Genomic DNA, 56,997 nt, shown 5'->3' on the forward strand with positions numbered 1-56,997 from the left:
AAGTTTTAATGACTAGATTAATACTATAACAAATATCGAATATAGTGTCAACACTTTTATAAGAAACATTAATTGGTATGGAGCGGGTGATGAGAATCGAACTCACGACATCAGCTTGGAAGGCTGAGGTTTTACCATTAAACTACACCCGCATAATACAAGAAATTCTGATGGTCGGGAAGACAGGATTTGAACCTGCGACCCCCTGGTCCCAAACCAGGTGCTCTACCAAGCTGAGCCACTTCCCGTTAGTAATCATGAAAATGGCGCGCCCGAGAGGAGTCGAACCCCTAACCTTTTGATCCGTAGTCAAACGCTCTATCCAATTGAGCTACGGGCGCAACAGCTTATTTATTTAAAGCGGTTTTTTAGAATAAACTATATTATCAAGAAAAGCAAGTTCTTTTTTGATGCGGCCGAGAGGATTTGAACCTCCACGGGGAAACCCCCACTAGGCCCTCAACCTAGCGCGTCTGCCGTTCCGCCACGACCGCGTTATTTAATGCGGATGGAGGGACTTGAACCCCCACGCCTTACAGCGCCAGATCCTAAGTCTGGTGCGTCTGCCAATTCCGCCACATCCGCTTAATGGCTGGGCTAGCTGGATTCGAACCAACGCATGACGGAGTCAAAGTCCGTTGCCTTACCGCTTGGCCATAGCCCATTGATATTATAAACAATAATGGCGGTCCCGACGGGAATCGAACCCGCGATCTCCTGCGTGACAGGCAGGCATGTTAACCGCTACACCACGGGACCTAATTTATATAGAAGTGAAAAGTGAAATTCATCTACCCACCCTAATTATAAGGTAGTTTCTATCCCAACCAAATTAAATCAGCGGTCTAGTTCTTTAAAGTACCACTTTTTTCGTTAGTGGAATAATGGAGAAAGAACGAATGTTTTTTCTCCATTATTATAGTGACCCATACGGGATTCGAACCCGTGATACCGCCGTGAAAGGGCGGTGTCTTAACCGCTTGACCAATGGGCCAAAATAGAATATATATGGCGGAGAAGGAGGGATTTGAACCCTCGCGCCGCGTTAACGACCTACACCCTTAGCAGGGGCGCCTCTTCAGCCACTTGAGTACTTCCCCATATTTGGCTCCACCAGTAGGATTCGAACCTACGACCCTTCGGTTAACAGCCGAATGCTCTACCGCTGAGCTATGGTGGAATAACATTTACTATTTTACGCATTTAGCGAGTGCTACTCACTAATGAATGATAATACATCGCAAATATGCGCTAAGCATTTTACTCACAAAGAATATATTTCTTTAAAGTAGCGACTTATATATTTTATAACAGGTTTTACTCAAAGTCAACTTGTTATCGTTTGGTATGTTTATCATTTATCGCTTTGTCTCAAGCGACGGTTTATATAACTTATCATAACTATTTTGGTCAGTCAAGACTATTTCCGGGTTACTTCTTGTAGCTTTCCTCTACATTTTCCGCAAACAAATTTTTCAGTATTGACTCTCTTCTTTCTTTTGTATATTTGCTTACAATCCTTACATTCATATATGTGGTATGAGGCTTTGCGCTTTTGCTCAGCTGATTTTAAAACAGAGCAATATCTAGGTGCATCTACCCTTTTAAGAAGTTGCTTAAAATCGGGGTCACCATGGTTGTAGCCTTTTCCTTGTAAATGAAGATGATAGTGACATAGCTCATGCTTAATTATTCCTACAAGCTCGTCAACTCCTAATTCTTCAAGATACTTGGGATTTATGTCAATGTTATGTGATAGAAGTAAATACCTCCCACCAGTAGATCTTAATTTCTTATTAAAGGTAGCTAGATGCTGAAACGGTAAATGAAATAGGGCGTTAGATATATCCTCGACTAGTTTTTGTAATTGTTCATTTGTCATCTTACTTTCCTCCAAAAAACACAAGGTTGATGCACACTTTACAGGACACTTTCATAAACATGTAACACACATCCTTCATTATAACTCTTAAGGAGGTATGGACAATGCCTGTTTGGTTAAAAAGCCAAATGACTCGTGCTTTTTATGAAAAAAACCATTATCAAATCAAACTTTTAAACCAATGTTGGTTCTTTTATAGAAAGAAGCACTGCTAATAAAAGCAGTGCTTCTTTCTATCGTTTTTTATAACGTTTGAAGATCAGGGGTCAACATGGTTAAGGCAACTCTGCCTTTCTTCATATCAACATCATCTACCCAAACAGTAACAACATCCCCAACCGATACAATATCTAGTGGGTGCTTGACGAAATTCTTACTCAGCTTTGATATATGTACAAGACCATCTTGCTTAACACCAATATCTACGAACGCACCAAAATCCACTACATTCCTAACTGTACCTTGAAGCTCTAATCCTTTTTTTAAATCCTCTAACTTTAAGATATCCTTCTTCAATAAAGGTTTTGCAAGCTCGTCACGGGGATCTCTTCCTGGCCGTGCTAATGCATCTACAATATCTCGAAGAGTTATAGAACCAATGTCTAATTGCTGAGAAATAGAATCTATGTCGATAGCTTGGAGTTTTTCATTTAATACACTAGATCCTATTTCATTTGAAGATGCTCCAAGCTGTTTTAGCAAAGATTCCACAACTCGGTAGTTTTCTGGATGTATGGATGTGCTATCTAACGGGTTATTACCTTCTGGGATTCTTAAAAAACCTATACATTGCTCATAAGTCTTGGCGCCTAAACGCGGAATGTCCTTTAGTTCTTTCCTAGTTGCGAACTTACCGGACTCATCTCTTTTTTTCACGATGTTATTAGCGACCGTCTTGCTTAGTCCAGCAACATACTGCAACAGAGATGACGAGGCCGTGTTTACATTGACACCTACTTGGTTTACAACTATTTCAACTACAAAAGTAAGTGAATCATTTAACTTCTTCTGAGTAACATCATGTTGGTATTGCCCAACACCAACTGACTTTGGATCAATTTTCACTAATTCAGCAAGTGGATCCTGGAGTCTTCTAGCAATTGAGACTGCACTTCTTTCCTCGACTTTTAGGTCAGGGAATTCTTCTCTCGCAATGTCAGATGCTGAATAAACACTTGCACCCGCCTCGTTAACAATCAGGTAATATATGTCTTTTTTACTTTCCTTTATAGCCTGTGTCACAAATTCTTCTGTCTCTCTCGATGCGGTTCCGTTACCCACAGCAATCATCTCTATTGGATATGAGTTCAATATATGAAGGAATTTCTTTCTTGCATCCTCTAGTTTAGTGGTTGGAGGATGGGGATAAATCACATCAATATGCAGTACTTTACCCGTTTCATCCACTACTGCAAGCTTACAACCTGTTCGGTAGGCTGGATCCACCCCTAGCACGATTCTCCCTTTAAGAGGTGGCTGCAAGAGAAGATTTCTTAAATTTTCTGAAAAAATATGTATGGCTTGGTCTTCTGCCTTTTCTGTAAGTTCTTTTCTAATTTCACGTTCTATAGAAGGCTGAATAAGTCGTTTATACCCGTCCTCTATTGCTGCAATCACGTATTCTTTGGCTGGTGAATGCTTTCTTCCAATTACACTGTCAACCAAATAGCGAGTAATGATTTCAGTTTGTGCATCAATTGATACTCTTAGTATCTCTTCTTTTTCTCCTCGATTTATAGCTAAAATTCGATGCGGGGCCGCCTTATGAATTGGCTCCTCATATTTATAGTACATTTCAAAAATATGTTTATCATCTTTTTCCTCATTCTTAACTGTTGTTACTATTTTTCCCTTTTGAAATGTATTTGTTCTTATCCATTGTCGATAAGGTGGTTCATCTGAGATCATTTCCGCAATAATATCTTGAGCACCCTGCAAAACTTCTTCAATTGAAGTTAACTCATGTTCCTCTGAAATGTATTTCTCCGCTTCTTTCAATACATCCTCTGTTTTTAGTTCTAGAAGCCACAACGCTAAAGGCTCTAAACCCTTTTCTTTTGCGATTGTAGCCTTCGTGCGTCGCTTTTGTTTATAAGGTCGATAAAGGTCTTCCAATGTCTGGAGTTTCTTTGCATTCTCAATGGATATACGTAGCTCACCCGTTAACTTACCTTGCTCATCAATTAAACGTATGACTTCGCTTTTTCGTTTTTCTAAACTTTGGAGATATTGCCACGTCTCCATAATATCTCTGATTTCTACTTCATCTAATGCTCCTGTAACTTCTTTTCGATAACGAGCAATAAACGGGACTGTGTTATCTTGTTCTAATAGTTCTATAACATTTTCTACTTGTTTTGTTTTTAGATTTAATTGAGCTGATATACTTTTTATAATCAAGTTTCTATTATCAATGACAGCTTCCAATAGATTCACTCCTAGTACCGATTTTGGCAGATGTATCTATTTTAACAGTTCCTACCCTTAAACTCACGTTTCTTATAGTCTAATTTCCCTAACCAAAAGCATTAGATCATCAGTAGTAGTGTTTTGTTGACCTACATATTTGAGTAGATTATGCAATGAATCCTGTTAAAACAATTGATTGACAACATCATATTCATGGAAAAAAGAGAATTCGGAACATAATAAGAGATTGACGGGTTGCGAAGGTTACTGGTTCACCTGAAAGGAATCCAGATTCAAGAAGATGATATTTAGTCTCTCTAACGTGGAGAGATGGTGATAAATCTAATCTGACACCGGTAAAAAATACTTGTTTTAAAGTGAAGTGTATTCTCGCAACAGCAACAGCTGCTCCGCAAATAAACTCCAGAGAGTTGTTACATTTTTTTAAAAGGGAGTGAATGTATTGACTATGATATTAATGGATTACATCGATGACAACAGGTGAAGATTCCTTCACTTTTTCTCCACTTCCATTTCAAGCCTATCTGTTACTATATTTTCTATCATGAATTACACTCTGAACCTTCTAGATTTGCCCTTGCGGCATTTCTTAATTTTTGTATAGCACGTCTTTGCAATCTCGAAACATGCATTTGAGAAATCCCAAGCTTTTCTCCAGTTTCTTTTTGACTTAAACTTTCTAAGAAGAGATGTGATAGTATAAGTCTTTCTTGGTTTGTTAGCACCTTTAATGATGATTCTAGATCTATCTTTTGGTCAACATGTTCATATCCTGTATCCTGATTACCTACTAAATCAAGGAGAGTAACTTTACTCCCATCTGAATCAGCTTCAATAGTATGATCTACCGACAAGGCTTGATAACTCTTTCCCATTTCCATCGTTTCTAGTATTTCCTCTTCTGTCACTTCTAAGTAAGCAGCAATCTCTGCCACCTTAGGAGATCGTTGCAGCTCTGTCGTTAACCATTCAACTGTTGCCTTGATCTTTGGACCTAGCTCCTTAATCCTACGAGGAACATGTATACTCCACGTTTTATCACGTAAAAAGCGCTTGATTTCTCCAATAATCGTCGGGATAGCAAATGCTTTAAAGTCTTTGCCAAATTGAGGGTCATAACGCTTTATCGCTCCAAGCAAGCCCAACATTCCTACTTGAACAAGATCCTCATGTATATTCCGACCCCTTGAATATTTATAGGCTAAAGACTCTACTAAAGAAGTATATTTTTCCACTAAAAAAAGCTGTATGTCTTCATCATTTGTGCTTTGAAATTGCTCGATTAATTCTGTAACCTCATTACTCTGTATGGTTAGTTGCGATTGACTCTTCATCACTTCCCACCCGCTCTCTATAAAGGTACTTCTTCATAAGTACACTTACTCCAGCATGATTGTTGATTTTGACATCATCCATTAGCGTGTCCATTAAATATAGCCCTAGGCCACCTTCATTCATAACCTCAAGTGAGGTTGAACTATTATATGGACCTAATTCTTCTTTTGCTTTATCTACGTTAAAGCTTTTTCCACTGTCTGATACATTGATTTGTAGATGATCTTCGTACATACCGAATCCTATTGTAATTTCTCCGTCCTCCCCCTCATTGTAAGCATGATTGACTGCATTTGTAACAGCCTCAGATGTTGCGATTTTTAAATCTTCAATATCTTCATACGAATATCCCATTCGACTCGCTATTCCCGAAAGAGTTAGACGAACCACTCCTACAAAATCAGGCTTTGAAGGGATTCTCATTTCTATATAGTCAACTTTCATTCGTTACTCACCTCCAGAAATATCTATGATTTCATGTAACCCAGTAATTGTAAATAATCGTTTTATTCTATCGTTTAAGCCGACTAATTGCAGGCTACCTTTATGTTTTCTTGTTGTTTTCAATATCCCTATAAAAACCCCGAGTCCTGTGCTATCTATATAGGACACCTCTGCTAGATCTATAACTAAGTGGCTGCCCGTTTCCTCCGCTAATGGAACAAGTTGATCTTTTAACTGAGGAGCAGTGAAAGCATCTACTTCCCCTTTTACAAAGATAAAACGAGTTAGGTCTTCCTGTTTAATTTCAAGCTGAAGATTCAATTCCATCTCTCCCTTACACTTATCTAGTTTTTTTATGGTAGTATGTAATCATCATCTTACATGTTTTATGTACCCGCAAAACAACAGTTATAAACCTAATTTCCTTAAAATAATCAATGTAAAATCATCACGAAGTACATAGTTCTGAAGTCTTTCAAGTTCTTTATATACATTTTCAACAATCTCTTGAGCAGTTAAGTGAATACTTTGTTGTACGAGCTTGACGATTTCTTCTCGTTCAATAAATCCTTTTTCGGTTCTTGATTCTGTTACGCCATCAGATAATAGAATAATCATGTCGTTATCTTCAAATTTTTGACGATATTCCTTATACTTATTTAACTTGTCAACACCGAGTACCATGCCACTTGGATCGATGTCAGAAAACCGATTGTCTTTTGAGGAATAGAAGAAGCCTGGCTCATGGCCAGCTGAAGAGTATGTAAATTCATTGGTGTATGTGTCATATATTCCATAGAACATGGTAATAAACATCGTAATATCAATATTTTGTTCAACGACTCTGTTCAGATTCTCCAAAACATAGCTCGGTTGATTTCTTGATTCAGGTAAGCTATCCATCGCGTATTTGATCATAGACATACAAAGTGCGGCAGGGATTCCTTTTCCGATTACATCTGCAACCGCAACACTGATACATCCGCTTTCATCCTCGACAAAATGATAATAGTCACCATTCATCTGTTTTGCCGGTACACTGATTGCCCCTATATCCAAGCCGTTCACAATAGGAATGGTAGTTCCAAGCAGCGTTTGCTGAACATTTGCCGCTATTTCCATTTCAACATTCATTTCTTGTTGCTGAGTTTTAAGTATTTGATGTTCACGATACACAAGTCCATAACCCGTCATTACCTCAAGCAAAAGATCAAATGAATCAAGTACTTTTCTAGGTATATCAGGATAAAGATTTTGTAAGACGGTTTTATGGATATCCACAATCTCCTCAGGAGTAATCTCGTTTTCTATCGATTGTCTACTTAATTTCTGGCCCTTATATAAAAGCTGTTCATTTGAATCACGGAGATATTTTGTTAGTAGTTCCTCGTACTTATTCAACACTTTTTTCTGAGTCTCCAAAATTACTCCCCCTTTTTTCGGAAATAAACTTACGAGCAAATATCTGAATACTCCAAGGATATCACTACTTGTCTGCTTCCTACCGGGACTACTACCATGGTCTTGGTTGATTAATTTAGGTTAACGTACCCATTTGACAGAGATAATTTCTGTCCCTTTACCAGGCTCTGAATTCATTGAAAACTCATCCATCAATCTCTTCACTCCCGGTAACCCTGCACCTAGCCCTCCAGAGGTTGAAAAACAATCCTCTATTGCTCTTCTTATATCTGTAATACCAGGTCTTTCATCAGTGGCTCGAACTTTTAGACCTTTACCATCAATCAATGTTATTTCTTCAATGCAGATCATACCTTTCTCCGCATATAAATATATATTACGAGCTAACTCTGAAATTGCTGTCGTAATTCTTGCTTGATCTACCGTACCAAAGCCTAATTGTTTAGAGATATCTCGTCCAAGTTGCCTAGCAGCTAAGATGTCCCGTTCCAAAATAATTTTTACACAGGATTGGACTTCCATCTTCATTCCCACAATTCTGACTGAAGTTTCTCAAGTCCTTTTTAAGAAAAAGAGCTGTAGGAACATCACTAAATGTACCCTTATGTCCAGAGGAACATCCATAGCAACTAACTAGCTGTTAGAACAGCCTTCTTCCCATTAATATAGACTCGCTTACAGCATCACCGATCACTTTTTCAATGTATCTTAATAAAAAATCCTCTTTAATCTGAATAGCTGCCCGATCTTCTAGTTCACATTAAATAAATAGTAGTAGATACTGTATGAGCATATGGATTGGAATTCCCCATTCCCGACAACATTCTCCAGCTCCTTACCTACTATCGTTCAATTCGTCATAAGTAGAGTCAACTAAAAGCCAAACATGACTCCCACTAAGAGCTTACTTAAAACCTATTATTCCATGTCCCTAATTTACTTTCAATCATTTCCCCCTATCTTTATCCAAATTGAAATGTAAATTCTACTAAACAGAAAAGGACGAATGAAAAGCTCGCATTTCATTCGTCCTTTTCTGTTTGGGAACAAAGAGAGTGCGATTTGAATAACCTAAGAAAATCTACTCTAACCAAACCCCAATCAAAAAAAGCCACCTAGAATGCTCTAAGTAGCTCTTTGGCTTACCTATTAAAAGTCAATGAGTCCGAGGCTGATCTGCAAGGCTTCGTCTACTTTTTCCATCATTTCATCATCTAAATGAGTAATTTTGTCTGTCAATCGCTGTTTATCGATTGTACGAATTTGCTCTAGTAGTATGACAGAATCGCGCTCAAATCCATATCGCTTTGCATCAATTTCAACGTGAGTTGGAAGCTTAGCTTTTTGAATTTGGGCAGTTATTGCAGCAACAATAACTGTGGGACTAAACCGATTCCCAATATCGTTTTGTAAAACAAGGACTGGGCGGACGCCCCCTTGCTCGGATCCAACAACAGGGGAAAGGTCAGCAAAATACACGTCACCACGTTTAACAATCAAAGGATTACCCCCCGCTAACTAGACGTTCAACGGTGTGATCCGCTTCTTCTTCAGCAAGAAATGCTTCACATGCAATATTCAAATTGATTTTAGCCATCTCCATATATCCCCGTCTCATAGACTCACGGATATGACGCTTCTTTCTTTCTCTTAAATACATTTTCGTTGCTTGATAAATGATGTCACTATGACTGCCATTTTCTTGTTTAATGATACCGTCTAATTCACTGATTAGTGCTCTCGGTAATCGAACAATAATTTCAGTTGTTGTTGCGCTAGAATCGGTCACATTCATACACCTCCACCATCAACTACACACATATAAATCAATCCATTTTCAATCATAACACCAAATGCTTGTTTTTGCAAAGCAGTTCTACAAATCCTACCATATTATCTACTGTATATAGTAGTATTTATTCACTCAATCTTAAATCTTCTCTATTTATTTAGTGGTAGGTCATGTAGCAATGGATTCACCACATCAATGACCTCGTTATTTTTAATAAAAACCCTTGGAACACGATAGCTAATCATACAAGGGATTTCATAATTAATCGTATTAATTTCTTGTGCTATTTCATCAATTGAAATAAATTCCTGACCTTGCTCACCAATAAGGGTTACTTTCGTCCCTACCTCCACATGATTCGGGAGTCGAATCATAATTTGATCCATACACACTCGACCAATAATCGGCATACGTAACCCGTTCACTAAGACTTCACGGTTCTTTAAGCTCCTTACCCATCCATCAGCATAGCCAATCGGGACCGTTCCAACCCATTCCTCCTGATCAACTGTATAGGTTGCTCCGTAGCTTACTTTTTCACCTGCTGATACTTTTTTCACATGACTAATACAGCTGTGTAAGGAAAAAGATTCCTGCAAAGGAAAAGGTAACAATCCCTTCATTTCTTCAGAAGGGGATAGTCCATACATCGCAATACCCAGTCTAACTGCATGGAACATTTTTGTTGGAAATTGTAAGCTCGCCGCACTATTTCCACAATGAATCATAGGTGCGTTAACAGAAACCGTTCGAACGAAGTCTACCGCTACCTCAAATTTTGCATATTGAAAATCAAAATAGTCTGTGTCAATTTCATCTGCAGTTGCAAAATGTGTATACAATCCTTCTAACACCATCGTCGGGTTACTTTTAACAAAAGTCATCATCTCATTTAACTCTTCTGTTGTTTTAAGACCTAAACGCCCCATCCCAGAATCAAATTTTATATGAAGATTTAGAGAATTTCGAGGTGCAAGATGGTTGACTGCAAGTTGTAGCCAATCTAGCTGAAAAACAGTTACTGAGATATTGTGCTCAGCAGCTAGCGTTGCGTCCTCAGGACGAATAACTCCTAACACAAGGATCGGCTCTTTAATCCCACTTTTTCGCAAAGCTAAAGCTTCATCTAGAAAAGCTACCGCTAAATAGGACGCCCCTGCCTCAATGGCTGTTTTGGCTACTTGGACATCACCATGACCGTAAGCATTAGCCTTCACCACTGCAATTATACGAATGCTAGGGTCAAGATATTCCTTTATAGACTTAACATTATGATAGATACCATCTAATTGAACCTCTACCCATGTGTCACGGTAAAACGGTGACATTTTCACAACTAAACACGTCCTTTAACAATTCGCTCCAAACTAAATGTATATTTTTGATTATTGAACATGAGGGCTCTAATGTCAATCGTACCATCAATAGATAATTATTCTACATTAGATAATGACTACCATGCCTTAGAGCCAAAAAAAGGCCCAACTAGAACGTTTGGGCCTTAAGCTAAGAAAATATTATTTAATTGACTGACCTTGTACTGAACTTGCTACCATAATAAGTTCCTCTTGAGTCATGTCATTAGAAGCCAGCATATACTCAACACCATTATGAGACCAAGTAAGAGAGTTTTCAGATAGAGCTCCTACTGTGAAGCCAAGGTCAACCGGTTCACCACTCACCATTGAAGTAGTCGTGACTTCTGCTATACGAGCACTTTCTTGGATAAGCGTAAAGGATTTATCGTTTCCACCAAATGTCATGACAAAACGCTTGCCGTTCTCTGTTTCTAGTTCCTTATCGCCAACAAGCTTAACACCATCCGGCATTTCGAAAGGGTATAACTTCTCAAATGGAGCCTTTTCTTCCTGTCCTGCCATCGCCGGAACACCAGCTCTTGACATGTTATTGCTCATATCAAAGGCATTTTTGTCAAAGCTTGCATTGAATTCAATACTAGTGAACTCCACTTGTAGTAATGCATTACGGTCAGCATCCATCACCTTGACCATTACAGGTGTTAAATCACTCTTATTTAGAGTAATTTCTTGTAGTGGGATTGCCTTACTGTTTTTATAATTCGTCTTTGTTTCGAATACATAATGAGTATCAGTTGCTTTAAAGGTTGCTTCTTTATCTTCTAGAATATCTTTAACTAATGATTCGTAAAGATAGGCTTGGCTGCTATTTTGAGGCCATTCACTTTGAAAACGGAAGCTCTTATTTAATGCTGGTGTTAAAACAAATACACCTTCATCATTACGTAAAATCATCTGGCTTTGCTCTTTTGCCGTATTCTTTAAATTTACTCGGTAGTAAAGTGGAGTCTGATGCCAAATTTCAACCTCATAAACTTGCTCTTCACTTCCGGTTTGCAACGTCATCTTCGCATTTGCCTTATAACTAGTAATCTCATCCATCTTTGCATCTAAAGCCTTTACCACATCACCTTGACTCTTTGCACCACACCCCGCTAAAGCAAGGATCACTAGCATTGCTAGTAAAAATAAACCTAACTTCTTCTGCATGTCTCCAACCCCTTTGTCTCATACTAAAAAATTAATTCCCAATAGAATGATATGAGACAAAGTGTCCGAATATGCAGACTAGCTTGACGAGCTTTCAATTATTACTTGAGCCACTGCATATTCCTTACTGTGAGATATGGATAAATAAGTACCTTCAGTAAATGGCTTGGAGAAAAACGGCTTGCCTAGAGGGTCCTGAACAATTTCAATATCGGTGAATTGAAGGCCTTTCCCAATGCCAGTTCCCATTGCTTTTGAAAAGGCTTCTTTTGCAGCAAATCTACCAGCCAAATACTCTGCCTTTCTCTTACCTTGTAGCCATTCATATTTTTTTATTTCTCTCTCTGTTAAAATCCGCTGAACAAACTTTGGCATCCTAGCTGCTAAATCCTCCACCCTGTGAATCTCAATAATATCTATTCCAATTCCCTTAATCATTTGTTACCTCTTTCTTTTTTAAAGTTATAAAAGCTATCATGTAGGAGCATATAGTGTACATATGTTAAGATGAAAAGCAGAAGCACCCGGTTTAGTCTCTGGCATAGCGAATCCAGTAAACTCTAATCGGTGTTGTAGGCAAGACACACATCCAATTCATAAAGATCTTTATTTTTAAAAGAAAAGGAGTCGGTTTATGTTTTTACGAACTGAAAGCTTCCGTACGTTTATCCGCTACTATCCTATTGTATCATTTCTAGTGGCTCTCCATTTCTTATTATGGATTAGCTTCTACCTACCAGGCGGAAGGCTTCTTTATGAGAATATGGTAGGCTGGAATATGTTCATTGCTCACGGTGAATGGTGGAGACTCTTTACTCCAATGCTCCTTCATGCTGGCTTTGCTCATGTTTTATTTAATTCCTTCTCTTTGGTTCTTTTCGGTCCAGCACTTGAAAAGTTACTAGGTAAGACTAAATTTATAGTCGTTTATGTAGGCGCAGCTTTTATTGCAAACGTCGCCACATTTTTTCTTGAGTCTCCTGATTTTTCACATGTCGGAGCATCTGGTGCCATTTATGGTCTTTTCGGAGTATATCTATACATGGTGCTATTTCGTAAAGAATTAATTGATCAGGCAAACTCACAGATCATCATCACAATACTGGTAATTGGTTTGGTTATGACATTTGTGGGTGGTAACATCAATGTTCTTGGACACATCTTCGGATTTGTTGGGGGCGCAATACTGGCACCTCTTGTTTTACCAAAGATGACCAGTCATCACTCATACGCCTACTCTTCAAAACCTACTTTTGAAATGAAAAATTTCAAAGTGAGGCTTCCAAAGAAGTTTGATCGAAGTGCAATCGTTTGGATTATACTTGGAATTCTAGTGATTTTGGGGATCTTTGCTCGTTAAAAAAGCAACCGATTTTTACATCGGTTGCTTTTTCTCATATGTTTAGCTCCAGCACCCAGCACCCCAAGGTCAAATAACCTGAATCAAATAAAAGGGAAAGAGCACCCTTTTCTTCAATTTTAGAACATTTGCTTTTCAGGGCTAATCAGAGTGCTTGCGCTTTTCTCATACGAATACCATTCATATAACTCTAACGCGTGGGACTCATCCACATCCACCACTTTAAAATGCTTGCCTGCTGATTTAGATTGAGTGGAAACAATGATCGAAGATACGCTGACTTTTCTTTGGAAGTAAGAATGAGTAAGATGAAAAGCTTGAATTCTGTTTTTTCTTGCAAAGACGGTATGACGATTAAGAAAGCGATAACGTAGCTTTAGACGATTTCCCTCTGTAATCCATCCAGCTTCGCTGTGCATCATTGCACCTAGAATGACGGCTAACGGGAGTAAAATCAGACTAATATACCCCCATGGATTTAGGAAGAAGCTTACTAAGATCACGATTATACTAGTAGGAATCACTAGACGAGTAATGTAACGTACCTTTGCCCTTTTTGGAAGCGGATGTAACTCCTCATCCATCATAAACTCAGGCGTAAACATAACTAAAAGCTGTGAGACCTTTTTTATTGGAATAATGGGTAGAAGGACGGTTGAATAATCCTCCCCTTTCCCAGTAGCACCACCAGCAACCTCGATATAAACAGTTGCATAACCTAGAAATTGACGAACAAAATTTTCTTGAATTCGGACAGCTTGAATTCTATTAATCGGAATGGTCAGCTCTCTTTTTTCAACCAATCCTCTTGTAATGAATAAATTAACTCCCTTTTTAGTAAGCTTATAGTTGCCGAACTTAATGGAAGTACTCACTATGGAGATCACCCAAGAAAATAAAACAACAAAAAATATCCCCATAGAAATCAGAACAAATCCTGATTGAATGACTTCTTTAGCTAGACTGTAAACATATTCAGTTGGTAATAGTTCATCAAATTGTGTTAAGAAGGCAATTATAGCAGAGATGACAACTCCTATTCCTCCTGTTGTCGAAGCCATTATAAACAGATCCCTTGAGCCCAATGTGAACTTTTCAAGTTCCTGAACTTCTTCATTTAGGTCATCCGAAGTACTTTTATTTGTAAGCGTCATTCGAAGCACTTCCGCTTCCTCTGACGTAATGGCAGAAAGGACAGCTTCTGCTTCATCACCGCCACCTGCAGTTTCAATTTGTATCTTCACAAGCCCAAATAAACGTTGAATAAGACCCGCGGAAACATCAATTGTTTGAATTTTTTCAATGGGAATATATCGTTTCTTTCTTACGAGGATCCCGTGCTCAATTCGAAGTTCTCCCTCCTCCACTCTATATGTAAAGCGATACCACGAAAGGATTCCAAAAATGAGCATTCCGACAACAATACCAGTTACACCTAAATAATATAGTGCTCCCATAAGACTGTTTTCGCCTCGTCCATTAATAAAAAAGAAAATCAGTAAAGGTAGAGCAATCTTTCGGAGTGATCGAAGAAACCTTATTACAGCAGCAACAGGGTGTAGCCTTTTCGGTCTATTCATCATAATCAGTCACTCTTGCTAACTGAGAAATACGATCACGCAATTGATCAGCCTCTACCACATCCAATGCTGGAATCTCATGAACAGTAGCTGCTGTTGATATGGTAACAGTAGCAAGATTAAACCTTCTTAATAAGGGACCTTGCCTCGTATCAACGTGTTGTACTCGAACCATAGGAATCAGCGATCTTTGTACCGTAAAAACTCCATGCTGTATATCAACTTCAGAATCATGTACCTCATACTTCCACTTTCTCCATTCAAGTTTGGAATAAAATACAATGTTAAAGAGAGACAAAGCTACTATCAGTCCAAGAAGAGAATAGCCGATCCATAATGGTATGGGAAAAATATAGGAAATTACAATTAAACCAACACACAAAAAAATAAATAGTGCCATGGTTATACTTGAAGATATTCGCCAAACGGTTAAGGCTCGACCATTTAACTGATTTGCCGGTTCCTTTCTCATAAAAACGCTCCTTACATATAATCACTTTATCTTTACTATATCAGAAACTGAATGGATATTATCTGCATTTTGAAAATCAAAATATTAAAGAAAAACAAAAGTGGAATCATTCACTTTTTCAATCCCCTTTTCTCCCAGAAGTTCCTCCATCAAACGAAACAGGGCATCATCCTTCATTTTTGCCTCGATCATACAATCAATTTCTTTAACAGATCCTTTTATTTCATGTAAAAACCTCAAAAACATTTTAGAATCAATATAATCTGCATGTGCTCGGAAATCTTTTTCATTTCTTGGGCTGCTGATGTGCATTTTTAAGGGAAGGGGTGAAAAAGACCATGTTTGAATGATACGATCCCAAGATGATCTCCAGTCCTCGTCCTTAAAATTAGCTAGATGGTGATGATAATCAAAAACGAGCGGAATACCGAGCTTTTCACAAAGATAAAGGGTGTCCTCTACATGAAAAGTTACATCATCATTTTCAAGCATAACCATCCTCTGAATCGATTGGGGAACAAACTGCCAATTATGTATAAACTGCTCTAGTGATTTTTCTTTATCGTTGTATCCTCCACCGACATGCATCACACAGCGGTGCTCTAGATCTATATTCATCCCTGTTAAAAGAGCTTCGTGCATCTGTAAGGTTTTGATAGACTGATTTAGTAAGTCCGAATTAGGTGAATTCATAATGACAAAATGATCAGGGTGGAAATCTACTCTCATGGAGTGCTTCGTGATCCACTCACCTAAGGCTAACAAGCTGTCCTTTAATGCATCTATAAAGTCCCATTCCGGAAGATCTTCATGATTGGCAAGGGGAATCAGCTTAGAGCTTAATCTGAAAAATGAGATATCATGCCCACTATTATGTTTTAACAATCTCAAGCAATTCTGCAAATTCGATATCGCAATTCGATTTAATTTATGTATGGCAGCTTCGCGATTCTTCAATCGACTAAACTGTGCATAAGTCATCGTTTGCGAAGGTGAGCAATTCTGCAGATGAACACTCATTGCTACATATCCAAGTCTAACTATTGTCATATGGGCCTACCTCTTTTTTCAAATAGTATACCCTTGGATGAGTTGAAACTTGCTAAAGTTTCACTCTTTAAACAGAAAAATGACGTAGTGAAATCCACTACGCCATTGACTTTTACTACTGTTGTTCTTGCTTAGTGCCTACACGGCGTGTTGCTGGTCTTCTACTACCGTTAGAAGAAGATGATGATGATGAAGATGACGGGCGACTTCCTTTAGAACGGTCACGGTCTCCACCACGATCGCGGTCTCTACTACCACTTCCGCTGTTACCTGTTCTTCCTTTATAACCACCTTGACCACCACCACTACCATAGCCGCCTTTGCCTTTTGAAGATTTTCTCTCTTTGGCAACAGTCGGTGGCTCTGAGGTTAATTTAATAGGTGTATCGTCTGGTTCTTTCGTCATTAATCGAAGAGCTGCTGCAATGATAGAAACAGAATCATTCTCTTCTAGCAATTCTTCAGCCGTACGCTTATAGAAAGAAAGATCACTCTTCTCTAGAGTTGAAAGCAGCTTTTCAATAACAATCTTTTGCTGACCTTCTAATGCTTCGTCTAAAGTCGGAGCTTTCATCTTCTCAATTTTGCGATTCGTTGTTTTTTCAATATTTCTTAATTGAGACATCTCTCTTGATGACACAAATAGCAAAGCAATACCATGTTTCCCCGCTCTACCTGTACGACCGATACGGTGAACATAAGACTCAGGATCTTGTGGAACGTCAAAGTTGTATACGTGAGTGACACCTGAAATATCTAGACCACGAGCTGCTACATCTGTTGCAACAAGGATTTCAATTGTGCCTTCTTTAAATTGACGAAGAACAGACATACGCTTAGCTTGTGTCATATCTCCGTGAATTCCTTCTGCTGCATATCCACGTGTTGTCAAAGCTTCTGCAAGCTCGTCAACTCTACGCTTTGTACGACCGAAGATGATAGCTAGTTCTGGCGATTGGATATCCAAAAGACGAGTTAACGTATCAAACTTCGTTTTTTCATGTACTTCTAAGTAGAACTGCTGAATATTTGGTGTAGATAATTCTTTTGCTTGAACCTTTACAATTTGAGGATTATTCATAAAGCGCTCTGCAATTCGTTGAATTGGAAGAGGCATTGTCGCTGAGAAAAGTAGAGTTTGACGCTCAGCTGGAACCTCTGAAAGAATGGCTTCAATATCCTCAATGAACCCCATGTTTAACATTTCATCTGCTTCATCCAAGACAACTGTTTGGATATTTTGTAGACGTAGTGTTTTTCTGTTGATGTGGTCAATCAGACGACCAGGAGTTCCAACAATAATGTGTGGTGGCTTTACATTTTTCAAAGCACGAATTTGACGGGAAATATCTTGACCACCATATATAGGTAGAACACGAACTCGCTTTGCAGATCCAATTTTATACAGCTCTTCAGATACTTGGATTGCTAATTCTCTTGTAGGTGCAATAACAATTCCTTGAATACGATCTTCTGCAATGTCGATCTTTTCGAGCATTGGAATACCAAACGCTGCCGTTTTACCTGTTCCTGTTTGTGCTTGCCCAATAACATCATGCTTTTGTAAAGCAATTGGAATGGTCTGTACCTGAATTGGCGTTGCCTCTTCAAACCCCATTTTACTAATTGCTTTCATTAAATCTTCACTAATTCCTAAATCTTGAAATTTACTCAATCTGACATTTCTCCTTTATTATTCAGTACTTTTTTTATTGCACGTGTGGAAATTGACCTTTTACAAATTCCGTACACTCATGAATTTCATTTATTAAGTAATACTACTACATATATATTTTTACCTATATAAAGAAAAAGCATTCCCATTTTGGAATGCTGGAAGTTGTAAAAAGTGGCATATTCCAATCACTATTCTTCATCTTACCATTTTTTATTCTTTATTACAACATTCTCTATTTTTTTACGTTTCAACTGAACTGTGATAAAATCAAAAAAGCATGGGTAATAGTAGGTTTTCCATCGTCCTAATAGGACTAAAAAATATTTAAGTAGGTGCGATATGGGTGTTAAATTAATTACGGATAGCAGCGCTGATTTACCAAAAGATCTAAAAGAGCAATATAATATAGATGTTGTACCTCTGAATATTCAATTTGGAGACCAACATTTTAAAGCTGGAGTGACCATTGATAATCATACATTTTATCAAATGATGCGTGAATCTAAAGATTTACCTAAGTCAGCATGTCCTGCTCCCTATGATTTCCTAGAGTCATTTAAAAAGACTTCTGAAGAAGACGAATTAATTGTTTTGACGATTTCAAAAGCATTAAGTGGTACATATGACAGTGCTGTCCTAGCTAAAAAGATGCTTCTAGAAGAGCAACCAAACCGAAAAATTGAAGTGCTTGATTCAAGCACTGGCTCGCCTGGTATGGTTCTCCTTAATGTACAAGCAGCACGAGACATTGAAGCTGGGAAATCATTTGAAGAAGTGGTAGAAGCTTTAAAGGAAGCCATCTCTAGAACCAATACATTTATCTTATTAGAAACACTTGAGAATGTGATAAAAGGCGGCCGACTTGATCGCTTTAAAGCTACCATTGCAAACGTTCTAAACATAAAAATATCCCTCCGCGTTGATTTAGAAGGGAAAATTGAAGTATTTGAAAAAGTCCGAGGAGATAAAAAAGCACTACGTCGCTTCATCGACACAATCGGTGAATACACAAAGGAATTCGAAGAGAAGATTGTCACTCTCTCACACAGTAATTGTGAAGAGAAGGGCCGAGCAGTTTTAGCAGAAATTATGTCTAAATATCCTTTTAAAGAAGGAATCTTAACTGAGATGGGCCCACTGATCGGAACCTATGCCGGTGAGGGTGGAGTCGTCATATCCTTTCAAGGTCCGAGAAGAAATCAGAAGGTGTAAATCTTAAAAACTTGGTTCTACTTGGAACCAAGTTTTTTATGTTCTAGGCCAGAAAGGATAGAAAACTTTTTCGATCATATATCCTCTCATGGAAAATCCTTCTTTCTCTTCCATCAGATTTTCTGCAAATTACACCCTCAACTAAAAAAGATGACAGCAACGATTAGCCGTCACCCTTCAGAGCTTCTACAACTTCTTCGAGCTTCATCCCTCGAGATGCTTTTACCAGAATTGCATCCTTTTCACCAATAACTGAAACTAGCTCCCTAACCAGCTCATTCTTATCCAAAAACGACTTTACTCGGCCAACTCCAAGCTTTTCCTTTGCACCACGAGCAATCCACTGTCCTAGGTTTCCATACGTATAAACGTAATCTACTTTAGTAGGATCCACTGTTTTTCCTGTTTCCAGGTGGAACTCTTCTTCGAGGTCCCCTAGCTCAAGCATGTCGCCTAAAACTAGATATTTTTCCCTATATCCCTCAAGGTCCTGCAGCAATTTGATTGCAGCCTTCATTGAAGTCGGGCTAGCATTATATGCATCATTAATGATTGTACTCCCATTTCTACCTGGAATAACTTCGGCTCTCATTTGTGTCAGCTCTAGCTTAGATAATCCACTAACGATGTCCTTTAACGGAACGTCAAAAGCCTGCCCCACTGCGACAGCAGCCAATGCATTATATACATTATGCTTTCCGAGTACAGGGATATAAAATGATTGCAGGGCTTTGTTGCTACTGAAAGTTGTTCCACTCCGGTCTTGCATCACGACATTAGGATAATAATCGTTTGTGTTCTCCTGCCCAAAGGAAATCAATTTGGCATGTTCATATCGACCAACACGCTCTTGTAATAGCGGTTCGTCACCGAAGTAAATAAGGGCGCCATGATCCTTTAAGCCTGCTGTTATCTCTAGTTTAGCCTCAGCAATTTCTTCTCTAGATCCTAAATCCTGTAAGTGTGATTCTCCAATATTCGTGATAATAGCCGCATCTGGTTCAGCAATCTTGGATAGTAATTCAATTTCCCCTCTACTACTCATTCCCATTTCGAGAACTAAAACCTCTGTATCCTCAGCAGCTTTTAAAATAGATAAAGGTAAACCAAGATGATTGTTTAAATTTCCCTCTGTTTTTTGTACATTAAATACACTAGACAAGACCGCGTATACCATATCTTTTGTTGATGTTTTCCCATTGCTTCCCGTTACCCCGACAACTTTCACATTCAATTCGTTTCGATAGGCTTGCGAGAGTTGTTGAATGGCGGCTACCGTGTCTTCAACCATAATCAGCGGAACATCCTTCGGGTAATCAAGTTCATTCTTCTCCCACAAAGAGGCCACTGCCCCCTTTTGAAAAGCATCCTTCACAAACTTATGGCCATTAAAACGCTCACCTTTAATAGGAATAAATAGCTTTCCAGCTAGGTCGTCTCGGGAGTTGATGGATACACCATGAATAGACAAATTAGACTCCCCAACTAGTTCTGCACCATGTATCATTTGTTGCAAATCATGTAATGTACGCTTTATCAAAAAGATCACTACCCCTTTTCTGAAAAAGAAACACCATTTACTAGAAATGGTGTGTTCTTTTTAAAATGTATGTTTGATCTGTTGTTTTTCTTCGTGTCTCTCGAGCGCAAGGCCGACTAGTCTCTCAATTAGTTCTGGGTAGGAAACACCTGTGTTCTGCCACAATAGTGGAAACATACTAAACGGCGTGAAACCTGGCATTGTGTTTACTTCGTTGATAAGAAATTCACCATCTTCTGTTAAAAAGAAGTCTGCTCTCACAAGTCCTGCACCATCAATGGCTTTAAACGCACGGATTGCATCTACTTTAAGCGTCTCGTATTGCTCTTCTGTAATATCTGCTGGAATGATTAACTCTGTATTTCCATCTTCATACTTGGCCGTATAATCATAAAAGTCTTTTTTCGGTGCAATTTCACCAGCTACCGAGCACTCTGGATCATCATTGCCGAGAATTCCAATTTCAATTTCACGCCCAACAATGCCTTCTTCGACGATGACTTTTCGATCAAATTGGAAGGCCTCCGCGCATGCTACCACTAATTCCTCGCGGTTTCTGCATTTACTGATACCTACGCTTGATCCAAGGTTTGCCGGCTTCACAAAGCAAGGATAGCCTAACTTCTCTTCAATTTCTCCAGAAAGCTCTTCTTTCTTTCTTTCCCATTCCTTACGAATAAATGAAACATACTTTGCCTGCTTTAAACCAGCTACAGCAAATAAGTTTTTCATAAATACCTTATCCATTCCAGCTGAAGAGGATAGTACACCATTTCCAACGTAAGGAATATTCATTAGTTCTAAAAGGCCTTGAACCGTTCCGTCCTCACCATTTGGTCCATGTAATAATGGAAAGATGACATCTATTGTTTGTTCTTCGTTTGTTTTTTGTGTTGGAAATAACTCTCTGTTTAAGGCAACTGGAGATATTGTATTTCCAGCAGTCGATAGTTCTAGTGCCTTCACATTTTCCGCAGGTCCTTCTAGCTGCCCGCCTCGAACCCACTCTCCGCTATCTGTGATGTAGATAGGGTTTACTTCAAATTTGGTTAAATCCAATGCTTTTGTCACAGCAAGTGCTGTTTGAAGTGAGACTCTATGTTCAGCCGATTTTCCACCGTATAAAAGACCTAATTTTATTTTCATTATTGTTCCCCCCAGTTAGTATATAACCACAGCTTCACTGCGGAAACCCTTATGACACAGGTCAAATACATCTCAAATTGGACGTAAACCATCTTTATGATTATACATCTTTCTTGTAAAAATATATATGATACTTACTGCTCGTTTCAACACAAACCACTAGTTTTTACTTGCATAGCTCTCAATCAGAGGAATCAGAATCTCTTCAACCTTACCAAAGTTAAATCCGGATTGCTTGGCCTTAAATGCACAAATACTCCAACTGCCCCGCATGCTGTAAGGAGTAGCGATTCCTATTGGCCATTCATCAGACTCGATAACATCCGCCTTTTTCCCTGTTGCTTTCTCGATTTCACTCACAAGTTGCCTGTGTGTCCATTGCCCATCAAGAGCTGCATTCCACACTCCTACCTTGTCATTTTCCCCAAGCCAAAATAGGAATTGAGATGCTTTTTCTGACGAAATAAAACCTAAACCATAGTCTAAATTATGTATTCCAATTTGTTGACCATTCTGAGCTCGATCGACGATTACCTTTAACCGATTGGTGTAATCATCTGGACCCACAACTAACGGAAAACGAACAATAGAAACAGGAACAGGCGAATTCTCTAGTAAATAAGCCTCACATGCTCGTTTAGCCTCCTGATAGCCAGCCAATCCAGGATATTGTGTTCTGTCTTTTAAGTCATACTGAAATGTTGCCGGGTCAAAATTTTCTTCAACATGCTGTAATCCAAACTCATAAACAGCCATGGTTGATGTGAAGACGTACTGCTTAATACTGCGCTTCACAACGTCTAGAACATCCTTCACCTCTAGTGGTGAATAAGCTGTCTGATCGTAAACGACGTCCCACTTCTTGCCTTGTAGTCCTTGCTGAATAGTTTCTTTTTTTGCCCGGTCAAGCTCAATTCGTTTCACACCATCGCCAAAAGGATCTGCTGCTTGCCCTCTTGTTGCAATGGTTACCTCCACCTCATGACTTAACAATAGCTGCACAAGTCTCTTCCCGAAAAACATTGTTCCCCCTAAAACTAATGCTGTTTTCACTTTATTTTCCCCCAATTTTCGGAAATTTGGTTTTTATGTTTTTGACTCCCTTGCGATACAGGTCAGCATCATTTTCCTTAAAATCTGCTGAGCCATATCTATACTGCCGGTATATTTTTAGAACTTCAAGTGAATTGGGGTCCGATAACCCTATTCTCTCAAACCATTCCTCAGCTGTTTCAGAAGGCATTCGTTCTTTCCCTCTTTTTTTCATATAGATTTGTAGCTTATGAAATTGAATTCTCACTTCGTTTTTTCCGGTACCACTATATAGAGTTTGCTTCAACTCTTTTAGCGGTCTGAAAAAGGAACCTCGATTACTTAATTCCTCCCCCAATAGGATACTACTTCCATCCACCCCTTCCTTTAGATGCTTTCGAGTCAAATAAAGGATAAGACCGACAACGGTTACGATAACAAAAATAAAAATATATAGCATAACTTGGTCAAAAGTTCCGTCTTGAGCTTCATTTACACTTGTAAAGGGTTCATCCTGAATTTCACTTAGGCTTGCTGCAATCTCCTTATAGCCCTCATCACCCGGTTTGAATTTCTCAATCAACCAGGTAAGAGGGTAGCTAAATAGTAAGGCAACTCCTTGCCCTAAATAAGGGAAGGTTGACCGAAGAACATATAGACCACTTTGAAAAACGGCGATGATCAAAACAAAAGAGATTGCCAAATAAAGAAGTAACATTTGATAACTTTTTTTCATAAAGTACCATTGGTTTTTTCGAAGCTGAATAAGGATTCGAATTGCCAGAAATAAAAATAAAAGTACTAAAAACCAGCTCACATATTCTTGTAAAAAATCTCGATTAACCATCAACAAGCCAAAAGTAGAAGCTAGTACAATGCTTAACCAAATTCCTTGACTTTCTATATAAGGCTCTTTTATATGTGCATACATTCGCCAGCAGCTAAAAAGAACAACAGCTGCAATCGTTATGTAGCTATTCCCAACTTGGTAAAGAAGAAAGAATTGAACAACCGGAATCAGCGCATAAACTCCATAATGTACTTGACCTAATTTAAGCTGAATCCATCTTATAGCGATAATAGGCCATAGATAAATAGTCAGTAAATGAAGAGGATTTATAGTATCTGTTACAACTCTTGATAACATGAAGAAGCTGATCACTTCAAATAAACACATGAAGAAAAACAGTAGAATCGATAACCGTTCCTGTTTGTTTAACATCGAGTTAATGTCCCTCCAATTTCCGCAGAATTCAGCTCGTAAATCGGTACGGAATGAACGTGATGATTAGGTACAGACCGAACCATCTCTTGCTTTGAAATTCCACACAAAATGATACACGTTGATTGACGTAAGCTTAACTCTACTCTATTTAGAAATGGCTCCATTTTTACTGATGAGCTTGTTTGGTCGATTCGAGCTAATAGCTCTAATCCCCTAATACAGTGCTCATTTCCTGATCCTTCTTCTAAATGGAGGATTTGGAGTTTATTCTTGGCTAAAATGTTTACAAACAGCTCAAACGTTGCCCCAATCCCCACCGCCCTTTGAAACAAATAGGCAAGATGACTAAGTCGGTTTTCTAGATCACTAGATACAGAGAATGTAAATCGATCATTTTTTTCTTCTTCCATAATGTTTAAAAGGAATGTCCATTTTTGATACGTCGTTTTCTCTAAGATTTTCGTTTGTAATATCCCTGTTCTTGCCGTTGCCTTCCAATGAATCTGCTGAAAAGAGTCTGGTGGTGTATAATCACGCACTCCTGAAATCAGGGTAGGATCCTGGTAATACGAATAAATTGTAGGTTGGTTACCAATCTCATTTGATACTAATGCGTCGACTCCACTTACCGACTGTAACTTTGGCAAAACGAGAATTTCCGTTTTAAAGAAAGGTTTATACAAGAAACCCGTACTCCCTAAAAATAAAGGATCGAAGACTTGCAGTTCAATATTACGTAAAACAGCTCTTCCTCTTTTATTCGCGCTAATCTCTAACTCGTATTCTTCTCGACCACTTGAGATATCAAAAAAGAATTCGGTCGTCTCTCTTCTTTCTAGTTTATTTCTAGCATTCTGTATATGAATGACATTTCCTGTTTGAAAAGATAGCTTTCCATAATAAAGTTGGATAATACTTTTACCCGTTATTTTGAAAGGTATCTTTACGACTTCATCTGGAAAAAGACGTACTGTCTTACGAATATTTTTCAATTGAAGTGTCACGTATTTATGATAAAAATGTGAAAACACAAACACAACAATTATACTCACTAGCATAATAGATAACGTCAGGGAGAGCATGAAATAATTCCAGATTGATAGAAACACAACTAATAAAAGGAGAGCATTTTCCCGTTCTGTTTTAAAGGTTTCCTTCGTCCACTCCTGCACGTTAAACTCCAGCCTCTACCGGTGCTTCAGAGGTTTTCATGATCTCCTCGATAATTTCATGCTTTGTCGCACGAAGGCTACCCTCCATATTGAGTTGAAGTCGATGACTTAACACGTATGGGGCCACCTTTTTCACATCGCCAGGAGTCACATAGTCCCTACTCTCTAGAAGAGCTTTGGCCTGTGCTGCCTTCATAAATGCAAGTGTTCCACGAGGACTCACACCTGCTCCCACATATTCATGATCTCTCGTTTTGTGGACAATCGTTAGTATGTATTTTTCCATATCGTCTGATAAAAGAACCTTTTGTACCTGCTCCTGAAGCGAAATAAACTCTTCAATAGAAGAAAAGTAGGGTTCAATATTTTGCAAAGGCTCTGTTAAACGGTACATCTTCATCATTTGTTGTTCCTCATCAAAGCTTGGATACCCCATTTGAATACTCATAAAAAAGCGATCAAGCTGAGCATCGGGTAATGGAAATGTTCCTTGTGATTCTAGTGGGTTTTGAGTCGCCAACACAAAAAATGGTGCAGGTAAAGCTACGGTCTCATTGCCAATCGTGACTTGGCGCTCTTCCATCGCCTCTAGTAAACTGGATTGTGTTCTCGGAGTTGCACGGTTAATTTCATCGACTAATAATACATTCGCCATAACAGGACCCAAACGGATCTCAAATTGTTTTTCCTTCGGGTTGAAAAATTCCACACCCGTCACATCGCTCGGCAAGACATCCGGTGTGAATTGAAGTCTTCTAAACTGACCTCCTAAAAGCTTTGAAATGGTTTTCGCCAGCATCGTTTTCCCAGTACCTGGTACATCCTCTAGTAATACATGCCCCCTGCAAAGCATTGAAATAAAGATTAATTCTGTTGTTTCCTCTTTCCCAATCACTACTTTACTTACTGCTTCCCTTAGATCGTCTCGAATGGTTGAAATAGACATGATTGATTTTCCTCCGTTATTTAAATTTTGTAATATTATTATACTATTAATTTGATTTAGGGGGAATTTGGAAGTCAGGTAGATCTTTAATATGTAAAAAAGGGTCTTCAAGAGTTTACTAGTTGATTAGTAGAGTCCCCAAACTATTTCAATATTCGCCGGAATGATCATCTCTTTTTTCCATTTATTCATTTATCTCTACTCCATTCCCATACTCTATGAATGAGTCAATTTCACTAATCAAATTTCCTATTTTAACTACTTGTTGCTTCAATTTACTCTTCTTCTCCTGTAATAGATCTTCTAAATCATCCAATGAACGCTTTTTAACAACCTCCAGCATTTATTGAATTGAAAAATCAAAATTACGCAAGTAATATAACAACCTCACCGTTAAATATGAATTGTTGTCATAGTTAGCATAATGGCTAGTGGGATTCACATAAACAGGTTCCAATAGCTTAATCTCAGCGTAGTAACTCAGCGTCTCTTTCGTCAGTTCTGTCATCGATGCAAACTCACCTATGCGACAAATCATTATCCCCCTCTCGAAACCTACTATAAACTATGTGGTGCACCACAGTGTCAACTATCAAAAATACTAGCGATGTTAAAATAATCAAAGATATTTTATATTCATATAAATATACATAGAGATCTAGAATAAATAGAGTTTCGCAGTAATAAATATAGATATAGGACCATTCTAGGAGGTAGTAGCTTTGAAAAAAGTGGTAATTATTGCTATAACAATTCTGGTCATATTAAACATAATGTACTTTATTACGACCACCTCACCGTTATAAAGACTATTGAGTCATAGAGAGTTACTGGTTAGAATGGAAATGCGATGTTAGTCTTGCGATTGATATGTGTTAATTAAATAAAAAACTTAGCCAATTAATTATTAGCTAAGTTTTTTACTATTTTTAAAGCATCTTTAATTTGTAACATTACTTTTTCAAAATTGGTTTCTATATTTGGAACTTCCGTTTCGTTTTCTGTAAAGAAATCTGAAAAGTTTTGTCCTATATATCTTGGGGCAACGTGCATATGATAATGTGTTAAATCATTAAAGATACCGCCACTTTGATAGATTGTTATTCCATCTGGATTGTAAACCAATTTTAGAGCTTTCGAAATTAGTATGGAAGCCTTCATTACTGCACTTGAAGTTTCACGATCAAATTCGTCGACATCTAAGTAATGTTGTCTAGGTAATATCAGTGTATGCCCATTATTAAAGGGTTCATGGTCTAAAATGTAGATGTTTGTTGCTAAATTTACATCCTAAACAATTATATTCTTTCTCCATATTTTCAAGCTCCTATTTCGTTGTTAAAAGTGAAGTTCGTCAAAATTGATATAGGAAAATCTATTATCCTTAGAGGATTTATGTTTTTCGATTTGCTTTTTTAGTCTCTATTCAATCTCCACCGTAAACGGATACGTATACACTTCTCCGTCAATCTGGAACTCAGCCCATAGCTTAAAAATGCCCGATTCAGCAAATTCTGTTATGAACTTTGTTTCATCTTCATTGGCTGGATGAACGTGAACAAATTTCTCTCCCATTTCATCCAATATAACCACATGTCCCATTGCCCCTAGGTACGGCTGTAAATTTTCGCCATTTGGAAATACAAATGATAGTGTGATCTCCTCGTTTGCTTTTAAGGATGTTGGGTTGAATTCAACTTTTACTCCATTTACTGTTTTACTGAGTTCTGTATCAGTCTTTAAACTTGTATGTCCGTGACTCTCTCCTTCTTCACCGATGGTAAAGGTTTGAGGGTCAACGCTGTAAGATAAATCTCTAGGTTTGATATCTATAAAGGCTTTATAAGTGCCTTCTTCTAAGGACTTTACCATCACAAATTCCCCTGGCTCGACTTCTTCTGGGTGGAGGTGAAAATATTGATCTAGATGCTCATCTACTACGATGAGATGAAGTAGTTTTTCATGGTTGACTTGAAGTTCGACAGGATTCCCTTCCTGATCTTTTAAAGAGATGTTCATTTCTGTTGATGTCGCTTCAAACTGAACATTTACCGTACTATTACTACTAGCTGTCCCATTCGAATCGTATCCTTCACCTTCTGTTTCACTCGCTCCACCATGACCTCCATGACTATCATCTGAAGCAGTGGAGTCACTTGGAGAGCTCACGGCAGCATAGATAGAATATCCAATAACTACAACTAGCAAATACCCAACTGCTGATAACGCCCATTTTTTCATCTATCTTCACTCCTTAAAATTTCACCTTTTGTAACCGAAGCGCATTTAATACAACTGACACAGAGCTAAATGCCATTGCCGCTCCCGCTAACCATGGAGCCAAGAATCCTAAGGCTGCGATTGGAATGCCTATTACGTTATAGCCGAAGGCCCAGAATAAATTTTGCTTTATATTCGTGATTGTTTTCTTACTCATTAGGATTGCATCGGCAATCGCGTGTAAGTCACCACGAATTAACGTGATATCTGCTGCTGCAATTGCTACATCTGTTCCCGTTCCAATTGCCATGCCGATATCAGCTAAAGCAAGAGCAGGAGCATCATTAATCCCGTCCCCAACCATGGCCACTTTTTTTCCTTCTTGTTGAAGTTTTTTGATGGCTTCGGCTTTTCCTTCAGGTAACACCTCTGCAAAAACTCGGTCAACGCCAACCTGTGCTGCAATCGCTTTTGCTGTACGCTCGTTATCACCCGTAATCATAATGACTTCGAGTCCCATATTCCGGAGTCTTGTAATAGCTTCCTTGGATGTTTCTTTTATGGTGTCGGCAACTGCTACAATTCCAGCTAATTTTCCATCAACTGCTACAAGCATAGCCGTTTTTCCTTGTTCCTCTAATGCTTCCATTTTCGGCAAAGCTACATCTATATTGACTTCGAACTTTGCCATTAGCTTTCTTGTTCCAGCTAGAATCGTTTGATTTTTCACATTCCCCTTAATCCCAAATCCAGGAATGTTTTCAAAATCTGTTACCTCTTGTAACGGTATGCCTTTATTTTTAACACCTTCTACGATCGCGACTGCGAGTGGATGTTCAGAGTTTTTCTCAACTGATCCTACTAATTCTAGAAGCTTTGTCTGGTCAACATCTCCAAAAACAACGGTATCTGTTAATTCTGGAGCACCCTTTGTTATCGTTCCTGTCTTATCTAACACAACTGTGTCTATGGTATGAGTGGTTTCTAGATGTTCTCCACCTTTAAACAATATACCGAATTCAGCTGCACGACCAGAACCTGCCATAATTGATGTAGGTGTGGCTAGCCCCAGAGCACATGGACACGCAATAACCAAAACAGCAATTAGTTTTTCTAGGGCAACTGCAAATTCTCCCGGACTTACCCATATATACCATACTAAAAAAGTAATGACGGCAATCACAACGACAATCGGCACAAAGATCCCCGAGATTTGATCGGCTAAACGTTGAATCGGAGCTTTTGAACCTTGAGCCTGTTCAACAACTTTAACAATTTGAGCTAATGCTGTATCTTTTCCAATCTTTGTTGCCTTCATTTTAATAAATCCATTTTTGTTGATCGTGGATCCAATGACATTGTCTCCGATTGTTTTATCAACCGGAATACTTTCACCTGTAATCATGGATTCATCTAGAGCGGAACGTCCTTCAACAATTTCTCCGTCAACCGGCACTTTTTCACCTGGTTTAACATGAATGATGTCACCGACGATTACTTCTTCAAGAGATAGTTCAAGCTCTTCACCATCACGAACAACGATAGCTGTTTTCGCCTGTAAACCCATTAACTTCTTTATCGCCTCTGAAGATCGTCCTTTTGCTTTTGCCTCAAACAGTTTCCCAAGTATAATCAGGGTTATTAAGATAGCACTTGTTTCATAATACAGCTCCACCATTAGTTCATTTGAACCTATTGAGATAATGGATAGGTATAAGCTATAAAAATAGGCGGCCGACGTACCAAGTGATACGAGTACATCCATGTTGGCACTTCCATTTCGCAATGCCTTGTAAGCACCAACATAAAACTGTTTCCCGACGACAAATTGTACGGGTGTTGCTAGCGCCAGCTGGACCCAAGGATTCATTAGCATTCCGGGTAAATAGATCCACGATGTGAACTGGAAATGACCCACCATTGCCCATAGTAATGGGAGTGAAAGAATCGCTGAAAAAATGAACTTCCCTGTTTGCTTTTCTATTTCAGCCTGCCGATGATCCACCCGATCTGCTGTATTCTCTTCCTTCAGCTTCGCTCCATAGCCTAGCTTTTCAACACGAGTGATTATATCTTGGACAGAAGTCTCTGAAGAGTTGTATTCGACACTCGCTGTTTCTAGGGCTAGATTAACCGTAGCCTTTCTGACACCTTCTACTTTGTTTAACCCTTTCTCAATTCTTGCCGAACAGGCCGCACAAGTCATCCCTGTAATGGTGAATTCTTTCTTCTCAAGAGCAACCCCATAACCAAGGTCCTCGATTTTCTTTTGCAAAGCTTCAGTAGAAGTTACCGATGAATCATATTTAATCGTTGATTTCTCTAATGCTAAATTGACAGTTGCTTGCTCTACACCCTCGACCTTTTTCAATCCTTTTTCGATTCGTTGGGCACAAGCTGCACAGGTCATTCCCGTAATTTGTAGAGTGGTTTCCTTTCCGGAATTACTACTCATATCTTTTCCTCCTCCCCATATACCAAACGGGGGTATATTTGTCTCCAAAAGAAAAGTGCTTTCTAAGCACTATTACGCTACATCATAACCCTGATCATCAATGGTATTCTTAATTTGATCTAGTGTTACTTCTGAATCATTAAATTCGACATCCACAGTCCCATTTCCTAAGTTAACCTTAACTTCAGAAACACCATTTAACTTTCCTACACTACCTTCAACCGCATTGACACAATGACCACAAGACATACCCTTAACATTTAACGTTACCTGTTCCATTATAATTTCCTCCTTATTTTTTCATTAATCTTTGAATGGTTACTAAAAACTCATCCAGTACTTCTTGATCGCCTTCTTGAATTCTTTCGACAACACAGCTTTTTAAATGTCCTTCTAACAATAATTTCCCAACACTATTTAAGGCAGATTGAATGGCCGAAATTTGAGTGATGACATCGTCACAATACGTGTCCTTCTCGATGAGGCCCTTAACTCCTCTAATCTGACCCTCTATACGATTTAACCGGCTGATTAGATTTTTCTTCGTCGTTTCGGAGTGATGACTCTTTCTTTCATGATCAACAGTGGAACAACATTCTTCAACTTGATTCTGTTCATCCATATTGTAACCTCCTCACAATCATAATATACCACAGGGGGGTACCTTGTGCAAACTTTTTATTTTATTTTTTAAGCAACAAATGATCCACTTTGTTATGACTAGTAATCGTCCACTTTTCACCATTATAATGCAACTCGGTGATCCCACCGTTATCCACCCGACTTTTTCCATGTCCCATTTCCCCATTCGAGATCACGGAAAGCATGGAGTTAATAACTGCACCGTGAGCAACAACGATAACCTTCTTATTAGAATGGTCATTCAATACTTTTGATAATGCACTCATTGTTCGTTCTGCAAAAGAATCACGATTTTCCATTCCAGCAATGACTCCATCTGGAAAGGCTAGAGCCAGTTCTTCCTTCGTCATCCCGCTTCCTTCTCCAAAGTCTAATTCCTTTAACTCCTCAATTTCAAAAACCATTTCTTGCTTAATATGCTCATTAATTGCATATGCAGTCTCCTTCGCACGCTTCATAGGACTAGAGATTAGTACATCCCATTCGAGATCCTTAAGAAACAAACCACATGCATGGGCTTGCTTGGTTCCATTTTCATTGAGGCTGGTGTCTTGTATGCCTTGCAGCCTTCCTTGTACATTCCAATCGGTTTCCCCATGCCTAATTAAAAAAACGGTTGTCATTACGCTTCCCCCATGAACTCAATAATTTGTTATTTATGTTTAATGTCGTGCTGTATGTGTGATTCAAAATAAGCAATGACTGTTTTTTCACCTTGTCCAAGTTTTATGACACTATTATATACTTCATCTGGCAGTTCTTCTAAGTGGTCCACGACTAGTCCTTTTGTATGCAAGTACTCGTTAATTAAATTTTCTTTACGAATACCTGATCTCGCATAAATTGAAGCATCTTTATTCATCTTCTCGGCATTAATATCTAACTTCGGAAAAGGCAAACCTTTACGGATATAAGGAATACGGTGTTCCAGAAAGAAACGATCCCACGTGATAAAATGAGAGATCACATCCGCTGTTCCCCATTTCCCTTCACTAAATGACTGAAACCATAACAGATCATTCATTTCTATTAGACTATTAGCCCACTCAAGCATCGCTCTTTGGTCATTTAGTAATTCTACCTTACCCACAATCGATCACCAGCTTTTTTTTACCATTATAGGTAAGATCTCAGTGTTTTTCTAGTGAAAAGGCTTGTGTTCTTCTAAATGTATTGATACTATTTTGCCTGGATTCTTTGCACTAAAAAAGGGCGCCTTATCAAAAAGGCGGCCTTAAACTATTTTCCCATTAATCGTCGGTTTTCCCATCAGATTTAGATATTACGAGGCTTAAATCACTTTTCTCCTCATTTTCCACCAAATGTTTAAGCATAGAAATTTTGTTATCCCAAAATTGTTCGTAAAAGGAAATCCATTCCTTCACTTCGAGAAGTGCCTCGGGTTGTAGCCTGTAGCGTGTTTCCCTTCCCACTTTCTCTACACTAACCAGCTTGGAATCTGATAATATGCGTAAATGCTTGGATACAGCTGTGCGATTTATTGGAAAATGCTCGCTTATTGCTGTAACAGGCATTTCCTTGTCCACAAGTAATCTGAGTAGCTTACGGCGGGTAGGGTCGGCGATTGCCTGAAATACATCGTGCTTGGCCGAAGCTGTGAACATTTAAGCCTCAACCAATTTTTGTAGTTGTGCAACAATGAATCCCCAACCTTGTCCCATCTTGCCGCGCACTTCCGTATGAGGCTTCCCAAACTCTGTAACCTTTTCTGCATCCCAACCTGCATGGATAAGTGTGAATTCAGTCTTACCTTCAGACTCTTTTAACTCAAAAGTAATTTCCCAATCCTTACCCCAATTAAATCCAAGGCGGTTCGTAGGATCGCCCTTGGTTCTTTAGGTTAATGACTTCTTCTCTTAAATGAGGGGAGTCTTTTAAAATGTAATTTTCGATCACCATATGCAAATACGCATACTGTCTTTCAACTGGTTGCGACTTCCCAAACAACTCAAACTCAAACCCATCATAAAGAAAGTTTGCTTTACTTACCGCCTTATCTCGTATGGTTAACCTATTTTGTTTGAAGGAATCTAAATTTCCATAAAGCATATGTACCTTCTGTTCAAATTCATTGAAATCTTTAACATTCATAATAATATCCAAATCAGATCCTTCAATATCAATACCTAGCGGAAAAGTACCGCAAAGAACAGGCGCATACCGAGCTAAGTCTTTCAGTATCCCAAGGGTAACTAATGCTTTATAAGCCTTCTTATGTTTTTCGTTACCTAGTTTGAGTATTACTAGTGAGTTGAACATGGTCTTCTTATATCACCTGACCTCTATTTCTTAACCTTTTTTAGCCAACTATTCCTAGTGTAATATTTCATTTCTTGCAATCATAAAGAAAAAATACACTTCAAACGATTTCATTCTAAAGAAAAGACACCTAAGAAACATTGAGTTTCCTAGGTGTGATATAAACCTATTTATATTGTGTTTCTAGTAGATTAAAATCAATAATAAGTCCTGTTTTCAGCATAAAGTCAAAACCCAATAACCCATTAAATCCATACATATCTTGAATCATACCAAGCTGTATATTGAAATCACTTAACAACTGACCATCTACAGACAATCCATTCACTTTTTGCTGATTACAAACTTCACCCTTTCCACCGACACCATACATGGTTGTTGCTACTCCATGAACAAAATCAATCGTCAAGCCTATTTCATCCATTAAATCAGTATCAAAGATTGTAACGGCACAGCCTGTATCAACTAGTACATTATTAAACATTTTACTTTCACCGGCATATTCAATTCTAACTGACGCAATAGGAAGACCATTCTCGACACGAATCCTCATGATTGCCCTCTGATACCAACAAAAAATTGTTCAACTACCTCAGCTTTTTCCTTAGATGTATGAAAAATATAAAGTTCTTTATCAGGATTATTTTTATGCAACTTCTTGTATTCCTTCCAAGCAACCATATTTTCCTCAAAATAGGAAATAATAGACATCTCCTTGATTGTCCGAATGTTATTTTCTGAAATTGTTGCTAGAGCTTCTATTAATACAATTTGATTTGGATAACGTAATCGAACTTCAGACCAGTCCATTGCGACACACCTCCGATTTAACTACTTATCTATATACTAACAAATTATTAAGGATTGTAGAAATGGATGTTTTCTCAGAGTGGTTGTTGCACTAATAATTGCTCCTTATTATTTATACGCTGTCCCTCAGTCCAAACTATAAATATTGTTTTCAAAAAGAATACTCTCTTTCCACCTTACAATACGAACCTTATAATCCCAATACCAACTATCTTTCCCTTTCTGTTGAGCTGTTAGATGCTTCGTATTCACTTTCCAATTTTGGATTGCTTCTAAGGCGTCCCAGGAGGAAACCGTGATTCCAAAGCTATCAATAATTTCTAGCAATCTCGAATATGGATTTAAAATAAATTTTGATCGTAAATTCTGTATTAATTCATTCAGGGTTTTTCTTTATGTCTCTTGTTTATATTGTTTAAACTCCGGAATGTTGTCCATTAAAGGGATCACTAAGCATTCCAATAGATCGTTAAATATCAGGTTTAAAAAGTCCACCCCTCAGTATTTATTTTGGTACTTTTTTATTGCAAAATACAAAAATAGATATAATACGAAATATATCATTATAACACTCTGTTTAGAATTTGTTTATTGGGAAAATGACATGTAATATATATGGATTAAACAGTGTTTTTGGGTGCAATTTTCCCAATACCTTTTTCCGAATATTGGTATATAATAATTATGTAATCTATTAATTAAAAATAAATTAGGGAGGAAATTCAATAAAAGAATGCCTTTTTTTTTTTAACAAAAATTACTTTCGTCGCAACTCTGCTCCCCCTTGCAACATAGGTGAGCATAAATTCAAAATAGAGGGAGTGGTATAAATCTGTATATAATACAAATTTGCTATTTTAATTAACGGACAAACTATTTTTGAAAGGGATGTAGATTATGAAAAAGGGAATATCTTTGTTATTGTTTTTAATATTTACAATAAGTTTCGGACAAGTTAGTTTTGCTATTGGCAGTGATGATCCAAATCACTTTGATCAAATAATAGATAACCCAACTCCTAAAAATGCTAAGGAAGAAATAATTTTTGATAATAGTTTTAGAGATACTGATAAAAATAAAAATTCTAAGGGGAAAATTAATAAAGAAAGCGGTAGTATTCTACCCCAAGTAGTTGTTGATTGTGGATATGATTGTGGGGGATCCTATAGTGATCCAGCTAATATTCCAACTAATACAGTAGACCTTTATAATATCCCACTTGAATATGCAATAATAAATGGAGAGTTAATAATTTTAAAACGTCCGGATTTACATTATTATACTCAAAATGCAACTCAGAGCTGGTTTAATATGGTCACAGGTTACTCTGCTAAAACAATGGCAAATGGCTTTGGAACCTTCGTTACTTATAAAGGGGTTAGTAAAATCCCATATGTCGCAAGATTATTCGATAAATATAATAATCCTGCACCATATAATTATGGTGACTATGCTAAGACAGGTTCATCGGCTATGATCCAATATAACACTCCATTTTGGGGGAAGATAGTTTCAGCAGCAGTACCATCAACTGGGACAAAGACAGTATTAGTATATGTTAGTACTACTGGGGCAAATTATTCATGGCATAGACGAATTAGTTTTGATTTAAAACCTGATGGTTCTATTACAATAAGAAAAGTTTGGGTCAATTAATACTCGTTTCTGCTAGAAGGGGCGGTATCATTTAACTATTTTTCTTTATTGTTATCATTACTGTGGGGGTATGAATTTGAATTTTATGAGTCTTTATACTATCATAACTGGTTTGATTGTGTTTGAGATTTTAATGTATTTTTTTGAAAAAAGAAATCTATCATTTAAACTACGTTTAACTAGAGTAATAATAGCATCCCTTATTATTTTTATAGTGCAAGAAATAGTAAAATTAATTTTGTGATGCTAGAAATGGTCACTATCAGGCGACTTAAAAACCTAGGGTCATAGAAATTAATAGGTTTCCACCATTTTTCATTTACTTTATTCTAATATTTATTAATTTTTTAGATTATTAGAAAGTCAAATGAATCTTATTAATTAAAGAACATTTAAGTAGTTAACAAGTAGACTTCAACAAAACTGGGCCGCGATTGTTGAACAACGCTCCCTTTTTCCCTTGAACGGGTGCAGCTAAACGATAGAGTTCCTTTAAACTCACACGCTCCCCTTCTACAAGGTAACGTTGCTTTAAATTCTTAACCATGCCAATGACATCAAGTCCTTGTTCTTTGATGCTTTTAATAAGTGGTTGAGAGGTAAACCAAGTATCCATTAGTACATAAGAGGCATCAACTCCAGTGTTCAAAGCACGTCGAATCATATCAGGAATTTGTTCTGGTACAGATTGTAGAGCTTCATGGCGGCGCTTGTTACCAGAGCTACGCTTATCTACCTTTGTAGATATTCCGTTGATCTGACTATTTTTTGAGCTCAATAAAGAAAAGTCCACGGGCATGAAAGTAGCGCAATCAGACCAACCGAGCCTAAGCATGTGAAACCCTTTGTAGAAACGCATTTTTTTGAGAAGCATGATCAAAACAACGAGCGAGTAACTCAACCGTTTTACTGCGATTTTCGATCATACGAGGAGTCTAAAATCAATACTTTCGGGCGATCGTGGTTCTCGTTAAATTCCAATGGAAGCGTTTTATTCATATACACTTTCTCCTTAACTAGTTTGTGAGATGTTTCACAATGATAATTTAGTGACCAGAGATTTATCCACTCCTACATTTTTCTAATTTTAATTTGAGACACTGAATGGTTCAGATCCTTTTTCAGAATTATATCAGCACGGTTTATTGTCGGCTTAATGTTAACTCGTAGATTCTTTTTATTAATCTTGGTCCATATATCTGATGCTAGATCTTCCGCCTCTTTTTCAGATAGATTGGCGAATTTTTTAAAATAAGATTCTGGATCGGTGAACGCGGTTTCTCTAAGCTTATTGAAACGTTCTACGTACCAACGATATATATCCGTTTCTGCTGCATCTACATAGATAGATAGATCAAAGAAATCAGATACATATACACTTGAGAGGTTTTTATCATTATTCTTCGGTGTTTGTAAAACATTGATCCCCTCTACAATCACGATATCTGGTTTGTTCACTTCTAAGAAAGTATCAGGAAGTATGTCGTAAACTAAATGTGAATAAACTGGTGCTTTAACTTTAGATCCCCCCGATTTTAGTCTTGCTAAAAAGTTTATCAACTTTTTTATGTCATAGCTTTCAGGAAATCCTTTCTTCTCCATCAGCCCCTTTTGTTGTAGAACAGAGTTTGGATATAGGAATCCATCTGTTGTAACCAAATCTACTTTGGGATGATTGGGCCAACGAGACAAAAGGGCTTGAATAATTCTTGCCGTCGTACTCTTCCCTACTGCAACACTACCTGCTATTCCAATAATATAAGGTACTTTACGAGTATTCTTTCCCAAAAATGTGTCTGTCACAGAATGAAGCTGTTGAGAAGCACTTATGTAAAGGTTTAGAAGGCGGGTCAGTGGTAAATAAACCTCTGAAACTTCCTGCATTGACAACTTATCATTTAGTCCTTTCAACTCTTCAACTTCATCGTGAGATAAGGTTAATGGAGTATTGTAACGTAAGTCAGCCCATTCTTCTTTTGTGAAAAAAAGATATGGCGAGTATTTAGAGTTTGGAACATCCATGTTGTTTCCTCAACTTTCAATTTTTCAATCAATTTATATTTTTTGGCCAAATGAGCTTATGTACGATTATTATACTCTATATCATTAACAATCCATGTAATTGCCTCTACTAAATCTTTCGCTATATAATTGGGTTCAACTTCTGACCACGTATGTCGGAATTTTGCCAAAGAGGATTCCCCCCAGCCCGTCCTCACCAGGACCATTTTTGCTCCGACTTTCGAAGCAGCCATCATATCCGAACTCCCTGTATCACCAACCACATAACATTTACTAAGATCTAAATTATGCTCTTTCTGAGCTTTAAGTAATAACCCTATATTCGGTTTATGACACTCACATTTATCATCTGGCTGATGAGGACAATAAAAGATTCTATTTAGAAAGGCTTGGTTCTCAGATAATGTTTCTTCCATCAAGCTAAAACCCTCTAGTAACTGTTGAATTGTATGTTCAAATTGTTTTAAGTTCACTATGTTCACCCCTTGATTTGACTTTTGTATTTACCTTGCAAATGTATCCGCTACTAAATTACTAAACTCTCTCAAATAATATAAATAGTTATCATTACCATAGTTATACCTTTTGTTATATATCTTCGCGACAACAACATTGTGTTCTGGGATAATTAACAAGGTAGGTCCAGTGACACCTAAGATTTGATAGGATCCTTTTGGTACTCTCTCTCCCATCTCGCTTTTGGCCTTGGGAGTACCTTGAACATACCAAAATAACCCATTGTCTGGTAGGCTCTTATCCATATATAAAGGACTATGTATTTGAGTAGCAAGTTCTATAACTTCCTTGGGAACAATTTGGTTTCCATTTGCAAATCCTCTTGAACGATGACAATAAAAGCCTTAAAAGACAATAAAACACTTAAAAGAAATTTACAATAAAAGGTTTAAAAACAAACATAAAAATACAACATCATGCATATTTATTCACACCTTGTCTATACTAAATACGACTTAGGTGTGTTTTTTTATAGGAGGGATTGATAAATATGTCTAGATTTAATTATGAACTAACAATCGAAAAGATAGAAAAATTTAAAAAGGAGGCTAGAGGTGAGGGAGAACTGGGAGACTATAAACCATGGATTACGGTAAGAGACCTCTCTTCAGATGGAAGAAGTAGTCGAGAATTTGGGGTTAAAGCCAAGAGAGAGATTCATCTTTTATCAGATTTAGAAAGGTATTTCTTTTATATAACAGAATGGGATGACAGAGTAGTAGATATTCGAGAGCAGTTTCCAATTCTAGAAAGATCAAAGACTATGGAAATTTTTAAATAAACGAACTTTAGAAAAACTGATAATAGAGAAATATTACTTTGAGTCAATAGGAATTGAATGGGCTGTTATTACTGAAAAAGAGATTATTAGAAATGCAAGATTGGAGAATATACAGATTCCAAGGTGTTTTCGATAAACTAAATTATTTTCTTTAGGTACGTAAATCGATCTTTTCCAACTAGTAAAAGTAAGATCAAAATCTATTTATAGATTTTGAATTTTTCTGTTCTCATTCTCACGTAAAAATTGTAAGGCTTATAAGTAATTGATCCAGAGTGGTTGAATCAAAGTCAATCATACTAATCAATCTAGAGTTTTCCTGTGGCTTTATAGGGGTGCCGCCAACATTGGTCAATTATCTTAACTACGACGTGAGAACTATTGGAGTAACAATGGTTCTCATGTCATTTACATATATCCGATGTGAATTTTATTGAACATGTGTAGATTTGAAATAAAGTTTGAAAAATAATAATAAAGTTCGATAATTTAAAAAAAGATTGATAATTTATAATAAATTTTGATAAAAAATAACCTCTTAGGTACTGCTAAAGAGGTTATCTAAAATAGTTTGATGAAAATGTACAGAGGCAAGCTGTGGTGGTAAAACCAAGTTTATCTGTACTTCAGTAAAGAAGATAAGAATCGTATTCGTGTGATAGAAATTGCCCATTCCCAATAGTTTACTTTGTATTTGTAGTACTTCTTTTGAATCTAAGGCCTAACAGTGTTCCAACAAGTACTCCTGCAACAAAAATACCATAAGTATTCCCGTTGAAAAACAAGGTGTTCGTGTACTGATTAATCATACTTCCTCTATACCCTTCTTCGAATGGATTATATGGATGACCTTCTAAAGCACTTAATATACATGAAACATACGTTACTTGCAATACAATTCCGATTACAAGTAAGGCAATTCCATACATGATATGCTTTTTTAGATCAGCTAACGGTTGCTGCTGAAAGCCTCGATAAATTCCTTTACTCCATAAGAATAACTGGATAAGAAAGCTTGGAATTAGGAAGATTAGAACAATGAGACCTAAATTTCCATTACCAGAAACCGCTCCATTTGGGCGTGGCTTGAAGGTAACTAAATCTATCAAGAAGAATAGTAAAACACTTACAACAAGAAGAACAATAAACGTTGTAAATAAAGACTTTTTAAAATCAGATTTAATAAACTTATACGCGATAAACAAAGCATAGATTAAAACAAGAATTAAAAAGATATAGCTCATGACCAAATCCTCCTTTGCTTTGATTTATTCAGTACAAAAATATTATCTTCTTTAATATCTGTTATTTACTAATCCCATTTCCATATCATCGTTGTTATCGTTCCAGTTTAACCAAATGGTTCCCGTATTAGTAGATCCTCCATCTGGATCTTTAATTGCAAACTTCGCAACACTTCCGTGATCATATCCAATACCAGCTACAAAATGATAATTCACATAAGTACCTTCTCTTATCCAAAAATCAAATCGTAACCCGACCGGTTTGTTATTATTAATGTTGTCTTTGTAATGCTGATAGTAACCATAAGCTCTATATGTCCATGTATCCCATTTGTTGTTGTTTGCATAATTTTCCTCTAAATGCTTGTTTAATCCTGAAATATATTGGGTTATTGAAGTTCCATAGGAAGCAGTACCTAGGTCGCTATACATATGATTGATAAATGACCCCACGCTACTATAGTTTGAAGTCCCGTTTACATTAAAGCCCTGACCTTTTAAGAGGGTGTTCAAAAAGTCCGGCAAAAATAGCTTCAAATTTCTTCGTCAGCTCGTCTCTCCGCTCCTCACGTATACAAAACATACGCTCCGGTGCTCAAGACTTCGCTTCCTCGAACTTCTTTGCTCTTTTTGTCCTCCTTTTTGAACAGACTCTTTAAGTAATTAGATACCATCGCTGCGGTTGCTGGACCACATGCAGAATCGGGATTGTTTACTCCTGAACTTCTTTGCCATAATCGAGTTACTCCTAGAACTTTATAGGTGGTAGCAGCTGTAGTAAATTGATTTGATGGGTCATAAGATAGTAGATTGTCCCATTCTTCCTTATGATTTATATCTTTCTTTACCCTTGGAATCTCTTTTTTTTGAAGTTTTTCATATTCTTGAGAAAGTTTTTTATTTTCCTTCTCAAGGTCTTTTAACCAATTAGATTTCTTCTTGTTAAATTTCTCGTATACCTCATTACTATCTTTTCCATAAAGGAATTGGAGTGGACCCAAATAATAAAGCTTTTTGCCTTCATCTAAAAGGTATTCGAATTCAGAATCAAGAACTCCTTCTCCGTGTTGGAGGATAGGGGAAAGATCTGTTGTAGCTGAGACTAGGATATGATTTGTGTTTCCTTCAAAGTTCGTTTAACGCTGCTTGTTTAGCAACATCCAAACTGACTCCTTCAACAGCTTGGACACTTTGCAAAGGGCTGAAGCTCAAACTAGTTAACAAGACTGCAACAAAAAATAAAAAGTAATACTTTTTCAACTAAATTCCTCCTTTTTTTTTACATATTTTTATAATTCTACTTAATTTACCATAATACTCTAATAATTCGGTAAAATACCGTTAACTTTTTCAATTTTAGAAGTTGTAATTTGTTGTAGAAGGACCTAATTATTATCGAACTAAATACCGATATTTGTATTTATGTGATTCAGCGCTAACACCAAAATTATTTTATCGAGAAGTATTACAGAACTTTGGCATTCAACCCGCCTTCAGATCAACAGAGGTGAAACGTCAATATCAGTCATTGATGATAGATATCTATGAGAATGAGAGAAAAACGCCTGTCATTGTCATTGATGAAGCCCATCACTTCTCAGAACCGATGTTGCAAGAATTACGATTTATTCTCAATTTCAAGGAAGACTCTATGTCTCCTCTTTCTCTTATTGTAGTGGGACAACCAAGTTTACGTAACCAGTTGAAAGTGAAGCACCTTGAGGCAATTGATCAGAGAATACAGATGAGGTTTCAGGTGACGGGGCTGACGGAAGGAGAAACGAAAACATATATTCAACATCAATTAAAGGTAGTAGAAACTCCACATGAAATCTTCTCTGAGGAGGCAATTCAAGCCATTTACAACTTCAGTCAAGGGGTGCCTAGAAAGATCAATACTCTATGTAGCCAAAGCCTGTTAGATGCATTTCTTCAAGGGAAAAAGATTGTAGGTGAATCGCATGTTCACCGTGTAATCAATGAACTGTAGAAAAGATGGAGCATCGGAGATGGTAAAAAGATTGCGAGATTATAAGAAACAGCTACAAGAGGGAATTTGTGAAATGGAAGCTACGGTTGATCGACTAAGGCAAGACATAAATGAGTTATTAATCAAAAGAGATGCATTACAAGAGCTAAATGAGATTCTAGAAGAAGAATTACGGAGCTTCTTTTAGGATTTTCAGTTGTCAATTTAACTGTCTAAACTTATGGCCAGTGGCTTTGTATGTGACTGAATATCACTAGCTATGTCAATGCCACTGGCTAAAGATACGACAAGAAAGGGACTGCGGACAGCGTAGAACCTTCATCCGCTCTTTGTTCTCCTATATCAAAATTCATAGATGGAACAGGAGTAATGACAGATGTAGTTTGTGCATTCTGGTTACTAATAGTTGCATAAAAACTATATAATAATTGACCGGATTGCGGAAGAAATGCTTGGGAAAAGCATCTTTATATAAACTTGACCTGCATAACACCAATAATTCATGTTCAAATGATACTTTTGATTAAACCTTTATTAAGAGCTACAGGTGAAGGAGTTCAATTTTAGATATGTGAATATTTATGCAAAGGGGTTTAGTGATTGTCTATAAACTTTTTAAATATTGTATTGTAAATTTTGTATATGTAAATTGAAAAAACTAAGACGACTATTGTATTATTATAATAGATAAAGCTGATCAATAAATAGATTTTGGATAAAGTTTCTAAATGTTTTATTGTAACAAAACACCTCTATTCAAATGAAGGTTTCCCCAGTCCGCAAATTCTCTTGTCGACACAAATAGGTTTGAGTCCATACCGTTATTAGTGGTACCTAATTTTGATGTTCTAGGTTGCTTTGGGTCATTGATCACTTTCACAAGGTTGTCATTGTCTTCTGTTTGCCAGGTACTTTCCTTGAAATTCAACGGGTTAAATATCCTTTCCTTTAATAACTCCGAAAAGTTCTTGTTATATATCCTTTGAAAGAGCTTGGTCATCAATTCAACATTAATCCCTCTGTAAGCCCAGCCTTCTCCAGGCTCAAACTCTCTATACATGTTTCCCTTCTCATCTTCGTTGAGTCCATGAGAGTGTGTGACAAGATGTCGCAATGTTGTCTTCCTAAGTAACTCACTGTCCAAATCGGTAAAGTAATCTGTAACACAATCATCGATACTATTAATCTTTCCTTCATAGAGGGCGTAAGCTACTGCCAAACCTAAATAACTCTTTCTAGCTGAAGCCACATTGAACTGTGAATTCGCATCTATCAATCTCGAATTCCCTGAATTAGAATGATTCCCACTGTAATGCTCTAAAACGACACGATTATCTTTAAGGACCAGCAATCCCGCTGCAGAACTATGATTTTGTTCCTTTATATCCTCAACCCATGAAATTAACTTCTGATATTTACCATTCATTTTTTTCTCCTTCTCAACAATCTTTTCTTTTGATTACGATGTTTAACCAGTAAAAAAGAAAAGATCAAATTCTGTTTCGATCTCTCTTTAAGGAAATCATCAATTTGGTTGCATTGATGTAAGCTTAGCTAATATCGCTTCCCCACAAACTGTTTAAAAGAATCATATATAATGTGAACACTATAGAGATGATGATAAATATAATAGGTAGGAACTTGAATTGATTTATTTTTCTAAGGGTTACAACATAGACTGCAAAAGCGATGAATGTAACAATATAGAATACTGTGAAAAGGCCATATTCAGTAAATGGTCCTAAAAATAGGCCCAGGACTGAGAATTGGATTAGAAAAGCCAGAATGGAGATTGATGCCCACCTTAAGTCTGTCTTTGTTCTACTAACACTTATAACTGACAAAATCATTGAACTCACAATTATTACGACCAAAAGCCATTCATATAGGAAAAAAAATGATTCGTTATGCACCGTAAAGAGATACCCAATTATTGAAAGAGGTATTACTGCAAGTAATAAAAAGGCATTTATTTTTATGTAATTACTTTCCGCCATTTTTTTCCTACTCTCTTTATCTATTTTATTTTATTGTATGATTTTACCACAAAAACAATAATATACCCGACAAAAGGTGCCTGTCACCATCTGCTTAAGCAGATGGGACGGACACCTTTTAAAAGGAAATATTTAATGAGTGTAATCTTGGTGATTGGTATTTTGAGGAGAACAAGAGGATCGATTTCTAGTGAGCTTGAGATGTGGCTATTACACGAATCCCATTGACTTTTTAATGGTGTAAATATCCTTTTCATTGTCCCATTGCTTTTGTGCTAATAAATCAATATGACCATTTAGCTTATCCAATTTATTATTCATTTCGTTTTGCCCAAGCTCAAGGTTGTCTAGTTTCTCTTCAAGTTTGTCTACTTTCTGTTCAAGCTTGTCTACTTTCTGTTCAAGCTTGTCTACTTTCTGTTCAAGCTTGTCTACTTTCTGAACCAAAACACCAACAGTTTCCTTAATCTCAAGCATTACATGTAATAACTTATCAAAACGTACATCAGTCATGTCCATCCCCCTCTCTTATTTAATACTTTTCATTATACAATAAATGAGCAATTATGCATAAGCTTTAAGTGCATTTCCATTATTTTACCAATTCATTAGTATACTCTGTGAATTCGAAATCCCATTCAATTATTTAGTTCTCACAAGCAAAACAAGGATTTCTCCTTGTTTTAAGAATGATTCGATATTTGCTTTTCGTAATCTAAGCAAATGACCATTGTGATTAAAGAACCGCGAAGCATGGTTTTGGGTAATTCTTTTTGAGCATTCTTCATTTTCCTCCAGCCTGGGCAATTTGCTCAAATCCAAAGTAAGCAAAAAATAAACTCGGTAAAATACTTAAAAAACCTTCAAATCCAAATGGAAATAGTATTTCATAGTTGCCCATGTCAACAAAAAATAGACCAGGAACAACTAAAACAACGATTGCAATAAACAAAATGACGGTCATGATCAACTGAATTTGCCCGAACCATTTCACACCCGTAACATTTAAAATAAAGAAAAATAATAAAAGTGCAGACGCTAATACTAATGGTTGATCGAATCCTATCAAACTAGCAAGAAAATCCCCAAAGGATATGGAAATGACCGCCATGACACCAAGCAAGGCAATATATTGAAACCACATGAATATGAATCCTGCAAAATAGCTCTTGAACGTTCGACTTATATGAATGTACGCTCCACCAGGACTATTTCCAAGTGGAGTGCTTAAATAAACGAGGTATGCGAGTGCAGATGCTAGTAACATGGGCAGTAGTACAATGTAACCTAGTGGTACAGACGGACCGGCAATCCCGCCCACTTCTCCTGTCACAACAAATATTCCAGAACCAATCATTCCGCCAATCATTATGGCATAGCCATGCCACTTGTTTAACCCTCTTTGTAACCCCTTCATGATGTTCACTCCTTTGATAATATCGCTTAAAAAACTAAAAAAACCTCCCCATCCCAAATATTATACATGGGACGAAGAGATTCTCCGCGGTACCACCCTATTTAATAGACTTATAGCCTATTCAATTCATTTTACTGTAGCATTTCACTGTAGTGGAATTTCACTCTTCTCTTCCCAGAATTCTCACCGACCATCCAGTCTCTATTTGCTGTAAATGAGGAGCTACTATGTTGCAAGCTAAAGGTATATTATTACTTAGACGCTTTTAAGCGTTAAAGTAATTTAGTGTAGAATTTATATTAATAGGGGTCGCTCAATAAGTCAAGTAGGATTATATATCAATTATATAAACTGCGACAAGTCATATCGCCTTCCCTTGTTTTCACCTGTATAGGGCAGACTCATAGATGATAATAATTTAGTAGCAACTGCTTGGGACTTAATATGCAGGAATTCCCTTGCCTCCTTATTTGATATGGATGAGTCTAGTAACAATGCGATATCCTTGAGACCTGAATAATGCGCATCCTTTGAGGTGCTATTACATGCTATACAATGCCAGCTACCGCTCAACCTTTTCAATCCCAGTTGCTTGCAATGGGGACAATGAATTCCTGTAATGATATCTTTCCTAGTAAGCTGATATTTCTCAAGAATATCTAGCAGTAGAGGCTCATGCTTCTTTAAAAGCAGACGCGATAGTTTTTTCAACTCTTTTAATGATAGAATTTCATCACGATGGATCTGTTCAAATTGAGTTAGTTTGAGCGGAAGTTTTCCGCTATGAATGACTTTTTTGGAGACTAAATGTGGTTTACTTGCGGCTTTTATAATGGAGCTTGGATTACTAATCACAACTAAAGATTCTATTGGGATGCTTGGAAGGTTCTGAGAAACTAACCAATACTTCAATTGTGTGGTTTGTCTTTCAACTTGTAAAATGGGATCAGGGAAGCCTTCTTCTATTCCATCTAGGATTCGGATTAGTTGATTAAATTCAGGATCGAAAATAAGGATTCCTTTTAGATTCTTAATTTCGAGGATTTGGATGAAGGACGTGGTTAGGAGCAACGTGTCGATTTGAAAATAGTTCTTGCCATCAAAGAGGCGCATGTTGTGTAGAATGAGGTACTTTTCCTCTGGTAGAAAACTTAAATGGAAATCTGTCGCCTTCTCCCCATAATATCCTGCATTCTCTCGTAATAATCTCTCAAAGATAATTTGATATTTCGGATGAACCTTAGAGATTCTGCTACTTAAAGCTTCAATTTGTTGAATGTGGATGGGTTTTTCACGTTTTTTTACTATCAAACTGCCACTCCTTTCTGTTGTCATCAGATAATTCAGCATGTGATAGTGGAATTCCTGCTAATTCTGATAAGTATATTAAGTTTCCTCAATTACATTCCGCTGCAAATTTAGGATATCAATCAGAATTCTCATATATCAATCGATGTCAGCATATATCAACTGATTTGACCTATATATCAATCAAATTTCAAATATATCAACCAGAATCAATCACTTATCAATATTTATCCATTTTTCCCCACACAAAAGGTACCCAGACACCTATCCGCGCGCGCCACAGTTCCAACACAACAGAAAAAAAGGTGCAGGGGGCACCCCGTTTAACCCAGGCATAGCCAGTGTTCTGAAAAAGAACAAAAGGCGCAAGCACCCCGTTTTGCCCCGACAAGCAAATGTTCCTTCAAGAAAAAAAGGGTGCTTTTCCCTTTTATTCTTGAAGGGTTATTTGAGCTCGAGGGGCTGGGTGCTGGAGCCAGATTCAGATGCACTATCCCATATAAATATCGATATTCAAAAAAGCCCCCTACACTTAGGAGGCCCTCCATTAAACCGACACTTTCTCGCCAACCACTTGCTCTTTCTGCTTCTCAAACTGGTGATACATCACATAGTAGATCACTGCACTCAACACACACAACACCGCGAGACTAATAAACGTCCAATCATATCCCCACCATAAAGATAGTGAGATAGAAAGGGGTGCTAGTGTTCGGCCAAGCGTAAATCGCAGGCTCGCCGCTGCAAAGTATTGCCCTCTCATATCCTCTGGGGACAGCTTCGAAACAAAGCTCTGCTGAATTCCAACAACCATAATTTCAGCAAATGTGAAAAGTACCATCGCTGCTAACAGAACCCAGATCCACGTTGTTTGGCCAAATAAGAAAATCCCTGCACCATAGAGCAAAGCTGACGCAATAAACACATCACGCTCTCTAAATCTATCTGCCTGTTTCGTAATAAAAACAGTAAGCAGAGCCACCATAAATCCATTAAACGCAATAATTAAGCCCAATGCTTGTTCCCCACCAAGCACTAGCTTCCACTCGCCAAAGGCAAGCAGCGTTTGTAGTGGCACTAATTCTTTTGTATAAACCGCCATTAACAAGTCTAACTGCATAAAGGTTTGAGCACCAAGAACTCCAGCAATGATAAACAAAAGAAACGTTCGATCTTGAATAATCACTTTATAATCAGCAATCTGTTTCGCGATTGCTCCATACCACGTTTCTTTCTCAGAAGTTTTAACCCTAAGCTTCTGCAATCCAGGTGCTGTTTCTTTTATAAGCTTATGCAATAAAAATCCTAAAACAACACTAGTCAAACCCGCCACTAGTAGTAATTCAAAACGGTGCTGAAAGAAGAAGATCCCTCCAATTACTGGACCGAACACCACGGCAATATTGATCGCTGTGTAAAACATGGCAAAAACCGAGCTGCGGTCTTTCTCTTCGACGACATCTGCGACCATTGCCTGACTTGCCGGCCAATATAACGATCCAAATACACCATTCAGTGTAAAACATATAAAACTAATCATCGGTGAGTCTAACCATACCGAATTTGCCATCGCAAAAACCAAAAACGAAAGACCTTGCCCATATGAAGCTACTACCATCATGCGTTTGCGCCCGAAATGATCGGCACAGTAGCCACCTACCAAATTAGCTAGAACTCCAAAAACCTGTGAAAAAACTAATAATAAACCAGCTGTAACCTTACCAAATTCATCTGCGAAATAAATCGCCATGAACGGAAAGAACATCCAGAAAAGGACATTTACAAAAAACTCACCATATAATCGGACCTTTAAATTAGTATCCCAATCTCTTAATCTCATATTAATAACCTCTTTGCTGTAATTTTAAGCATAAAGAGATTATAAGGGATACCCTCCCGTTTTGATACATAAACATAATTCAAGCTTATCTTCAAATAAAAAACGGGTGGAAAGTTTCCCACCCGCCCTCCTATTAAGCATCTATACTTTGTTTTGGCTCTAAATATACAGCCGTATCTAATTCACCTGTTACTTTACTCGTTAGAACACCCGCTGTCATACTTCCACTAACATTAAGGGCAGTACGGCCCATGTCGATCAGTGGCTCAACAGAGATTAATAGGCCAGCTAACGCTACTGGTAGATCCATAGCAGCTAAAACAATTATAGCTGCAAATGTTGCGCCTCCGCCTACACCCGCTACTCCGAATGAACTAATGGCAACCACGACAATCAATGTTAGGATGAACAAGTCTATCAGGTATGGTTACTTGAAGATGGTAAACCTTATCGTGCTGGTTCATTTGTACCTAACGAAGATGGTATCGGAATGGTAACGTATCAAATGGACAATCTATCAGAGCTCGATTGGGATACAGTCGCGATTACATTAGAACCAGACATTAACAGTGAAACTCCTCTAGGGGAGATCTTACTTGCGGCGGGATTGTAATCCTGTTCAAAAGCAAGGGAAGGTAATGAAGGACTTTATTTTGGCACAAGAAGGGTTACACGATGCGTTACTTGCATGCGTTGGAATGTGTGCAAATAGGCTAATAGTAGTTCATCAACATGCATTTTTAAGCTTTCTTCCAATGCTGAGGCATGCTGGTGTTGATACGGTTGGAGCCGACATTGAATGTGAATGCTCATTTGCACTTACTACTCCAACTGTTGGAATTAATAGCGATAGACTAAGTGGAATTGCGATTAGTGATTTTTTGAAATTCATTTTGTAAAACTCCCTTTCTGATTTTGGATTGTTTTATTTGTTTTTACATATAGGCTAACGAGGTGTTTATTTATTTGGATCACTTTTTTTAAAAAAGGTTTTAAATATCTTTTAATACTTGGTTTTTTTGAGAGACTATTATATGAAGAAACACGTTCTTTACAAACTATTAATAAAAGGATCATTGCAAAAAGGATATAATCGTTTTATTATATAAGTAGATTATTATATAGTTATTAGGAGGTGGACATATAGTGGAATCAAAGGTGGATTTAGAGAAAGTCTCGTCGATTTTAAAGCTGTTAGGGGATAAAACAAGATTAACGATGATTAAGCTTTTAGATTCAAATGACTGCTGTGTATGTGAATTTGTAGAAATCTTCAAAACGAGTCAACCGGCAATCAGCCAGCATCTCCGCAAAGTAAAGGATGCTGGAATTGTACAGGAAGCAAGAAAAGGACAATGGATTATGTACTCCTTAAATAAGGATAGTGAGTATTATCCTCTTGTAAAAGAGATCCTGGGCTTCTTACCCGATCAAGACTTCAAACTAAAAGAATTAGAAGCTCAAGGTTTACGAATTTCCTGTGAGTAATTAGGAGGGACAACATGATATCAACTATATTGGCTATCGTCATATTTTTAGTAACACTTGTACTTGTCATCTGGCAGCCAAAAGGTCTATCCATTGGTTGGTCAGCATGTGGAGGAGCATTACTTGCCCTTTTAGTAGGGGTGGTTTCCTTACAGGATGTGGTAGACGTAACAGGAATCGTTTGGAACGCCACATTAACATTTATCGCACTCATCATTATTTCTCTGATTCTTGATGAAATTGGATTCTTTGAATGGTCTGCCTTACACATGGCTCGCTATGCTGGTGGGAACGGAATTAAAATGTTCTTACTCGTGACTGTTCTTGGTTCGGTTGTGGCTGCCTTCTTTGCAAACGACGGAGCAGCACTAATTCTGACACCTATCGTTCTGGCAATGGTAAGAGCCTTGAAGTTTAAAGATCAAATGATCCTACCTTTTATTATGGCAAGTGGATTCATTGCAGACACGACCTCGCTTCCTTTTGTCGTAAGTAACTTAGTGAACATTGTTTCTGCAGACTTTTTCAATATCGGTTTTGTTGAATATGCAAGCAGAATGATCGTACCCAACATGTTCTCTTTAGCAGCAAGTATCCTAGTGCTTTTCCTATTTTTCAGAAAAGACATTCCTACAAAATACAATGTATCAGACTTAAAAGAACCAAAAGAAGCCATCAAGGATCACAAGATGTTTAAGCTCTCTTGGTTTGTTCTATCAGCCTTATTGATTGGATATTTTGCAAGTGAATTTGCAGGAATTCCCGTTTCGTTTATAGCGGGTGTGATCGCCATTATCTTCTTATTTATCGCTAGAAGCAGCTCCGCTGTGGATACGAAAACTGTATTAAAAGGTGCACCCTGGGCCATCGTGTTTTTCTCGATTGGTATGTACGTAGTAGTATATGGACTTCGAAATGAAGGATTAACAACAATTCTGGCAGATCTAATTCAGCTAGCAGCCGATCAAGGATTATTTGTAGCTACGATTTCAATGGGCTTTATTGCTGCCATTCTATCATCGTTTATGAATAACATGCCAACTGTGATGATTGACGCTCTTGCGATTGCTGAAACCGATACAACCGGCGTGATCCGTGAAGCATTAATCTATTCAAATATTATCGGATCTGACTTAGGACCAAAAATCACACCAATTGGTTCACTTGCAACTCTACTTTGGTTACATGTCTTATCAACAAAAGGTGTCAAAATATCATGGGGTTACTATTTTAAGGTAGGAATTGTCCTGACAGTCCCAACACTTCTAATCACACTCATCGGCTTATATCTATGGTTACTCATTTTATAAAATTGGGAGCGTGTGAACATGTCGAAGCCATCCATCTATTTCTTATGTACGGGTAACTCATGCAGAAGTCAAATGGCCGAAGGATTTGCGAAAAAGTATCTAGGTAATGATTACGACATCTTCAGTGCAGGTATTGAAGCGAAGGGTGTAAATCGGGAGGCTATCCAAGTCATGAAGGAGGCTGGATTGGATATCTCCACTCAAACATCTGACACGGTAACGGCAAGCCTTTTAACCGGAGCTGATTATGTCATAACCCTTTGTAAGGATGCAAAAGAGAGATGTCCAATCTCAATCCCGCGTTCTAAACATTACCATTGGGGATTTGATGATCCAGCTAAATTTATTGGGAGTGACGAGGAAACACTAGAAGAGTTCAGACGTGTACGAGATGAAATTGAAGATTCAATTTTACGATTCTATGGTGGAGATGCAGGCATTGCCATTAGTCTAACTGAAAAGAATCTAGATGACCTCAAACGACGAGAAGATTTTGGTCAAACCATTCGACTTCTTCGTGAAAAAATGGAACTAAGTACTCAGGAGTTAGCCACTGAATTACAAGTAACAACGGATTATCTATTAAAAACAGAGCAAAACACAACATCACCTTCAAAATTTTTCATCCATCATTTAGCAAGAGCTCTTGGGATGAGTTATGAAGATTTAGTAGATTCCCTCTATTATGTAGATTCAAATAGTATTGACACTCTCTTAAAAAACAACTAATACACCACCAAGTAAAGGGGCCAAATGATTATGTCAAAAAAAATGATTTATTTCTTATGTACTGGAAACTCATGTAGAAGCCAAATGGCTGAAGGCTGGGCAAAGAAACACTTAGGTAATGAGTGGGATGTTTATAGTGCAGGCTTAGAAGCACATGGCTTAAACCCAAATGCAGTCAAGGCAATGAATGAAGCTAATATTGATATTTCTACACAAACCTCTGATGTCATTGATCCAGTGCTTTTAAATAAAGCAGATTTAGTAGTTACTCTATGTGGGCATGCCGCTGACCATTGTCCGGTTACGCCTCCACATGTAAAAAAGGTTCACTGGGGGTTTGATGACCCTGCTAAGGCTGAAGGAACAGATGAAGAAAAATGGGCATTCTTCCAGCGTGTACGTGACGAAATTGGCGAGCGTATTGAACGCTTTTCGAAAACTGGAGAATGAGAATAAAGGTCGAGAGTTGATTTCTCTCGACTTTTTCACTATTGATTACTGCTCATGGTGAAAAATGGAAGTCTTATGTCACACGGGCACCTAACCGGGCCTTTTGATTACCGTTCTTTCCAAATATGAGACTCAACTAGCGCCAATATGCGGTAATTACGAATTTTGAATATATCTTATGGGGGAATCCTACATGACAAAACTAGAGATTTTTGATCCAGCTATGTGCTGTCCGACAGGTGTGTGTGGTCCAAGTGTAGATCCGGAGCTAACTAGAGTTTCATCTACACTCTTTATCCTGGAGAAAAAAGGACTTGATATAGCACGGTATAACTTAGCAAGTGATCCAGCTAAATTTGTAGAGAACACAGTTATAAATGCTCTTTTGCATGAAAAAGGACCTGATTCACTGCCTGCTGTTGTATTAAACGGAGAAATTGTCAAAATAGGGATCTACCCAACAAACCAAGAGCTAGCAGATTGGTTTGAATTAGACATTGCACAGCTTTCTCAAAAAGAATCCAAAACAAGACTCATCTAAATTTGAAAGGGGGATTTACTGTGTTTCAAACTTTTCATCCATCAAAAATTGATACAACACCCTTTCTCTTTTTCACAGGTAAGGGCGGAGTTGGCAAAACATCAACTGCATGTGCTACAGCTGTATCGTTTGCAGATCGCGGTAAGAAAGTTTTACTTGTTAGTACAGACCCAGCTTCGAATTTACAAGATGTGTTTAACATCGAAATAAGCAATCAACCTATGGAGATTCCTCAGGTTAAGAATCTGTATGCATGTAACCTTGATCCTGAAGAAGCCGCCGCTGCCTACCGCGAAAGAGTCGTGGGACCATTTCGAGGTAAACTTCCTGATTCAGTTGTTTCCACAATGGAGGAGCAAATGTCCGGTGCCTGTACCGTTGAGATTGCGGCCTTTGATGAGTTCACCAATTTATTAGCAAATGAGCAAATAATAAAAGAGTATGACCACATTATCTTTGATACAGCTCCAACTGGACATACCTTGCGACTTCTCCAGCTCCCCACTGCATGGAGTGGATTTTTAGAAGAAAACTCACATGGTGCATCCTGCCTTGGTCCCTTAGCTGGTCTAGCCGGCAAAAAAGAACTGTACGCTGAAACGATGAGAGCTTTATCTAATCCAAAGCAGACAACTTTAGTTCTTGTAACCAGACCCGAGAAATCTTCTTTGTACGAAGCACAGAGAGCATCCACAGAATTAAAAGAAATAGGTATTGCGAATCAATGCCTCATTGTAAATGGATTACTTCAAGACTTTGTAGAACATGATAAGGTTTCAGAAGCTTTCTATGCTCGGCAAAGGTCTGCACTTGCAAACAAGCCCGTTGGATTAAATGAAGTTACAACCTACTCTCTACCTTTCGTTTCTTTTCCGTTAACTGGCATTTCAAATCTCAGGGATCTTTTCAGTGAAAATCTCATCCCAGCAGAGTCAGAATCAGTATCCGAAATTACGCTAAACAAAGATACCTTTTCAACCCTAGAATCGATGGTATCTGCCTTCTCTTCAAATGGCACTCGCATTATTTTCACAATGGGTAAGGGCGGAGTTGGAAAAACGACGGTTGCTTCAATGATAGCAGTCGGACTCGTAGAAAAGGGACATAAGGTACATTTAACAACAACTGACCCGGCTAGCCATCTCGATTTATTGTTTGAGGAAACAAGATTAAATGACAACTTATCGATTAGTCGAGTGGATCCCGCTCATGAAGTAGAGCTATATAAAGCTGAAGTTTTATCAACTGCGATGGAGCATGTAGATGAAGAAGGTCTTGCCTATTTAAAAGAGGATTTAAACTCTCCGTGTACAGAAGAAATTGCCGTGTTTCGTGCATTTGCCAAAATCGTTGAGCGATCCCTTGAAGAAATTGTTGTCATTGACACCGCACCAACCGGGCATACTCTACTCTTGTTAGATGCAGCACAGTCCTATCATAAAGAAGTAGCTCGTTCAACGGGTGAAGTCCCAGCAAGTGTACAAAATCTTTTACCTAGGCTACGTAATCCGAAGGAAACAAGCGTTGTGATCGTCACTTTAGCCGAAGCCACTCCAGTGCTCGAGGCAAAAAGACTGCAAGAGGATTTAAAACGTGCCGAAATCGTTCCATTGTGGTGGGTTATTAACCAAAGTCTTTTTTCTACAGATACGATTGACCCTGTTTTAAAAGGGCGAGCAGCTGCTGAAAGGCAGTGGATTCAAACTGTATCTCAGGAATTAGCCGATAACTGTGCCATTATCCCTTGTCTTGCTGAAGAAATTACTGGCTATGAGAAGCTAAAGAGGGCAGTAGAAAATTAGAGAAAGAAGGTGTGACTTATATGGTGAAAAACTATCATGAATTAATAAAAGGTCGTATTTTCATTGGTGGTGCCGATGACATTGATGCTTTATTGAGTAACGAAAGAATAGATACCGTTTATGATTTACGAGCAGAGGCAACACCTGGAGAGTATTCATATAACCGTGTTCATCTTCCCATCGTAGATGATGCAGATCAGCAAGATGACTCCGTAAAACAAGCAATAAATGAGGTAATCAATCAATATAATGATGGGAAAAATGTATATTTCCACTGCTCAGGTGGAAAAAACCGGACAGGTACTGTGGCTATCGGCAGTCTCCTTGAATTAGGAATAGCAAACAGCGTTGATGAAGCGGAAAACCAGGCTATAGCAATTCGTCCTGTTATAAAGGTGAAACCTGAAATGAAGCAAACTTTAGGACGTTTATTTCCAAAACAGATATAATAGACAAAAAAGGGGGAAACACGATGATTATTACAGAAGAAGCAAATATAAAAATACTCGAGATCCTAAAAGAGCATAAAGCTGAAGGTATACGAGTATTCTTTGCAGGCTTTGGCTGAGGCAGCCCAAAAATTGGACTGGCTCTGGATGAGCCTGAAGCAGATGATGAAATTAGAACCGTCAATGGTGTAAGAGTTTCAATTGACAACAAAATTCTTGAGATGGCTAAAAATATGACATTAGATTTAAAAGATGGCGAGCTTGTTTTTGCAGGATTGCCTGAGTCTGAATGCTGTTAATGAAGAAACAAGCATGCCCACTTACAAAGGGCATGCTTGTTTTTTTCAATAAAGCTTTTTTTCAATGACAATACATAATTTTACATAAGTAGCATATCTTTCAATATCCTAGTTGCTTATCAGAATACATGCCACTTTCCTATTTAATGAATTCCTTCTTACTTATTTTTTGAATCATGGATTGGCTGTGCTCACCAACAAGTAACATCAACAAATGGAGCGGCAGAAAAGCATACACATTCCAGTTCTTCATTCGTAAAATACCTAATTTTAGAATGGCCTGATCACAGATATGCATGATAACCACACCTAGTATCTTCCATTTTCCTTTCATAAAGAGGGTACTGATGGTTCCAATCATACTTAATAGGAAAGTATAGATTGGGCCAGTCAAATAGTCATCTCTGTATTTATTTCGGACAAAGCCCGTTTGGAACAGAAACTTTTTAAAAACAGTTGTAAGGATAAAATATGTATTCGTATAAATTGTCCAGTAACAAAAGAA

Annotated in this window: 61 protein-coding genes, 10 tRNA genes and 7 pseudogenes (1 of these 78 only partly in view); 17 read left to right on the top strand and 61 right to left on the bottom strand. The window is 37.7% G+C overall.

Annotated elements, in window-relative coordinates; genetic code table 11:
- Positions 1-78: 78 nt before the first annotated feature.
- The 11 genes from ACOI1C_RS13135 to ACOI1C_RS13185 all read right to left on the bottom strand — a co-directional run bounded on the left by ACOI1C_RS13135 (position 79) and on the right by ACOI1C_RS13185 (position 1,882).
- Positions 79-152, bottom strand: a tRNA-Gly gene (locus ACOI1C_RS13135).
- A gap of 19 nt (positions 153-171) precedes the next feature.
- Positions 172-248: transfer RNA gene (locus ACOI1C_RS13140), tRNA-Pro, on the bottom strand.
- Positions 249-264: 16 nt separating this feature from the next.
- Positions 265-341, bottom strand: a tRNA-Arg gene (locus ACOI1C_RS13145).
- Positions 342-411: 70 nt separating this feature from the next.
- Positions 412-494, bottom strand: a tRNA-Leu gene (locus ACOI1C_RS13150).
- A 9-nt stretch (positions 495-503) separates the two neighbouring features.
- Positions 504-585 (bottom strand) — tRNA-Leu (locus ACOI1C_RS13155).
- Positions 586-589: 4 nt separating this feature from the next.
- A tRNA-Gln gene (locus tag ACOI1C_RS13160) sits at positions 590-664 on the bottom strand.
- Between the two features lie 19 nt (positions 665-683).
- Positions 684-759, bottom strand: a tRNA-Asp gene (locus ACOI1C_RS13165).
- 163 nt (positions 760-922) lie between these two features.
- Positions 923-994 (bottom strand) — tRNA-Glu (locus ACOI1C_RS13170).
- A gap of 15 nt (positions 995-1,009) precedes the next feature.
- A tRNA-Ser gene (locus tag ACOI1C_RS13175) sits at positions 1,010-1,100 on the bottom strand.
- A 5-nt stretch (positions 1,101-1,105) separates the two neighbouring features.
- Positions 1,106-1,180: transfer RNA gene (locus ACOI1C_RS13180), tRNA-Asn, on the bottom strand.
- Between the two features lie 240 nt (positions 1,181-1,420).
- Positions 1,421-1,882 (bottom strand): SprT family protein, encoded by a 462-nt coding sequence (locus ACOI1C_RS13185; protein WP_422510984.1) that lies wholly within the window; start codon positions 1,880-1,882, stop codon positions 1,421-1,423.
- A 104-nt stretch (positions 1,883-1,986) separates the two neighbouring features.
- Here ACOI1C_RS13185 and cmpA point away from each other — a divergent pair, with 104 nt between their 5' ends.
- Positions 1,987-2,097 (top strand): cortex morphogenetic protein CmpA, encoded by a 111-nt coding sequence (gene cmpA / locus ACOI1C_RS13190; RefSeq protein ID WP_422510985.1) that lies wholly within the window; start codon positions 1,987-1,989, stop codon positions 2,095-2,097.
- Positions 2,098-2,125: 28 nt separating this feature from the next.
- Here the strand turns inward: cmpA and ACOI1C_RS13195 are convergent, their stop codons facing one another.
- The 11 genes from ACOI1C_RS13195 to acpS form a co-directional block, all read right to left on the bottom strand.
- Entirely contained in the window at positions 2,126-4,309 is a 2,184-nt protein-coding gene (locus ACOI1C_RS13195) for a Tex family protein (RefSeq protein ID WP_422510986.1), read from the bottom strand.
- Positions 4,310-4,854: 545 nt separating this feature from the next.
- Positions 4,855-5,646 carry an RNA polymerase sigma factor SigB gene (gene sigB, locus ACOI1C_RS13200; RefSeq protein WP_422510987.1) on the bottom strand — a complete coding sequence of 264 codons (792 nt, stop codon included), beginning with the start codon at positions 5,644-5,646 and terminating at the stop codon, positions 4,855-4,857.
- Positions 5,612-6,091 carry an anti-sigma B factor RsbW gene (gene rsbW / locus ACOI1C_RS13205; RefSeq protein ID WP_422510988.1) on the bottom strand — a complete coding sequence of 160 codons (480 nt, stop codon included), beginning with the start codon at positions 6,089-6,091 and terminating at the stop codon, positions 5,612-5,614. The genes sigB and rsbW overlap by 35 nt, the downstream gene beginning before the upstream one ends.
- A gap of 3 nt (positions 6,092-6,094) precedes the next feature.
- Positions 6,095-6,418, bottom strand: a complete 324-nt coding sequence (locus ACOI1C_RS13210) for an STAS domain-containing protein (protein ID WP_422510989.1) — start codon at positions 6,416-6,418, stop codon at positions 6,095-6,097.
- A gap of 81 nt (positions 6,419-6,499) precedes the next feature.
- On the bottom strand, positions 6,500-7,513 hold the full coding sequence (locus ACOI1C_RS13215; protein ID WP_422510990.1) for a PP2C family protein-serine/threonine phosphatase: 1,014 nt from the start codon (positions 7,511-7,513) through the stop codon (positions 6,500-6,502).
- A gap of 120 nt (positions 7,514-7,633) precedes the next feature.
- Positions 7,634-8,035, bottom strand: a complete 402-nt coding sequence (locus ACOI1C_RS13220) for an anti-sigma regulatory factor (protein WP_422510991.1) — start codon at positions 8,033-8,035, stop codon at positions 7,634-7,636.
- A gap of 627 nt (positions 8,036-8,662) precedes the next feature.
- Positions 8,663-9,013 (bottom strand): type II toxin-antitoxin system endoribonuclease NdoA, encoded by a 351-nt coding sequence (gene ndoA / locus ACOI1C_RS13225; RefSeq protein ID WP_377928895.1) that lies wholly within the window; start codon positions 9,011-9,013, stop codon positions 8,663-8,665.
- Positions 9,014-9,017: 4 nt separating this feature from the next.
- On the bottom strand, positions 9,018-9,308 hold the full coding sequence (locus ACOI1C_RS13230; protein ID WP_422510992.1) for an antitoxin endoai: 291 nt from the start codon (positions 9,306-9,308) through the stop codon (positions 9,018-9,020).
- A 146-nt stretch (positions 9,309-9,454) separates the two neighbouring features.
- Complete coding sequence (alr, locus tag ACOI1C_RS13235) at positions 9,455-10,633, bottom strand: alanine racemase (protein ID WP_422511078.1); 1,179 nt, start codon at positions 10,631-10,633, stop codon at positions 9,455-9,457.
- Positions 10,634-10,822: 189 nt separating this feature from the next.
- Complete coding sequence (locus ACOI1C_RS13240; RefSeq protein WP_422510993.1) at positions 10,823-11,833, bottom strand: LolA family protein; 1,011 nt, start codon at positions 11,831-11,833, stop codon at positions 10,823-10,825.
- A 78-nt stretch (positions 11,834-11,911) separates the two neighbouring features.
- Positions 11,912-12,271 (bottom strand): holo-ACP synthase, encoded by a 360-nt coding sequence (gene acpS, locus ACOI1C_RS13245; RefSeq protein ID WP_422510994.1) that lies wholly within the window; start codon positions 12,269-12,271, stop codon positions 11,912-11,914.
- A 196-nt stretch (positions 12,272-12,467) separates the two neighbouring features.
- Here acpS and ACOI1C_RS13250 point away from each other — a divergent pair, with 196 nt between their 5' ends.
- The gene (locus tag ACOI1C_RS13250; protein ID WP_422510995.1) at positions 12,468-13,193 is read left to right on the top strand and encodes a rhomboid family intramembrane serine protease; all 726 of its coding nucleotides are present in this window, start codon (positions 12,468-12,470) and stop codon (positions 13,191-13,193) included.
- 119 nt (positions 13,194-13,312) lie between these two features.
- On the opposite strand, the gene ACOI1C_RS13255 is transcribed toward ACOI1C_RS13250, so the two are convergent.
- From ACOI1C_RS13255 to ACOI1C_RS13270, 4 genes are all read right to left on the bottom strand, one after another.
- Positions 13,313-14,776 (bottom strand): PH domain-containing protein, encoded by a 1,464-nt coding sequence (locus ACOI1C_RS13255; protein WP_422510996.1) that lies wholly within the window; start codon positions 14,774-14,776, stop codon positions 13,313-13,315.
- Positions 14,766-15,245, bottom strand: a complete 480-nt coding sequence (locus ACOI1C_RS13260) for a PH domain-containing protein (protein ID WP_422510997.1) — start codon at positions 15,243-15,245, stop codon at positions 14,766-14,768. Before ACOI1C_RS13260 ends, ACOI1C_RS13255 begins: the two co-directional genes overlap by 11 nt.
- Positions 15,246-15,329: 84 nt before the next feature.
- Positions 15,330-16,295 (bottom strand): UV DNA damage repair endonuclease UvsE, encoded by a 966-nt coding sequence (gene uvsE, locus ACOI1C_RS13265; RefSeq protein WP_422510998.1) that lies wholly within the window; start codon positions 16,293-16,295, stop codon positions 15,330-15,332.
- A 115-nt stretch (positions 16,296-16,410) separates the two neighbouring features.
- Complete coding sequence (locus ACOI1C_RS13270; RefSeq protein ID WP_422510999.1) at positions 16,411-17,970, bottom strand: DEAD/DEAH box helicase; 1,560 nt, start codon at positions 17,968-17,970, stop codon at positions 16,411-16,413.
- Positions 17,971-18,312: 342 nt separating this feature from the next.
- Between ACOI1C_RS13270 and ACOI1C_RS13275 the strand changes: the two genes are divergently transcribed.
- On the top strand, positions 18,313-19,185 hold the full coding sequence (locus ACOI1C_RS13275) for a DegV family protein (RefSeq protein WP_422511000.1): 873 nt from the start codon (positions 18,313-18,315) through the stop codon (positions 19,183-19,185).
- Positions 19,186-19,348: 163 nt separating this feature from the next.
- On the opposite strand, the gene ACOI1C_RS13280 is transcribed toward ACOI1C_RS13275, so the two are convergent.
- The 19 genes and pseudogenes from ACOI1C_RS13280 to ACOI1C_RS13370 form a co-directional block, all read right to left on the bottom strand.
- Positions 19,349-20,725, bottom strand: a complete 1,377-nt coding sequence (locus ACOI1C_RS13280; RefSeq protein WP_422511001.1) for a UDP-N-acetylmuramoyl-tripeptide--D-alanyl-D-alanine ligase — start codon at positions 20,723-20,725, stop codon at positions 19,349-19,351.
- A 60-nt stretch (positions 20,726-20,785) separates the two neighbouring features.
- Positions 20,786-21,871 (bottom strand): D-alanine--D-alanine ligase, encoded by a 1,086-nt coding sequence (locus ACOI1C_RS13285; protein WP_422511002.1) that lies wholly within the window; start codon positions 21,869-21,871, stop codon positions 20,786-20,788.
- Between the two features lie 159 nt (positions 21,872-22,030).
- Positions 22,031-22,924, bottom strand: a complete 894-nt coding sequence (locus ACOI1C_RS13290; RefSeq protein WP_422511003.1) for an NAD-dependent epimerase/dehydratase family protein — start codon at positions 22,922-22,924, stop codon at positions 22,031-22,033.
- A 1-nt stretch (position 22,925) separates the two neighbouring features.
- Complete coding sequence (locus tag ACOI1C_RS13295) at positions 22,926-24,125, bottom strand: hypothetical protein (protein ID WP_422511004.1); 1,200 nt, start codon at positions 24,123-24,125, stop codon at positions 22,926-22,928.
- Positions 24,119-25,300, bottom strand: a complete 1,182-nt coding sequence (locus ACOI1C_RS13300; RefSeq protein ID WP_422511005.1) for a DUF58 domain-containing protein — start codon at positions 25,298-25,300, stop codon at positions 24,119-24,121. The genes ACOI1C_RS13295 and ACOI1C_RS13300 overlap by 7 nt, the downstream gene beginning before the upstream one ends.
- 1 nt (position 25,301) lies before the next feature.
- Positions 25,302-26,246: an AAA family ATPase gene (locus ACOI1C_RS13305; RefSeq protein WP_422511006.1), complete on the bottom strand. Its 945-nt coding sequence runs from the start codon at positions 26,244-26,246 to the stop codon at positions 25,302-25,304.
- Between the two features lie 343 nt (positions 26,247-26,589).
- A complete protein-coding gene (locus tag ACOI1C_RS13310; protein WP_422511007.1) occupies positions 26,590-26,784 on the bottom strand; it encodes a MerR family transcriptional regulator in 195 nt (64 codons plus the stop codon).
- A 362-nt stretch (positions 26,785-27,146) separates the two neighbouring features.
- The gene (locus tag ACOI1C_RS13315; RefSeq protein WP_422511079.1) at positions 27,147-27,515 is read right to left on the bottom strand and encodes an HIT family protein; all 369 of its coding nucleotides are present in this window, start codon (positions 27,513-27,515) and stop codon (positions 27,147-27,149) included.
- 153 nt (positions 27,516-27,668) lie between these two features.
- Positions 27,669-28,487 carry a hypothetical protein gene (locus ACOI1C_RS13320; RefSeq protein ID WP_422511008.1) on the bottom strand — a complete coding sequence of 273 codons (819 nt, stop codon included), beginning with the start codon at positions 28,485-28,487 and terminating at the stop codon, positions 27,669-27,671.
- Between the two features lie 13 nt (positions 28,488-28,500).
- The gene (locus ACOI1C_RS13325) at positions 28,501-30,921 is read right to left on the bottom strand and encodes a heavy metal translocating P-type ATPase (protein WP_422511009.1); all 2,421 of its coding nucleotides are present in this window, start codon (positions 30,919-30,921) and stop codon (positions 28,501-28,503) included.
- Positions 30,922-30,993: 72 nt separating this feature from the next.
- Positions 30,994-31,200 carry a copper chaperone CopZ gene (gene copZ / locus ACOI1C_RS13330; RefSeq protein WP_422511010.1) on the bottom strand — a complete coding sequence of 69 codons (207 nt, stop codon included), beginning with the start codon at positions 31,198-31,200 and terminating at the stop codon, positions 30,994-30,996.
- Between the two features lie 13 nt (positions 31,201-31,213).
- Complete coding sequence (locus ACOI1C_RS13335; protein ID WP_422511011.1) at positions 31,214-31,543, bottom strand: metal-sensitive transcriptional regulator; 330 nt, start codon at positions 31,541-31,543, stop codon at positions 31,214-31,216.
- 61 nt (positions 31,544-31,604) lie between these two features.
- Positions 31,605-32,186 (bottom strand): histidine phosphatase family protein, encoded by a 582-nt coding sequence (locus ACOI1C_RS13340; RefSeq protein WP_422511012.1) that lies wholly within the window; start codon positions 32,184-32,186, stop codon positions 31,605-31,607.
- A 29-nt stretch (positions 32,187-32,215) separates the two neighbouring features.
- Positions 32,216-32,653, bottom strand: a complete 438-nt coding sequence (locus ACOI1C_RS13345; RefSeq protein WP_422511013.1) for a DinB family protein — start codon at positions 32,651-32,653, stop codon at positions 32,216-32,218.
- 160 nt (positions 32,654-32,813) lie between these two features.
- Positions 32,814-33,188 carry an ArsR/SmtB family transcription factor gene (locus ACOI1C_RS13350; protein ID WP_422511014.1) on the bottom strand — a complete coding sequence of 125 codons (375 nt, stop codon included), beginning with the start codon at positions 33,186-33,188 and terminating at the stop codon, positions 32,814-32,816.
- Positions 33,189-33,416: pseudogene (locus ACOI1C_RS13355) on the bottom strand (SRPBCC family protein); the annotation flags it as partial.
- Positions 33,382-33,843 (bottom strand): DUF4269 domain-containing protein, encoded by a 462-nt coding sequence (locus tag ACOI1C_RS13360; RefSeq protein ID WP_422511015.1) that lies wholly within the window; start codon positions 33,841-33,843, stop codon positions 33,382-33,384. The pseudogene ACOI1C_RS13355 and the gene ACOI1C_RS13360, both read right to left, overlap by 35 nt.
- Before the next feature lie 166 nt (positions 33,844-34,009).
- On the bottom strand, positions 34,010-34,396 hold the full coding sequence (locus ACOI1C_RS13365; protein WP_422511016.1) for an aspartyl protease family protein: 387 nt from the start codon (positions 34,394-34,396) through the stop codon (positions 34,010-34,012).
- Entirely contained in the window at positions 34,393-34,653 is a 261-nt protein-coding gene (locus ACOI1C_RS13370) for a hypothetical protein (RefSeq protein WP_422511017.1), read from the bottom strand. The genes ACOI1C_RS13365 and ACOI1C_RS13370 overlap by 4 nt, the downstream gene beginning before the upstream one ends.
- Positions 34,654-35,550: 897 nt before the next feature.
- Here ACOI1C_RS13370 and ACOI1C_RS13375 point away from each other — a divergent pair.
- Positions 35,551-36,309, top strand: coding sequence for a hypothetical protein (locus tag ACOI1C_RS13375; RefSeq protein WP_422511018.1), 759 nt, complete (start codon positions 35,551-35,553; stop codon positions 36,307-36,309).
- Positions 36,310-36,751: 442 nt separating this feature from the next.
- Here ACOI1C_RS13375 and ACOI1C_RS13380 read toward each other — a convergent pair.
- The 4 genes and pseudogenes from ACOI1C_RS13380 to ACOI1C_RS13395 all read right to left on the bottom strand — a co-directional run.
- A pseudogene (locus tag ACOI1C_RS13380) lies at positions 36,752-37,272 on the bottom strand (transposase); the annotation flags it as partial.
- 108 nt (positions 37,273-37,380) lie between these two features.
- Positions 37,381-38,331 (bottom strand): type I pantothenate kinase, encoded by a 951-nt coding sequence (gene coaA / locus ACOI1C_RS13385; RefSeq protein WP_422511019.1) that lies wholly within the window; start codon positions 38,329-38,331, stop codon positions 37,381-37,383.
- A 56-nt stretch (positions 38,332-38,387) separates the two neighbouring features.
- The gene (locus ACOI1C_RS13390; protein ID WP_422511020.1) at positions 38,388-38,804 is read right to left on the bottom strand and encodes an HAD-IIIA family hydrolase; all 417 of its coding nucleotides are present in this window, start codon (positions 38,802-38,804) and stop codon (positions 38,388-38,390) included.
- A 30-nt stretch (positions 38,805-38,834) separates the two neighbouring features.
- A pseudogene (locus ACOI1C_RS13395) lies at positions 38,835-39,167 on the bottom strand (penicillin-binding protein); the annotation flags it as partial.
- Between the two features lie 170 nt (positions 39,168-39,337).
- On the opposite strand from ACOI1C_RS13395, the gene ACOI1C_RS13400 reads away from it, so the two are divergent.
- Positions 39,338-39,628: a hypothetical protein gene (locus tag ACOI1C_RS13400; protein ID WP_422511021.1), complete on the top strand. Its 291-nt coding sequence runs from the start codon at positions 39,338-39,340 to the stop codon at positions 39,626-39,628.
- A gap of 683 nt (positions 39,629-40,311) precedes the next feature.
- On the opposite strand, the gene ACOI1C_RS13405 is transcribed toward ACOI1C_RS13400, so the two are convergent.
- The 4 genes from ACOI1C_RS13405 to ACOI1C_RS13420 form a co-directional block, all read right to left on the bottom strand.
- Positions 40,312-40,872 carry a hypothetical protein gene (locus ACOI1C_RS13405; protein WP_422511022.1) on the bottom strand — a complete coding sequence of 187 codons (561 nt, stop codon included), beginning with the start codon at positions 40,870-40,872 and terminating at the stop codon, positions 40,312-40,314.
- A 51-nt stretch (positions 40,873-40,923) separates the two neighbouring features.
- On the bottom strand, positions 40,924-41,304 hold the full coding sequence (locus tag ACOI1C_RS13410) for a hypothetical protein (protein ID WP_422511023.1): 381 nt from the start codon (positions 41,302-41,304) through the stop codon (positions 40,924-40,926).
- 134 nt (positions 41,305-41,438) lie between these two features.
- Positions 41,439-41,873, bottom strand: a complete 435-nt coding sequence (locus tag ACOI1C_RS13415; protein ID WP_422511024.1) for a hypothetical protein — start codon at positions 41,871-41,873, stop codon at positions 41,439-41,441.
- Between the two features lie 124 nt (positions 41,874-41,997).
- Positions 41,998-42,132, bottom strand: coding sequence for a hypothetical protein (locus ACOI1C_RS13420; RefSeq protein ID WP_422511025.1), 135 nt, complete (start codon positions 42,130-42,132; stop codon positions 41,998-42,000).
- 154 nt (positions 42,133-42,286) lie between these two features.
- On the opposite strand from ACOI1C_RS13420, the gene ACOI1C_RS13425 reads away from it, so the two are divergent.
- Together ACOI1C_RS13425 and ACOI1C_RS13430 are read left to right on the top strand one after the other, a co-directional pair.
- Positions 42,287-42,862 carry an ExeA family protein gene (locus ACOI1C_RS13425; protein ID WP_422511026.1) on the top strand — a complete coding sequence of 192 codons (576 nt, stop codon included), beginning with the start codon at positions 42,287-42,289 and terminating at the stop codon, positions 42,860-42,862.
- A gap of 19 nt (positions 42,863-42,881) precedes the next feature.
- Positions 42,882-43,049: a hypothetical protein gene (locus tag ACOI1C_RS13430; RefSeq protein ID WP_422511027.1), complete on the top strand. Its 168-nt coding sequence runs from the start codon at positions 42,882-42,884 to the stop codon at positions 43,047-43,049.
- A 555-nt stretch (positions 43,050-43,604) separates the two neighbouring features.
- Here ACOI1C_RS13430 and ACOI1C_RS13435 read toward each other — a convergent pair.
- The 7 genes and pseudogenes from ACOI1C_RS13435 to ACOI1C_RS13465 form a co-directional block, all read right to left on the bottom strand.
- Positions 43,605-44,288 (bottom strand): annotated as a pseudogene (locus tag ACOI1C_RS13435) (serine hydrolase domain-containing protein); the annotation flags it as partial.
- A gap of 124 nt (positions 44,289-44,412) precedes the next feature.
- Positions 44,413-44,859 carry a hypothetical protein gene (locus ACOI1C_RS13440; protein WP_422511028.1) on the bottom strand — a complete coding sequence of 149 codons (447 nt, stop codon included), beginning with the start codon at positions 44,857-44,859 and terminating at the stop codon, positions 44,413-44,415.
- 210 nt (positions 44,860-45,069) lie between these two features.
- Positions 45,070-45,372, bottom strand: coding sequence for a coiled-coil domain-containing protein (locus ACOI1C_RS13445; RefSeq protein WP_422511029.1), 303 nt, complete (start codon positions 45,370-45,372; stop codon positions 45,070-45,072).
- Positions 45,373-45,643: 271 nt separating this feature from the next.
- Complete coding sequence (locus ACOI1C_RS13450; protein ID WP_422511030.1) at positions 45,644-46,276, bottom strand: APC family permease; 633 nt, start codon at positions 46,274-46,276, stop codon at positions 45,644-45,646.
- A 342-nt stretch (positions 46,277-46,618) separates the two neighbouring features.
- The gene (locus ACOI1C_RS13455; protein ID WP_422511031.1) at positions 46,619-47,587 is read right to left on the bottom strand and encodes a nuclease-related domain-containing protein; all 969 of its coding nucleotides are present in this window, start codon (positions 47,585-47,587) and stop codon (positions 46,619-46,621) included.
- Between the two features lie 544 nt (positions 47,588-48,131).
- The gene (locus ACOI1C_RS13460; protein WP_422511032.1) at positions 48,132-49,424 is read right to left on the bottom strand and encodes an MDR family MFS transporter; all 1,293 of its coding nucleotides are present in this window, start codon (positions 49,422-49,424) and stop codon (positions 48,132-48,134) included.
- Positions 49,425-49,557: 133 nt separating this feature from the next.
- Positions 49,558-49,833, bottom strand: a pseudogene (locus tag ACOI1C_RS13465) (cation:dicarboxylate symporter family transporter); the annotation flags it as partial.
- A gap of 57 nt (positions 49,834-49,890) precedes the next feature.
- On the opposite strand from ACOI1C_RS13465, the pseudogene ACOI1C_RS13470 reads away from it, so the two are divergent.
- The 10 genes and pseudogenes from ACOI1C_RS13470 to ACOI1C_RS13515 all read left to right on the top strand — a co-directional run.
- Positions 49,891-50,037 (top strand): annotated as a pseudogene (locus tag ACOI1C_RS13470) (hypothetical protein); the annotation flags it as partial.
- Complete coding sequence (locus ACOI1C_RS13475) at positions 50,021-50,323, top strand: hypothetical protein (RefSeq protein WP_422511033.1); 303 nt, start codon at positions 50,021-50,023, stop codon at positions 50,321-50,323. The pseudogene ACOI1C_RS13470 and the gene ACOI1C_RS13475, both read left to right, overlap by 17 nt.
- A gap of 244 nt (positions 50,324-50,567) precedes the next feature.
- The gene (locus ACOI1C_RS13480) at positions 50,568-50,912 is read left to right on the top strand and encodes an ArsR/SmtB family transcription factor (protein ID WP_422511080.1); all 345 of its coding nucleotides are present in this window, start codon (positions 50,568-50,570) and stop codon (positions 50,910-50,912) included.
- A gap of 14 nt (positions 50,913-50,926) precedes the next feature.
- Complete coding sequence (locus ACOI1C_RS13485) at positions 50,927-52,222, top strand: arsenic transporter (RefSeq protein WP_422511034.1); 1,296 nt, start codon at positions 50,927-50,929, stop codon at positions 52,220-52,222.
- Positions 52,223-52,240: 18 nt separating this feature from the next.
- A pseudogene (gene arsC, locus ACOI1C_RS13490) lies at positions 52,241-52,642 on the top strand (arsenate reductase (thioredoxin)); the annotation flags it as partial.
- A gap of 24 nt (positions 52,643-52,666) precedes the next feature.
- Entirely contained in the window at positions 52,667-52,951 is a 285-nt protein-coding gene (locus tag ACOI1C_RS13495) for a helix-turn-helix domain-containing protein (RefSeq protein ID WP_422511081.1), read from the top strand.
- A gap of 30 nt (positions 52,952-52,981) precedes the next feature.
- Positions 52,982-53,401 carry an arsenate reductase (thioredoxin) gene (arsC, locus tag ACOI1C_RS13500; RefSeq protein ID WP_422511035.1) on the top strand — a complete coding sequence of 140 codons (420 nt, stop codon included), beginning with the start codon at positions 52,982-52,984 and terminating at the stop codon, positions 53,399-53,401.
- 193 nt (positions 53,402-53,594) lie between these two features.
- Entirely contained in the window at positions 53,595-53,942 is a 348-nt protein-coding gene (gene arsD / locus ACOI1C_RS13505) for an arsenite efflux transporter metallochaperone ArsD (protein ID WP_422511036.1), read from the top strand.
- Between the two features lie 20 nt (positions 53,943-53,962).
- Entirely contained in the window at positions 53,963-55,744 is a 1,782-nt protein-coding gene (arsA, locus tag ACOI1C_RS13510) for an arsenical pump-driving ATPase (protein WP_422511037.1), read from the top strand.
- A 20-nt stretch (positions 55,745-55,764) separates the two neighbouring features.
- Entirely contained in the window at positions 55,765-56,193 is a 429-nt protein-coding gene (locus ACOI1C_RS13515; protein WP_422511038.1) for a protein-tyrosine phosphatase family protein, read from the top strand.
- Between the two features lie 438 nt (positions 56,194-56,631).
- On the opposite strand, the gene ACOI1C_RS13520 is transcribed toward ACOI1C_RS13515, so the two are convergent.
- A protein-coding gene (locus tag ACOI1C_RS13520; protein ID WP_422511039.1) for a hypothetical protein crosses the window boundary here: on the bottom strand, positions 56,632-56,997 show its 3' portion. It continues 477 nt past the right edge of the window; the window shows 366 of its 843 coding nt (coding positions 478-843); its start codon lies off the right edge, out of view — the gene reads right to left on this strand; its stop codon occupies positions 56,632-56,634.

The organism is Bacillus sp. DJP31 (genome assembly GCF_049310945.1).
In the GTDB taxonomy this organism is placed as follows: domain Bacteria; phylum Bacillota; class Bacilli; order Bacillales; family SA4; genus Bacillus_BS.

What these genes read in the sequence shown, in the direction of transcription:
- ACOI1C_RS13185 (WP_422510984.1), bottom strand. Translation starts at nt 1,882, where the DNA reads ATGACAAATGAACAATTACAAAAACTAGTCGAGGATATATCTAACGCC.
- cmpA (WP_422510985.1), top strand. Translation starts at nt 1,987, where the DNA reads ATGCCTGTTTGGTTAAAAAGCCAAATGACTCGTGCTTTTTATGAAAAA.
- sigB (WP_422510987.1), bottom strand. Translation starts at nt 5,646, where the DNA reads ATGAAGAGTCAATCGCAACTAACCATACAGAGTAATGAGGTTACAGAA.
- rsbW (WP_422510988.1), bottom strand. Translation starts at nt 6,091, where the DNA reads ATGAAAGTTGACTATATAGAAATGAGAATCCCTTCAAAGCCTGATTTT.
- ACOI1C_RS13210 (WP_422510989.1), bottom strand. Translation starts at nt 6,418, where the DNA reads ATGGAATTGAATCTTCAGCTTGAAATTAAACAGGAAGACCTAACTCGT.
- ACOI1C_RS13220 (WP_422510991.1), bottom strand. Translation starts at nt 8,035, where the DNA reads ATGGAAGTCCAATCCTGTGTAAAAATTATTTTGGAACGGGACATCTTA.
- ACOI1C_RS13230 (WP_422510992.1), bottom strand. Translation starts at nt 9,308, where the DNA reads ATGAATGTGACCGATTCTAGCGCAACAACAACTGAAATTATTGTTCGA.
- alr (WP_422511078.1), bottom strand. Translation starts at nt 10,633, where the DNA reads ATGTCACCGTTTTACCGTGACACATGGGTAGAGGTTCAATTAGATGGT.
- ACOI1C_RS13240 (WP_422510993.1), bottom strand. Translation starts at nt 11,833, where the DNA reads ATGCAGAAGAAGTTAGGTTTATTTTTACTAGCAATGCTAGTGATCCTT.
- acpS (WP_422510994.1), bottom strand. Translation starts at nt 12,271, where the DNA reads ATGATTAAGGGAATTGGAATAGATATTATTGAGATTCACAGGGTGGAG.
- ACOI1C_RS13250 (WP_422510995.1), top strand. Translation starts at nt 12,468, where the DNA reads ATGTTTTTACGAACTGAAAGCTTCCGTACGTTTATCCGCTACTATCCT.
- ACOI1C_RS13255 (WP_422510996.1), bottom strand. Translation starts at nt 14,776, where the DNA reads ATGATGAATAGACCGAAAAGGCTACACCCTGTTGCTGCTGTAATAAGG.
- ACOI1C_RS13260 (WP_422510997.1), bottom strand. Translation starts at nt 15,245, where the DNA reads ATGAGAAAGGAACCGGCAAATCAGTTAAATGGTCGAGCCTTAACCGTT.
- uvsE (WP_422510998.1), bottom strand. Translation starts at nt 16,295, where the DNA reads ATGACAATAGTTAGACTTGGATATGTAGCAATGAGTGTTCATCTGCAG.
- ACOI1C_RS13275 (WP_422511000.1), top strand. Translation starts at nt 18,313, where the DNA reads ATGGGTGTTAAATTAATTACGGATAGCAGCGCTGATTTACCAAAAGAT.
- ACOI1C_RS13285 (WP_422511002.1), bottom strand. Translation starts at nt 21,871, where the DNA reads ATGAAAATAAAATTAGGTCTTTTATACGGTGGAAAATCGGCTGAACAT.
- ACOI1C_RS13295 (WP_422511004.1), bottom strand. Translation starts at nt 24,125, where the DNA reads ATGTTAAACAAACAGGAACGGTTATCGATTCTACTGTTTTTCTTCATG.
- ACOI1C_RS13305 (WP_422511006.1), bottom strand. Translation starts at nt 26,246, where the DNA reads ATGTCTATTTCAACCATTCGAGACGATCTAAGGGAAGCAGTAAGTAAA.
- ACOI1C_RS13310 (WP_422511007.1), bottom strand. Translation starts at nt 26,784, where the DNA reads ATGATTTGTCGCATAGGTGAGTTTGCATCGATGACAGAACTGACGAAA.
- ACOI1C_RS13320 (WP_422511008.1), bottom strand. Translation starts at nt 28,487, where the DNA reads ATGAAAAAATGGGCGTTATCAGCAGTTGGGTATTTGCTAGTTGTAGTT.
- ACOI1C_RS13325 (WP_422511009.1), bottom strand. Translation starts at nt 30,921, where the DNA reads ATGAGTAGTAATTCCGGAAAGGAAACCACTCTACAAATTACGGGAATG.
- copZ (WP_422511010.1), bottom strand. Translation starts at nt 31,200, where the DNA reads ATGGAACAGGTAACGTTAAATGTTAAGGGTATGTCTTGTGGTCATTGT.
- ACOI1C_RS13335 (WP_422511011.1), bottom strand. Translation starts at nt 31,543, where the DNA reads ATGGATGAACAGAATCAAGTTGAAGAATGTTGTTCCACTGTTGATCAT.
- ACOI1C_RS13340 (WP_422511012.1), bottom strand. Translation starts at nt 32,186, where the DNA reads ATGACAACCGTTTTTTTAATTAGGCATGGGGAAACCGATTGGAATGTA.
- ACOI1C_RS13350 (WP_422511014.1), bottom strand. Translation starts at nt 33,188, where the DNA reads ATGTTCACAGCTTCGGCCAAGCACGATGTATTTCAGGCAATCGCCGAC.
- ACOI1C_RS13360 (WP_422511015.1), bottom strand. Translation starts at nt 33,843, where the DNA reads ATGTTCAACTCACTAGTAATACTCAAACTAGGTAACGAAAAACATAAG.
- ACOI1C_RS13365 (WP_422511016.1), bottom strand. Translation starts at nt 34,396, where the DNA reads ATGAGGATTCGTGTCGAGAATGGTCTTCCTATTGCGTCAGTTAGAATT.
- ACOI1C_RS13370 (WP_422511017.1), bottom strand. Translation starts at nt 34,653, where the DNA reads ATGGACTGGTCTGAAGTTCGATTACGTTATCCAAATCAAATTGTATTA.
- ACOI1C_RS13375 (WP_422511018.1), top strand. Translation starts at nt 35,551, where the DNA reads ATGAAAAAGGGAATATCTTTGTTATTGTTTTTAATATTTACAATAAGT.
- coaA (WP_422511019.1), bottom strand. Translation starts at nt 38,331, where the DNA reads ATGGATGTTCCAAACTCTAAATACTCGCCATATCTTTTTTTCACAAAA.
- ACOI1C_RS13400 (WP_422511021.1), top strand. Translation starts at nt 39,338, where the DNA reads ATGTCTAGATTTAATTATGAACTAACAATCGAAAAGATAGAAAAATTT.
- ACOI1C_RS13405 (WP_422511022.1), bottom strand. Translation starts at nt 40,872, where the DNA reads ATGAGCTATATCTTTTTAATTCTTGTTTTAATCTATGCTTTGTTTATC.
- ACOI1C_RS13410 (WP_422511023.1), bottom strand. Translation starts at nt 41,304, where the DNA reads ATGTATAGCGACCTAGGTACTGCTTCCTATGGAACTTCAATAACCCAA.
- ACOI1C_RS13430 (WP_422511027.1), top strand. Translation starts at nt 42,882, where the DNA reads ATGGTAAAAAGATTGCGAGATTATAAGAAACAGCTACAAGAGGGAATT.
- ACOI1C_RS13440 (WP_422511028.1), bottom strand. Translation starts at nt 44,859, where the DNA reads ATGGCGGAAAGTAATTACATAAAAATAAATGCCTTTTTATTACTTGCA.
- ACOI1C_RS13445 (WP_422511029.1), bottom strand. Translation starts at nt 45,372, where the DNA reads ATGACTGATGTACGTTTTGATAAGTTATTACATGTAATGCTTGAGATT.
- ACOI1C_RS13450 (WP_422511030.1), bottom strand. Translation starts at nt 46,276, where the DNA reads ATGAAGGGGTTACAAAGAGGGTTAAACAAGTGGCATGGCTATGCCATA.
- ACOI1C_RS13460 (WP_422511032.1), bottom strand. Translation starts at nt 49,424, where the DNA reads ATGAGATTAAGAGATTGGGATACTAATTTAAAGGTCCGATTATATGGT.
- ACOI1C_RS13485 (WP_422511034.1), top strand. Translation starts at nt 50,927, where the DNA reads ATGATATCAACTATATTGGCTATCGTCATATTTTTAGTAACACTTGTA.
- arsC (WP_422511035.1), top strand. Translation starts at nt 52,982, where the DNA reads ATGTCAAAAAAAATGATTTATTTCTTATGTACTGGAAACTCATGTAGA.
- arsD (WP_422511036.1), top strand. Translation starts at nt 53,595, where the DNA reads ATGACAAAACTAGAGATTTTTGATCCAGCTATGTGCTGTCCGACAGGT.
- ACOI1C_RS13515 (WP_422511038.1), top strand. Translation starts at nt 55,765, where the DNA reads ATGGTGAAAAACTATCATGAATTAATAAAAGGTCGTATTTTCATTGGT.